The 53006-nt window shown below is 47.4% G+C and carries 47 protein-coding genes; 25 read left to right on the top strand and 22 right to left on the bottom strand.

All coding sequences use genetic code 11. The features are described from left to right. Positions 1 to 58: 58 nt before the first annotated feature. From CHL74_RS07930 to CHL74_RS07920, 3 genes are all read right to left on the bottom strand, one after another. Positions 59 to 1654: a RecQ family ATP-dependent DNA helicase gene (locus CHL74_RS07930; RefSeq protein ID WP_094880627.1), complete on the bottom strand. Its 1596-nt coding sequence runs from the start codon at positions 1652 to 1654 to the stop codon at positions 59 to 61. Positions 1655 to 2017: 363 nt separating this feature from the next. Continuing rightward, positions 2018 to 2287 carry a hypothetical protein gene (locus CHL74_RS07925; protein ID WP_141241269.1) on the bottom strand — a complete coding sequence of 90 codons (270 nt, stop codon included), beginning with the start codon at positions 2285 to 2287 and terminating at the stop codon, positions 2018 to 2020. 113 nt (positions 2288 to 2400) lie between these two features. Beyond that, entirely contained in the window at positions 2401 to 3729 is a 1329-nt protein-coding gene (locus tag CHL74_RS07920; RefSeq protein WP_254923248.1) for an MATE family efflux transporter, read from the bottom strand. A gap of 228 nt (positions 3730 to 3957) precedes the next feature. On the opposite strand from CHL74_RS07920, the gene CHL74_RS07915 reads away from it, so the two are divergent. Further along, positions 3958 to 4581 carry a vWA domain-containing protein gene (locus CHL74_RS07915; RefSeq protein ID WP_094880624.1) on the top strand — a complete coding sequence of 208 codons (624 nt, stop codon included), beginning with the start codon at positions 3958 to 3960 and terminating at the stop codon, positions 4579 to 4581. A gap of 128 nt (positions 4582 to 4709) precedes the next feature. Here CHL74_RS07915 and CHL74_RS07910 read toward each other — a convergent pair whose 3' ends face one another. Together CHL74_RS07910 and CHL74_RS07905 are read right to left on the bottom strand one after the other, a co-directional pair. Then, a complete protein-coding gene (locus CHL74_RS07910; RefSeq protein ID WP_094880631.1) occupies positions 4710 to 5108 on the bottom strand; it encodes an A1S_2505 family phage non-structural protein in 399 nt (132 codons plus the stop codon). A gap of 143 nt (positions 5109 to 5251) precedes the next feature. After that, positions 5252 to 5815, bottom strand: a complete 564-nt coding sequence (locus CHL74_RS07905; protein ID WP_094880623.1) for a hypothetical protein — start codon at positions 5813 to 5815, stop codon at positions 5252 to 5254. Between the two features lie 153 nt (positions 5816 to 5968). Here CHL74_RS07905 and mazG point away from each other — a divergent pair, with 153 nt between their 5' ends. Genes mazG through CHL74_RS07885 form a run of 4 tightly spaced genes read left to right on the top strand, consistent with a single transcriptional unit; the run spans position 5969 to position 9208 of the window. Further along, the gene (gene mazG, locus CHL74_RS07900; RefSeq protein WP_094880622.1) at positions 5969 to 6832 is read left to right on the top strand and encodes a nucleoside triphosphate pyrophosphohydrolase; all 864 of its coding nucleotides are present in this window, start codon (positions 5969 to 5971) and stop codon (positions 6830 to 6832) included. Positions 6833 to 6854: 22 nt separating this feature from the next. Continuing rightward, a complete protein-coding gene (locus tag CHL74_RS07895) occupies positions 6855 to 7430 on the top strand; it encodes a hypothetical protein (protein ID WP_094880621.1) in 576 nt (191 codons plus the stop codon). An 8-nt stretch (positions 7431 to 7438) separates the two neighbouring features. After that, entirely contained in the window at positions 7439 to 8353 is a 915-nt protein-coding gene (locus tag CHL74_RS07890; protein WP_094880620.1) for a ribonuclease Z, read from the top strand. A 57-nt stretch (positions 8354 to 8410) separates the two neighbouring features. After that, a complete protein-coding gene (locus CHL74_RS07885) occupies positions 8411 to 9208 on the top strand; it encodes an MBL fold metallo-hydrolase (protein ID WP_094880619.1) in 798 nt (265 codons plus the stop codon). A gap of 37 nt (positions 9209 to 9245) precedes the next feature. On the opposite strand, the gene CHL74_RS07880 is transcribed toward CHL74_RS07885, so the two are convergent. Genes CHL74_RS07880 through CHL74_RS07870 form a run of 3 tightly spaced genes read right to left on the bottom strand, consistent with a single transcriptional unit; the run spans position 9246 to position 10197 of the window. Further along, the gene (locus tag CHL74_RS07880; RefSeq protein ID WP_094880618.1) at positions 9246 to 9551 is read right to left on the bottom strand and encodes a hypothetical protein; all 306 of its coding nucleotides are present in this window, start codon (positions 9549 to 9551) and stop codon (positions 9246 to 9248) included. A gap of 50 nt (positions 9552 to 9601) precedes the next feature. Further along, positions 9602 to 9952, bottom strand: a complete 351-nt coding sequence (locus tag CHL74_RS07875) for a phage holin family protein (protein WP_094880617.1) — start codon at positions 9950 to 9952, stop codon at positions 9602 to 9604. A 26-nt stretch (positions 9953 to 9978) separates the two neighbouring features. After that, positions 9979 to 10197 (bottom strand): YtxH domain-containing protein, encoded by a 219-nt coding sequence (locus tag CHL74_RS07870; protein WP_094880616.1) that lies wholly within the window; start codon positions 10195 to 10197, stop codon positions 9979 to 9981. A 274-nt stretch (positions 10198 to 10471) separates the two neighbouring features. On the opposite strand from CHL74_RS07870, the gene CHL74_RS07865 reads away from it, so the two are divergent. The 6 genes from CHL74_RS07865 (at position 10472) to CHL74_RS07840 (ending at position 18000) form a co-directional block, all read left to right on the top strand. Then, a complete protein-coding gene (locus tag CHL74_RS07865; RefSeq protein ID WP_094880615.1) occupies positions 10472 to 10963 on the top strand; it encodes an SPOR domain-containing protein in 492 nt (163 codons plus the stop codon). A 36-nt stretch (positions 10964 to 10999) separates the two neighbouring features. After that, a complete protein-coding gene (gene ruvX, locus CHL74_RS07860; RefSeq protein WP_094880614.1) occupies positions 11000 to 11416 on the top strand; it encodes a Holliday junction resolvase RuvX in 417 nt (138 codons plus the stop codon). A gap of 71 nt (positions 11417 to 11487) precedes the next feature. Next, positions 11488 to 12051, top strand: coding sequence for a peptide deformylase (gene def, locus CHL74_RS07855; protein WP_094880613.1), 564 nt, complete (start codon positions 11488 to 11490; stop codon positions 12049 to 12051). A 33-nt stretch (positions 12052 to 12084) separates the two neighbouring features. After that, entirely contained in the window at positions 12085 to 14112 is a 2028-nt protein-coding gene (locus tag CHL74_RS07850; RefSeq protein WP_094880612.1) for a tetratricopeptide repeat protein, read from the top strand. 51 nt (positions 14113 to 14163) lie between these two features. After that, entirely contained in the window at positions 14164 to 16455 is a 2292-nt protein-coding gene (locus CHL74_RS07845; RefSeq protein ID WP_141241268.1) for a fibronectin type III domain-containing protein, read from the top strand. Between the two features lie 72 nt (positions 16456 to 16527). Then, the gene (locus CHL74_RS07840) at positions 16528 to 18000 is read left to right on the top strand and encodes a glycoside hydrolase family 10 protein (RefSeq protein WP_094880610.1); all 1473 of its coding nucleotides are present in this window, start codon (positions 16528 to 16530) and stop codon (positions 17998 to 18000) included. A gap of 123 nt (positions 18001 to 18123) precedes the next feature. Here CHL74_RS07840 and CHL74_RS15775 read toward each other — a convergent pair whose 3' ends face one another. From CHL74_RS15775 to CHL74_RS07830, 4 genes are all read right to left on the bottom strand, one after another. After that, positions 18124 to 18300, bottom strand: a complete 177-nt coding sequence (locus tag CHL74_RS15775; protein ID WP_176452201.1) for a hypothetical protein — start codon at positions 18298 to 18300, stop codon at positions 18124 to 18126. Between the two features lie 149 nt (positions 18301 to 18449). Beyond that, on the bottom strand, positions 18450 to 18752 hold the full coding sequence (locus tag CHL74_RS15530; RefSeq protein ID WP_141241267.1) for a hypothetical protein: 303 nt from the start codon (positions 18750 to 18752) through the stop codon (positions 18450 to 18452). A 184-nt stretch (positions 18753 to 18936) separates the two neighbouring features. Next, positions 18937 to 20502, bottom strand: coding sequence for a hypothetical protein (locus CHL74_RS07835; RefSeq protein WP_094880609.1), 1566 nt, complete (start codon positions 20500 to 20502; stop codon positions 18937 to 18939). A gap of 71 nt (positions 20503 to 20573) precedes the next feature. Further along, positions 20574 to 21017 carry a hypothetical protein gene (locus CHL74_RS07830; RefSeq protein ID WP_094880630.1) on the bottom strand — a complete coding sequence of 148 codons (444 nt, stop codon included), beginning with the start codon at positions 21015 to 21017 and terminating at the stop codon, positions 20574 to 20576. A 248-nt stretch (positions 21018 to 21265) separates the two neighbouring features. Here CHL74_RS07830 and galE point away from each other — a divergent pair, with 248 nt between their 5' ends. After that, a complete protein-coding gene (gene galE, locus CHL74_RS07825) occupies positions 21266 to 22303 on the top strand; it encodes a UDP-glucose 4-epimerase GalE (protein WP_094880608.1) in 1038 nt (345 codons plus the stop codon). A 119-nt stretch (positions 22304 to 22422) separates the two neighbouring features. On the opposite strand, the gene CHL74_RS07820 is transcribed toward galE, so the two are convergent. Further along, on the bottom strand, positions 22423 to 23871 hold the full coding sequence (locus CHL74_RS07820; RefSeq protein ID WP_094880607.1) for an aminoacyl-histidine dipeptidase: 1449 nt from the start codon (positions 23869 to 23871) through the stop codon (positions 22423 to 22425). A 257-nt stretch (positions 23872 to 24128) separates the two neighbouring features. Here CHL74_RS07820 and CHL74_RS07815 point away from each other — a divergent pair, with 257 nt between their 5' ends. The 4 genes from CHL74_RS07815 to CHL74_RS07800 all read left to right on the top strand — a co-directional run bounded on the left by CHL74_RS07815 (position 24129) and on the right by CHL74_RS07800 (position 27451). Then, positions 24129 to 24323 carry a hypothetical protein gene (locus CHL74_RS07815; protein ID WP_094880606.1) on the top strand — a complete coding sequence of 65 codons (195 nt, stop codon included), beginning with the start codon at positions 24129 to 24131 and terminating at the stop codon, positions 24321 to 24323. A gap of 26 nt (positions 24324 to 24349) precedes the next feature. Next, positions 24350 to 24973 (top strand): OmpH family outer membrane protein, encoded by a 624-nt coding sequence (locus tag CHL74_RS07810; protein WP_094880605.1) that lies wholly within the window; start codon positions 24350 to 24352, stop codon positions 24971 to 24973. 184 nt (positions 24974 to 25157) lie between these two features. Continuing rightward, entirely contained in the window at positions 25158 to 25805 is a 648-nt protein-coding gene (nth, locus tag CHL74_RS07805; RefSeq protein ID WP_094880604.1) for an endonuclease III, read from the top strand. 26 nt (positions 25806 to 25831) lie between these two features. Further along, the gene (locus tag CHL74_RS07800) at positions 25832 to 27451 is read left to right on the top strand and encodes a ComEC/Rec2 family competence protein (protein WP_094880603.1); all 1620 of its coding nucleotides are present in this window, start codon (positions 25832 to 25834) and stop codon (positions 27449 to 27451) included. Between the two features lie 31 nt (positions 27452 to 27482). Here CHL74_RS07800 and CHL74_RS07795 read toward each other — a convergent pair whose 3' ends face one another. Genes CHL74_RS07795 through CHL74_RS07785 form a run of 3 tightly spaced genes read right to left on the bottom strand, consistent with a single transcriptional unit; the run spans position 27483 to position 31832 of the window. Beyond that, complete coding sequence (locus tag CHL74_RS07795; RefSeq protein WP_094880602.1) at positions 27483 to 28214, bottom strand: ABC transporter ATP-binding protein; 732 nt, start codon at positions 28212 to 28214, stop codon at positions 27483 to 27485. A gap of 24 nt (positions 28215 to 28238) precedes the next feature. Further along, the gene (gene uvrA / locus CHL74_RS07790; protein WP_094880629.1) at positions 28239 to 31064 is read right to left on the bottom strand and encodes an excinuclease ABC subunit UvrA; all 2826 of its coding nucleotides are present in this window, start codon (positions 31062 to 31064) and stop codon (positions 28239 to 28241) included. 54 nt (positions 31065 to 31118) lie between these two features. Beyond that, positions 31119 to 31832: a gliding motility-associated C-terminal domain-containing protein gene (locus CHL74_RS07785; RefSeq protein WP_094880628.1), complete on the bottom strand. Its 714-nt coding sequence runs from the start codon at positions 31830 to 31832 to the stop codon at positions 31119 to 31121. A gap of 111 nt (positions 31833 to 31943) precedes the next feature. Between CHL74_RS07785 and CHL74_RS07780 the strand changes: the two genes are divergently transcribed. The 6 genes from CHL74_RS07780 (at position 31944) to CHL74_RS07755 (ending at position 39933) form a co-directional block, all read left to right on the top strand. Further along, positions 31944 to 33323 carry an amino acid ABC transporter substrate-binding protein gene (locus tag CHL74_RS07780; protein WP_094880601.1) on the top strand — a complete coding sequence of 460 codons (1380 nt, stop codon included), beginning with the start codon at positions 31944 to 31946 and terminating at the stop codon, positions 33321 to 33323. Between the two features lie 74 nt (positions 33324 to 33397). Beyond that, a complete protein-coding gene (locus CHL74_RS07775) occupies positions 33398 to 34105 on the top strand; it encodes a porin family protein (RefSeq protein ID WP_254923247.1) in 708 nt (235 codons plus the stop codon). 683 nt (positions 34106 to 34788) lie between these two features. Continuing rightward, a complete protein-coding gene (locus CHL74_RS07770; protein WP_094880599.1) occupies positions 34789 to 35208 on the top strand; it encodes a nucleoside 2-deoxyribosyltransferase in 420 nt (139 codons plus the stop codon). A gap of 29 nt (positions 35209 to 35237) precedes the next feature. Beyond that, positions 35238 to 36941 (top strand): DUF262 domain-containing protein, encoded by a 1704-nt coding sequence (locus tag CHL74_RS07765; protein ID WP_094880598.1) that lies wholly within the window; start codon positions 35238 to 35240, stop codon positions 36939 to 36941. After that, positions 36934 to 39132, top strand: a complete 2199-nt coding sequence (locus CHL74_RS07760) for a DUF262 domain-containing protein (protein ID WP_176452200.1) — start codon at positions 36934 to 36936, stop codon at positions 39130 to 39132. The genes CHL74_RS07765 and CHL74_RS07760 overlap by 8 nt, the downstream gene beginning before the upstream one ends. A gap of 12 nt (positions 39133 to 39144) precedes the next feature. Then, positions 39145 to 39933: a DUF6994 family protein gene (locus tag CHL74_RS07755; protein ID WP_094880596.1), complete on the top strand. Its 789-nt coding sequence runs from the start codon at positions 39145 to 39147 to the stop codon at positions 39931 to 39933. Between the two features lie 84 nt (positions 39934 to 40017). Here the strand turns inward: CHL74_RS07755 and CHL74_RS07750 are convergent, their stop codons facing one another. Next, the gene (locus CHL74_RS07750) at positions 40018 to 41544 is read right to left on the bottom strand and encodes a peptide MFS transporter (protein ID WP_094880595.1); all 1527 of its coding nucleotides are present in this window, start codon (positions 41542 to 41544) and stop codon (positions 40018 to 40020) included. A gap of 557 nt (positions 41545 to 42101) precedes the next feature. Between CHL74_RS07750 and CHL74_RS07745 the strand changes: the two genes are divergently transcribed. After that, positions 42102 to 43241 (top strand): acyltransferase family protein, encoded by a 1140-nt coding sequence (locus tag CHL74_RS07745; protein ID WP_094880594.1) that lies wholly within the window; start codon positions 42102 to 42104, stop codon positions 43239 to 43241. A gap of 79 nt (positions 43242 to 43320) precedes the next feature. On the opposite strand, the gene CHL74_RS07740 is transcribed toward CHL74_RS07745, so the two are convergent. The 3 genes from CHL74_RS07740 to CHL74_RS07730 form a co-directional block, all read right to left on the bottom strand. After that, positions 43321 to 44334 carry a GGGtGRT protein gene (locus CHL74_RS07740; RefSeq protein ID WP_007896973.1) on the bottom strand — a complete coding sequence of 338 codons (1014 nt, stop codon included), beginning with the start codon at positions 44332 to 44334 and terminating at the stop codon, positions 43321 to 43323. Between the two features lie 17 nt (positions 44335 to 44351). Then, on the bottom strand, positions 44352 to 45053 hold the full coding sequence (locus CHL74_RS07735) for an iron-sulfur cluster assembly scaffold protein (RefSeq protein ID WP_094880593.1): 702 nt from the start codon (positions 45051 to 45053) through the stop codon (positions 44352 to 44354). Positions 45054 to 45239: 186 nt separating this feature from the next. Beyond that, positions 45240 to 46277, bottom strand: coding sequence for a LacI family DNA-binding transcriptional regulator (locus CHL74_RS07730; RefSeq protein WP_094880592.1), 1038 nt, complete (start codon positions 46275 to 46277; stop codon positions 45240 to 45242). 263 nt (positions 46278 to 46540) lie between these two features. Between CHL74_RS07730 and CHL74_RS07725 the strand changes: the two genes are divergently transcribed. Next, entirely contained in the window at positions 46541 to 47908 is a 1368-nt protein-coding gene (locus tag CHL74_RS07725; protein WP_094880591.1) for an MFS transporter, read from the top strand. Between the two features lie 57 nt (positions 47909 to 47965). Then, a complete protein-coding gene (locus CHL74_RS07720; RefSeq protein WP_094880590.1) occupies positions 47966 to 49003 on the top strand; it encodes a zinc-dependent alcohol dehydrogenase in 1038 nt (345 codons plus the stop codon). Between the two features lie 169 nt (positions 49004 to 49172). On the opposite strand, the gene CHL74_RS07715 is transcribed toward CHL74_RS07720, so the two are convergent. Together CHL74_RS07715 and CHL74_RS07710 are read right to left on the bottom strand one after the other, a co-directional pair. Further along, positions 49173 to 49940 carry a hypothetical protein gene (locus tag CHL74_RS07715; protein ID WP_094880589.1) on the bottom strand — a complete coding sequence of 256 codons (768 nt, stop codon included), beginning with the start codon at positions 49938 to 49940 and terminating at the stop codon, positions 49173 to 49175. A gap of 489 nt (positions 49941 to 50429) precedes the next feature. Continuing rightward, positions 50430 to 51995 carry an ATP-binding protein gene (locus tag CHL74_RS07710; RefSeq protein WP_094880588.1) on the bottom strand — a complete coding sequence of 522 codons (1566 nt, stop codon included), beginning with the start codon at positions 51993 to 51995 and terminating at the stop codon, positions 50430 to 50432. Between the last annotated feature and the right edge of the window lie 1011 nt (positions 51996 to 53006).

The raw sequence follows: 53006 nt of genomic DNA, 5'->3' as shown, positions 1-53006 counted from the left end.
AAGTCCCTTGTACATATTAATGCTGACATCATTTTTCATACAGCAAAGGTAAACATCTTTACGGAAAATCTATCATGTATCGTTGATATATTTGGGTAGGGATGCCACGGACTTTATCGGATGAGCCGAAAAATGTATTTCTAAAATCCTCAAGTTTCTTCATTAGCTCTAGTGACGTAACTACGTGAATTTTCTCTAAATTTGTGTTGTCGCAATTTCTATAATCCATTTGCTCGTCACTATCCAGAAACTTGCATAAGTATTTCATTCTAGGCATATCAGTATATATATACTGTTCCATAGAACGAAGTTCATTCAGCTTTGCTTCTCTCTGCTCCTCAAAATATTTTGTATTTAGGACCGGGGCATTATATTGGTATTCATATTTCTTTGTTTTGCCATAGATAACCTCGTTGATGATTCCTTGATCTATCAAATCTGCTTTAATCACCCTTGCTTGAGTTTGCTTAAGATTAGCCTTTTTTAGGATTTCTCTCTCAGACAGAGGTTCTTCTTTTAATAATTCTATGACCTTTTGATATTTTTTTATTGACGGACGAGCACCATCTATGAATGAAAGAGGAAGTACTAAGTCTGTAGGCACTTCTCTTCCATTGTCTTTACTTTCGTTGTAAAACAATATTATACGTGTAGGTTTTCCGTCACGTCCCGCACGTCCAATCTCCTGATAGTAGTGAATAGGTGATGCTGGAATTTGAGTATGTATGATAAAACGAATGTCAGGCTTATCTATTCCCATACCTAAAGCATTGGTTGATACTACACACTTCCATTTGTTTTGCATTAGGCCACTCTCTATAGACCTTCTTGTATCTGCATCGAGACCTGCATTATAATCTATAGCTTTGACTCCGACAAACTGAAGCCATTTCGCATAAGTTTCTGTGGCTATACGTGTGCCTGTATATATTAAGCCAATACCATCTAATTTGCCAATGTTTTGAGCCAACCATATCATTTTTTCATCTTCAGACATAACCTTTATTACTTGCAGAGCAAAGTTCGGTCGCACAAGGCTTCCTCTGATTGTAGTCAATTGTCCACCTATCTGTTGTTCAATATCATGTTGAACCCTTTCTGTTGCGGTTGCAGTAGTAGCAAGGACAGGTAAGTTCTTCGGAAGGAACTGTACTAAATTAATAATCCTGCGGAACGATGGCCTAAAATCATGACCCCAAACAGAAATAGTGTGTGCTTCATCAATTACAATCATTGAAAGCTTTATGTGACGAGTAGCTTCTATCCATTCGTCATTCTCCTGTCTTTCGGGTGCTATATATAATATCTTTACTTCATTGTTTTTAGCACGTCGAATAGCTTCTTGATTATCCTCATGCGACTGCTCTGAATTAATATAAGCTGCAGGAATGCCTTTTTTCACCAATCCTCTAACTTGATCACGCATTAGAGCTATCAGTGGAGAAAAGACAACCGTAACTCCATCAAATACTGTGGCAGGGAACTGGTAACACAACGATTTGCCGAATCCTGTACGTTCTATCATTAGGATTCGTTCTCCTCGAAGTATTCGTTCGATAGACTTCCACTGTTCATCATAGAAATGCTCTATGCCAAATTTTTCCTTCAGTTTTGTTTCAGCATCTTTTCTTGTCAAAATAATCTGCATACGCATTTTGTTTTAGATATTTTTTATATTGCAAAATCATTTCATCTCTGACATTATCCGAAACGGAGGGCGTACAAGAGGTAAATCTTGCACTTGGACACGATGAGCCTGTGTCGGTAGGCTGCCCATTATACAATGAAGCGTTAGCCGTTAAAGGCTGTTTGGTGTTATCTTCCAATGTGGTTGTTCAGAGGTTAGATTAAACCAATAGACTTTCTTTTGACGGAATTGTCATTTATTGACCACAAAAGTAAGGAATCTTATTCGGACGAAAGAATAAATAATTGGAAATCTTTACTTTTGGCATCACATTTCTGTGATTCGAGGTGATTTGTAGTGCTGATTGCTACAAATCGCCTCTCATTGTCATTATCTGGATAAACCTTGTGGTTTCTTTTTTGATGGCGCTCCTAACCCCAACTTCTGTGTTCCGTCCCAATTAGTGAGTTGGTCAGCACAACCATTGGAGCCACCGAGTGAAACGTATGTATATAGGGCAGTAAAGTGGAAGACAAACTTCTTGATTCTTGACAAATCCTCCGAAGGGAGTGATATCGACTTGCCCATGCTTAGCAATGCAGAGCAATGTGCCGACATGAGCTTGTTTATCCAGCCCGTAGTGGGAAGAGGCTGGGGCATGCACTGATAGTCATTGATGTGGCGAACTGCATATTGCGAGGAACCTGAACCCTATAAATAATCCTTGGTTCTTCTTTGATGGTGACGAGAGCGTGTTATGGGTGTCGGTGTTCCTATTCCTTTGTCTGCTTCCTCAGTCTCTGCTGCACCCAAAGGAAGACGGGGATTAGGAAGAGGTCTGCCATGCACCAGGCTACGGGGTCGCCTAAGCAGACGCCGGTCCATGCCAGTGCTGGGACGAGCCAGAGGCTTACGCCACAGCGGGCTATCATCTCCATTACGCCGCTCAGCATGGAGAGATTGCTGAAACCGAGACCCTGGATGGAATAGCGCAGGATGGTGAGTAAGCCGAGGGCAGGATAGAAGTAGTTGGCGATGCGCATGAACTGTGCTGCGCGGCTTACCACTTCTGCCTCGCCGCTGTCAACGAAGAGACGCATCATCCAGTCGGCGAAGGGATAGATGATGGCGAAGGTGAAGACAAAATAGATGAGCATCAGCGTTATGGCGTCCTTTACGCCCTTGGTGACACGGTCCATGCGACGTGCTCCGAGGTTCTGTCCGCAGTAAGTTGCCATTGCCACTCCGATGTTCTCAAAGACGCAAGTGAAGAGATACTTTATTCGCATTGAGGCGGTGAATGCTGCCACGCAGGTGGTGCCGAGGGCATTGTTGGCGCTCTGGAGCATGATGATGCCGATGCCGGTGATGGAGAATTGCAGTCCCATTGGCACGCCGTTGTTGAGCAGGATGCTCGTGCGCTTGTTGTCGAAGCGTCGCTCGTCGCCCTTCGGTATGAGCAGCTGCATGTGCTTGCGGATATACCACAGGCACAATATTACGGAGAGCGCCTGCGACAGCCATGTGGCTATGCCGGCTCCTGCCACGCCAAGACCGCAACCGAGGATTAGCACAACGTCGAGCAGCACATTCACCACTGCCGATGTAATAAGGAAGTAGAAAGGCTGGCGCGAATTGCCGAGGGCGCGTATCTGACCTGAGAAGAGATTGAATCCGAATGTCAGCGGTATGGCTGCGAACTGAAGTATAAGGAAGATGTAAGCATCGTGGAAGATGTCGGCGGGTGTGTTGACCATCTGCAGAATCCGACGGCAGAACATCAGCGAGAGCAGCGTCACCACCGTTGCCATAACTGCCGAAATGCGCACGGCATTGGCAACATAGAGGCGCATCTTGCTATAGTCTTTCGCACCGAACGATTGCGCCACGGGGATGGCGAATCCTGCGCAAGCTCCGTTGCAGAATCCCATAACGAGGAACATGATGGAGGATGAGGCACCCACGGCAGCCAGCGCTCCGACGCCAATCCAGCGTCCTACGATGGCAGCGTCAATAACGAGATACATCTGCTGGAGGATGTAGCCCAATATCAACGGCAGAGCAAACTTGGTGATCTGTCGTAACGGTGAGCCTACGGTCATGTCGCTTACTGAGGCTGTCTTGGCATGAGCCGCTGTCTGGTTCTGTTTTGTTTCTTCTGTTTCCATTTCGGTGCAAAGTTAGATATTTTGATGGAAATAGAAAAAAAATTGATAGTCCACCTTAATTTTCAGCCTCCATAATTCTTATAATAGATAAAGCATGTCGGAAAAGGACATGAATAATACGAAAGATAACAATATATTAACAACTAAAAAACAAGAAGAATTATGAAAAGAGTATTCAATCTTTTGGTGGTGGACGAGAGTGGCAGCATGGAGATTATCCGCAAGCAGGCATTGATGGGCATCAACGAAACACTTGAGACAATCCGCAAGATAGAGAAAGCGCACCAGGACCTCGAGCAGCGCGTGACGCTCATCACCTTCGACAGCACACACAAGAAGCTGTTCTATGACAACGTGGCAGCTGCGGACGCTCGCAGTCTTGGCGCACGCGATTATTGTCCGGGTGGAGCAACGCCGCTCTATGACGCCATCGGCATGGGCATCGCGAAGATTAACGCCCAGGCAACGGAGGACGACAACGTTCTTGTGACCATCATCACGGACGGCGAGGAGAACTGCAGCGAGGAGTATAATCTTGGCATGATAAAGAATCTCATTGAGAAACTGAAGAAGCAGGGATGGACGTTCACCTTCATCGGCACCGATAACCTCGACGTGGAGGCAATGGCAACGGACATGGGCATCGACAATCACCTGATGTTCGAGGAAAACGAGGAGGGCACGAAGGAAATGTTCGCCCGTGAGAAAAAGTCGCGCATGCGCTATAGTGCTTGCGTGGCGTTGGGAGAAAGCATGCCGACGGGCGAATACTTCGACAAAGAATAGCTCAGTTGAGAGTTTAGAGTTGAGAGTTTGTCAAGTTGAGAGTTCAGAGTTGAAAGTTGAGAGTTGAATATTGAGAATTCTTGTCATATCATAACTTTCAACTCTCAACTCTGAACTCTCAACTTGCTTTAATCCAGCTCCTTCCAGAAGCTTTCCGGCAGCCAGATGTTGCTGACATTGCAAGCTTCCTTGAAGAGTGGTGCGATGTCCTCTGGCTCGAAGCCGGCAATGCCGCAGCCGATTGGCGTTACGAGGAACGTCAGCTCGGGATGTTCCTTGGCGTAGGCGATGAAGTCGTCCACGTAGGGACGGATGGTTTCGGTGCCGCCCTGCATGGTTGGAATGGCATAGCTTCTGCCCTGCATGCCGACACCCTTACCCATTATGGCTCCGAAACGTCGATGAGCTACGCGGGCAGCGCCGCCGCCGTGCATACCGGCAAGGTTGCTGCCAAATACAAACACTTCGTTTTCCTGTAAATTGTCAATCCAGTTGGGAGTGACGCGTCCTTTCTTGATGTCTTCCATATCAGTATGTATAAAGTTGCAATATTCGTACATAACATGTCCGAGATTCGGAGCCGAGCATTTGGGAGCTTCGCATTCCATGGACAGTCCGTATTCGTTTGTCACGTAATAGCGCTTGAAGTATGGCACCACCACGTCGTGCATCATGCGGTTATAGCGTTCGGTGACAGCAGGTTGGCTGATGCCGAGCTGCTGCGCGATCTCCTTTCCCTTAAATCCCTCCACGAAAAGCATCTGAAGGATGTGGAGTTCTTGCTGTCGCGTCCGTAATAGATGTGGCATATCTCGTCGATGGTGTTGCGGAAATCTCCAGCAAACACATCGTCCTGCACGTCGAAGTTGATGCGTGTATTGCCCATGCGCTCCTCCAAGCTTTCCTTCCGTTGCTCCTTCTTCAGCCCCTTTAGCTTGTCGAGCACCAGGAAGCGGAACCCGTTGACCATCCATGTCTTGAGCGACATTGATGTCTTGCGGTCCTCCAACTGACGGAAGTCATGCCGGCAGAGCGCGAGGTAATACTCATGGGCAAGCGAATAGAAGTCCATGCCTGGCTTGTACTGCAGATCATAACGTCGGTCGTATATGCAGTAAGCCACGCGGCAGTAGCCGTAGAAGTATTCTTTGACAATATGTTCGTTGGCGTTGCGGAAACCTTCGAGAATCTCGTCGTCGGTAAGTTGCGCAACATTCTTATCTGTTTTCTCCATAGTTGTTGTGGTTTCAGATTTTGTTTTGATGGTGTAAAGTTACGAACAATAAATAGTCGGGGCAAATATTCCGTCAGTTTTTCGGTATAGTGAAATATTATGCTTACCTTTGCTTTGCATTTATTATATAAATAGGTAAACATAAAAGAGACAATGCATACAAGAGAAGAAAAAATGAAGGCTTTCGGCAGACTGCTGGACGTTCTGGACGAGTTGCGCGAGAAATGTCCGTGGGACCGAAAGCAGACCAATGAGTCGTTGCGCCCCAACACCATAGAAGAGACATACGAGCTGTGTGACGCCCTCATGAAGGACGACCAACCCAATATCTGCAAGGAGCTTGGCGACGTGCTGCTGCACGTATGCTTCTATGCCAAGATAGGACAGGAGAAGGAACAGTTCGACATTGCTGATGTCTGCAACAAGCTGGTGGACAAGCTCATCTTCCGTCATCCGCACGTCTATCATCCTTCGCAGGTGGGCGCTCCCGATCCGAAGCCGCTGCCTTACGGCGAGAAGCCTGAGGAGCAGGACACGTCGGAGGAGGTGAAGACGGCACAGCAGGTTATAGAGAATTGGGAACAGATAAAGCTGCGTGAGAAGGACGGCAACAAGCGCGTGCTCTCAGGTGTGCCCGACGCATTGCCGGCGCTCATCAAGGCTTACCGCATACAGGACAAGGCACGCAACGTTGGCTTCGACTGGGAAGACAAGGGCGACGTATGGGGAAAGGTTCGCGAGGAACTTGGCGAACTTGAGGCTGAGCTTAGACGTGAAGACCGCGAACGCTCAACTGAGGAGTTTGGCGACTTCCTCTTCTCGCTCATCAATGCCGGACGTCTGTATAAGATAAATCCCGACACAGCTCTTGAGAAGACCAATACGAAGTTTATACGCCGATTCAACTACATCGAAGAGCATAGCATACGCATGGGCAAGCCATTGAAGGACATGACGCTCGGCGAAATGGACGAACTTTGGAACGAGGCAAAAGCTCATGAGAAAAAGGAAGATTAACGAATAAAAAAACAGATTAGTTATGAATAAGTTCAGATTGTTTATGATGGCAGCCGCCGTAGTGTTTCTTGCCGGTTGTAACGTCAAGAAGGAAAAGTCGCAGGCGGTTGTGGATGACGAAGAGGTGGTGGCTGACTCTACAGTATACGGAGTTTGTGGCGATGGCACGTCCATGCACTCGCTGGAACTCATAACCGATGCTGGCGACACCATTACGTATACCATATTGGATGCTGAGGCTGACTTGGACGGCGGACTGTCGTCTGGTCCGGTCACCACAGTAGTGGGTGGCATGATGAGCGGTGACAAGATGGCGGTGACAGGACATAAAGTGGAGGGCGAGATGCTCGCTGACCGTGTCATAAACGTCACCTCGCTGCTCGGTCACTGGACCAGCTTGGACAAGAATTTCGAGATAGAGGAGGGCGGAACCGTACGCTCGAATGTCAAGGCGGAGACCAATCCGTGGACATCATGGAAGATTCTTAACGGACAGCTGCTCCTTAACAGAGACACATTTGCCATTGATAACCTTGGAGCAGACTCGCTGGCTATAGAGAACGCACGCGGCATCTTCCTCTTCAAGCGTCAGAAATAATAAATCTTATGGAACCATTTAAAGTTCATATCCTTGGATGCGGCAGCGCCTTGCCCACATTGCGTCACAATCCGTCGTCGCAGGTGGTGGAGATACGTGAGAAGCAGTTTATGATAGACTGTGGCGAGGGTACGCAGACTCAGATGCGCCGATCACGAGTGGGATTCAACAAGGTGATGGCGATATTCATCAGTCACATACACGGCGACCATTGCTTCGGACTCATCGGTATGCTGTCGTCCTTCGGACTGCTCGGACGTACCATGCCACTTTCCATCTATGGACCGAAGGAACTTGGCCCCATTCTTGACACGCTCCTCACCACATTCTGCAACGACTTCGACTATGAGATAAAGTTTCATGCTGTCGACACGTCGCGTCAGGAGGTGGTATACGAGGACCGCAGTCTTACCGTCGAGACCATACCGCTGAAGCATCGCCTCCCATGTGCCGGATATCTGTTCCGCGAGAAGCCGACATTGCCGCATATACGTCGCGACATGATTGACTTCTATCGTATACCGATATCGCAGATAAACAACATAAAGAACGGTGCTTCGTGGATCGACGAGGAGGGCAATGTAATACCAAACAGTCGCCTCACACGTCCTGCAGACCCGCCACGCAGCTATGCCTATTGCAGCGACACGTGCTACCTGCCAGGTCTTGCCGACAGGCTGAAGGACGTGACGTGCCTCTATCATGAGTCTACCTATGCCGATGAGGACGAGGACAAGGCGCAGAAGTATTTTCATTCCACAGCTCGACAGGCAGCTATGGTGGCACGGGATGCCGGCGTAGGACGCCTGTTGCTCGGTCACTACAGTTCGAAGTATAACACGGAAGACGTGCTCCTGCAGCAGGCTAAAGAAGTGTTTGCCGAATCTTCGCTAACAAGTGAGGGCATGGTGGTGACGCTGTAGGGAGTGATCAGCATGGAATAAACAAAAAGTAAGGAATAAAAAACGGAAAAGATTGTAATGGAAGATAACGTAAAAGAGGGAAATCAGCGTCTTCGTGTTACGCTCCTTGGTACGGGTACGTCGGGTGGTGTGCCTTCGTTGGGATGCCAGTGCGAGGTTTGTCGCAGCCAAGATCCGCGTGACAAGCGTATGCGCTGTGTGGTAATGGTGGAGTCGGAGAGTGGCACGCGTGTGCTCATTGATTGTGGTCCGGACATCCGTCAGCAGCTTAAGCCGCTACCTTTCAAGCCCTTTGATGCTATTCTCCTAACGCACATCCATTATGATCATGTGGGTGGCATCGATGATTTGCGCCCCTTCTCCGTCTTCGGTCCGATACGTCTGTATGGCGATGCCAAGACTTGCAGTCACGTGCGCAACATCATGCCTTACTGTTTCGGCGACCATCTCTATCCCGGTGTGCCAAAGCTGGAGCTTCACACCCTAACGCCTCACGCACCGTTAAGCGTGGGCGACTTGCGGATAATGCCCATTGAGGTGATGCATGGCAAGATGCCTATACTCGGTTTCCGCATCGGAAGCTTCGCCTATATCACGGATATGAAGACCATCGGCGACGGCGAATTGCCATATCTGGAAGGAGTGGAGACGCTCGTTGTGAATGCCTTGCGTTTCGAGAAAGAACATCATTCTCATCAGCTCGTCGACGATGCCGTCCGCTTCGCGCGTCGCATAGGAGCCAAGCGTACCTATATAACGCACGTCTGTCATCACATCGGGCTTTACGAAGAGGCGTCAAAGCGAATGCCCGAAGGCGTAAGCTTGGCTTATGACGGAGAGGTGATAGAATGTTAGATGCTTACAATCGTAGGCATCTTTTGGGTGGGGAGTGTTATTTGCGCTTCTTTTTCTTTCCGAAGTTTCCGAAGAGGAAAGCACCTTCCTGGTATCTGCGGTATAGTTTCCAGCCCAACAAAGCGCCGTCGAAGACACCGGTGCCAAGGCTTACCATTCGTGCCAGTTTCTGAGCACGGTTGCGTGGCTCCTCTTCTTCCTTGTGGAACAGGTCGTTCCACTTAGACGCTATCGTCTCTTCGTCTTTGTCAATCTTTTCGCGAAGCTGCTGTTTGTATGCCACGATATCGGAAAGAGAGCGGAACTCTCTCTTCGTCTTAGGGCTGGTGTCTGTATTCTGCATCTCTTATAAATTTGACTTGGAAGGATGAATGATTGTTCTTGAATGTGTTGTTACTCCTGCATAAGCAGGCTTGCCAGGAATCTGACAAGTGGTCTCTCTATCCATCTCTTTCTGAACACCACGAACAGCAAGAGCACTAAGAAATAGGCGCCAGCCACACATGCGAAAGCGGCTGCCATGCCCATTATGGGCTGCAGCGCATAAACAGTGGCAAACGACAAATAGATGAGCGCAAGAAACAATAGGATAAGCAACAGCCCCACCATGATGAAGGCTGTCAGCAAGCGCACTATCTTATCAATTACATCGAGCTTCATATACTTAGTACGAAGCCCGATGTAATGCCTTATGGCCTCAATAAGCTGCGCTATGGTCTCTATGTTTTTGTCTGTCGAGAACATTTAGCCAGTGAATGAGGAATAATGATTTATGCGTTGTCGCCGTCAGTTGCGTCCTGGATGTCGTCCACGAGGTCTTCCATCTCCTTACGGCTGACCTTGATGTTGTGCTTCTTGCAGAAGTCGTCAACAGCGTCACCAATCTTAGTGCGTGTCTCGCTACCCTTTTCGGGCGCCAAAAGAATACCTAATGCTGTACCGGCGATAGCTCCGCCGAGGAATGCTCCAATGTAACCTAATGCTTTCATGTTGTTAATGTTTTAAAGTTATAGTAATATCTTATCTTTCTGAAAGCAAATATAGCAATTATATTTCAATTAGCAAAGGATCGTGCCTTTATTTTTTGTTAATTTGTATTTTATTTAATCTTTCGTCTTGTCAAAAACCTATAATTGTTGATTTAACAAACTTTATGTGGCGTTAGAGGTGATAATTATGATATATTTTGTAATTTCGCAACGTATTATAAATACATGTCAAGAACTAAATAAATATAAACCCAACAATAATCAAAACAGGAATATGAAGAAAAGTATGGTATTGTGCGCAGGCATCTGCGCAGTGTTGGCTTTTGCAAGTTGCTCAGGCTCTAAGGAAAGCGCATATAAGAAGGCATATCTCAAGGCTCAGGCAAAGCAGGAGCAGCCTGCTGAGCAGCCGGTACAGGAGGAGGCTCCCGTTGTGGCTCCGCTCGTGGAGAAACCTGCCAACGAGACAACTGTTATCGACAATACGGACAATGTGACTGTACGCACAGAGGACTTCCAGCTGATCAGCGGTCCCGGTCTCAGCAACTTCAGCGTTGTGGTAGGATCGTTCGGCGTTAAGGCTAACGCAGAGGGACTCCAGAGCCGTCTGAACGGACAGGGCTTGCAGGGTCAGATTGTCTACAACTCAGAGCGCAATCTCTATCGCGTAGTAGCAACTACATTCGCTACAAAGAGCGAGGCTGCTCAGTCACGCGACCAGTTGCGCGGACAGTTCCCCGACGCATGGCTTCTCTATAAGAAGTAAGACGTAAACATACCAGTATATATACATTATAATATAGTGGCACGCATACTTTCTATCGACTATGGAAAGAAGCGCACAGGTATAGCAGTCACCGATCCGCTCCAGATTGTTCCGGGCGGATTGGCGACCGTTTCTACGTGTGAGCTTATGAAGTTTCTCTGCGACTATGTGGAGCGCGAGGACGTGGAACGCATCGTCATCGGCGAACCGCGACAGCTCAATGGCGAGCCAAGCGAAAACCTGGCACGCGTAAAGCAGTTCGTGGCTCAATGGCGCAAGCAGAAACCGCAGATACCCATAGAGTTCTTCGACGAGCGCTTCACGTCGGTATTGGCGCATAAGGCCATCATCGACAGCGGCATAGGACGTAAGGCACGTCAGAACAAAGCTTTGGTGGACGAGATAAGTGCCACCATTATTCTTCAAGACTACCTTCGTACGAAGGGACTGTGAGGCAAGACACAGCCATGGTATTGAATAACAGCCATGGAATAATTGCCCACTGCATTTTTTTAGAACGAAACATGATTTTACCGATTTATACTTACGGCAACCCCGTACTGCGTAAGGAAGCACAGGACATTGACGCCAGCTACCCGGAACTGCAGACGCTTATTGCCAACATGTACGAGACACTTAAGGAGAGCGACGGCATCGGACTTGCCGCACCGCAGATTGGTCTCGACATCCGCCTTGTGATTATCGACCTTGACGTACTCAGCGAGGATTTGCCCGAATACAAGGACTATCGTCACGCATTTATCAATCCTTACATCCTCGAGTATGATGAAGACTCGAAGAAGGAAACGATGGAGGAGGGCTGTCTCTCACTGCCCGGCATCCACGAGAGCGTGACAAGACCGACACGCATCCACGTGAAGTATCTCGATGAGAACTTCCAGGAGCACGACGAGTGGGTGGAGGGTTACCTCGCACGCGTCATGCAGCACGAGTTTGATCATCTTGGGGGAAAGATGTTCATTGACCGCATCTCACCGATGCGCCGCCAGCTTATCCGCGGAAAGCTGAAGAACCTGCTGCTCGGAAAGTTCCGCTGCGCATACCGCACCCGCCTTCCCAGAAAGTAAGAATTCCCTTGAATTACACGTAAAAGATTATTCATGAAGCATCTCATAGTCCTTATAATGATAGCCATGTTTGTGCCCCACAAGGCTGCGGCACAATTCAATACCGACCGGCTAATGGTGTCCGGAAGGAGCGCTCTCTATTATGAGGACTATGTGCTTTCCATACAGTATTTCAACCAAGTGCTCACGGCGAAGCCATACCTTTATGAGCCTTGGTTTTTTCGTGGCCTTGCCAAGTATTATCTCGACGACTATTCAGGAGCCGAGAGTGACCTCTCACACGCCATCAGTCTGAATCCTTATATCGCCAACATGTATGAGTTGCGCGGTCTGTGCCGTATTCGCCAGAACAGCTATGCTGACGCTATCGGCGACTATGACCATTCTTTATGTCTTAATCCGCAGAACCAGGCGGCATGGTATAACCGTGCGCTCTGCCGTGTGGAGCAGAAAGACTATGCACAGGCGCAGCTCGACCTTGACACTATAGTCGTGAAATGGAAGCAGTTTGCGAGTGCCTATTCGCTGAAGGCACAGATTTATCTGGCTGAGAAGGATACCACAAGTGCCGACAAATGGCTCGACCGCAGTCTCGAAATCGACCCCTATGACGCGGAGGCATGGACACAGCGTGCCATGATAAGCCTATCGCGAAGCAACTGGAAGGACGCCGACACTTTCCTCAGCAAGGCCATACACCTAAAGCCGAAGAACGTGGCGGCGTACGTCAACCGTGCACTTGCACGTTATAATCTCAACAATCTTCGAGGTACTATGTCTGACTATGATACAGCCATCGACCTCGACCCACAGAATTTTCTCGCACATTACAACCGTGGCCTTCTGCGTATGCAGCTTGGCGACGACAATCGTGCCATCACCGATTTCGACTTCGTCATACGCATGGAGCCGGACAATGTGCTTGCCATCTTCAATCGTGCCATTCTTCTCGACAAGACGGGCAATCTCAGAGCTGCCATACGCGACTATACACGTATGATAGAGCAGTTTCCGAACTTCTGGACAGGTCTGTCGCGCCGTGCCAACTGCTATCGTAGACTTGGCATGACAGCTAAGGCGGAACTTGACGAATTCCGCATCCTGAAGGCTCAGATGAACAAGCACATCGGAGTGCAACCGCGTTGGAGCAATGCCAAGAAGCGCCAGATGCGCCGCAGAAGCGAAATCGATCCCGATAAATATAACCAGATGGTGGTGGCGGACAGCAATACACCGGAGCGCGAGTATAAGAGCGACTACCGTGGACGTGTGCAGGACCGTGCCGCCAATCTTACAGCACTTCCTATGTTTGCGCTCTCGAGCATGGCGCAGCGTGGCGATGTGCGAAATTACAACGCTTTCTCACAGGAAGTGGAGGCTTTCAACAGAAACGGCAAAGGTCGTGGCGTGACTATTTTTGTAAACTGCGCTCCGCATCAGCTCTCGGCTGACGCCACCCGCAAGACGTTTGCCTCGATAGATTCGCTGACCACTGCCATTAACAACGGACGCGCTGGCAGCGAGGCTACGGCTCTGCTTACGCGTGCTGTGTTGGAAAGTGTGGCTCAGAACTATGACGACGCCATTGCTGACCTTACGGCATGTCTCTCAGTTGATTCCGCTTCCGTGCTTGCCCTTTGGCAGCGTGCTTACTGTAAGATGATGAAGGGCGTGTTCGATGCCTCGGCTTCGCTTCAGTCGTCTTCGCCGAAGAACAGCTTGACGGTTGGCGCAGGTGGCGCACATCTTACGTTTATGTCCGTGGTGGCAGACCTTACGGACGCCATCAAGCTCGACCACGACAACCAGTATCTCTATTATAACCGTGGCTGCGCCTACCTTTATAATAAGGACTATACGCTTGCAATAGACGACTTCACACGAGCTATCGCCATCGATCCTCGCCTCGCAGAGGCTTTCTATAATCGCGGCTTGGCACGTATCTCTGCCGGCAACAGACAGGAAGGCATCGCCGACCTTAGCAAGGCAGGCGAGCTGGGACTCTATGGCGCCTACAGCGTCATAAAGAAAGTATCGGCTGACGGAGGCAAGACAAAATAAACAAGACTATTAACATACATCGAAATAATAATACTTTAAACAGGCATTTTTATGAAGAGATTTTTTTACACTCCAACAGCCATTGAATGGTTGAAAGCTGCCGCATTCACAGCGGTAGTGCTTACTCCTGCCCTCGTTCAGGCGCAGGACGACCCTTCTGCACCTTCCAATCTCAAGGCAGTAGCTGATTATAATAAGGTGACGCTGACATGGCAGCGTGACGTTGTTTCGGACACGCTCTATAAGCAGGGATTTGAGGAGGCTGGCTTCCCGCAGGATGGATGGTCACAGACCCGTACTAACACGTATGACAACCTCTTCTCATGGTTCTCTTTCCCGACGGAAGAGATTAAGGAGAATGTTGAGGGATGGGAGTCGTGGATTCATTCCGGCGAACGCAGTGCAGCTTTGTTCTTTGATGATGCAGCGCCTCATACAGACGGTTCGTCGGCTGTGCAGAACGAATGGCTCGTAATGCCTGTCAAGGCAGGTGCCCGTTATGTTCAGTTCTATACTTACATAGACCCAAAGGTACTGACATGGGGTGAGGACGAAGGTTTCCCTGACCATTACTATGTGAAGGTCAGCCATGACGGAGGCAAGACATGGGAGGTTATTTGGGACGCCCGCTACGACAGCAACGGTTCGGACGGATGGCAGCTCGTGTCGCTTTATCTTGGCGACAACGCTGACGGTGAAGCCATTGTGGCTTTCCAGGCGCTCAGCGATACGGAGAATACAGAGTCAGGACTCTATCTCTCGTGGGTGATCGACGATGTACGTCTGCTTGACGCGGGCACTACGACTGCTGCCGATCCTGCGCACAGTCCGTCTGTTCGTCCGCTTGGCAACAGACCTACATACCGCAATTTTGTTCCTACAGGAAAGAAGGTGGCACGTCCTTACAAGCCAAGAAAGGCACCGGCACCAGCTGATTGCTATAACGTATATCTCGACAACAAGCGCATTGCTAAGAACCTTCACTCACTCACCTTCACCGATACGTCTGACAAGACAGCCGGCGTTCATCAGTATGCCGTACAGGCTGTGTCGTTGTCAGAGGATCTTACATCGCCGCTTGCAAAGATAGACGTAGAGATTAAGAAGGCTACACTAAATCCTCCCTCTAATGTCCGCGTGACATACAAGCAGGATGAAGAGACCGGCAAGTATGACGTAGCGCTCACATGGGATGCTCCCGAAGGCGAGCGCAAGCCAATCTATTATAATGCCTATGCCAATGGAGCGTTGTTCGGAGGATGGCTGGAGGATACCAGCGTAGGCCAGACTGGTCTGTCAAAGGGTATTTATACGTACACCGTGACCGCCGTATATGAGAATCCGGATGGAGAGTCTGAGCCGGTTGGTGATATAGTTGCTCTCGGAACCCGCCCTACGCCGTACAATCTCACAGCCGATCGCTCAGAGGACGGAACGCTTAATCTTGCTTGGACAGCACCGAAACCTTCTGAGAATGCAGTGGAGAAATACGTGGTATTCAGAGGAAACGACAAGATAGGCGAGACTACAGCAACAACTCTCTCTGAGGCAAACGCACCGGAGGGAAGTTACGACTACAGCGTGAAGGCTCTTTATGCAGACGGAGTCCTTTCTGTGCCGGCTACAATACAGGTGGAATATGGCGTAAAGCCTAATTACAGACTGCCGTTCGAGGAGAATTTTGACGGCGATATGAAGCCTGCCAACTGGACTGTTGAAAAGGTGGACGGAAGAATGAAGGACAACTATCTCTGGCGCTTCGATAACTGGTATGAGTTGCCGGTAAGTGGTGGCGGATTCAGCGGATGCTTTGCTTCCGTCAATGCTTCAGCCACAGGATTCCTCAACGTATTTACCACACTCGACACGCCGCCTCTCCTCCGCAACTCGGCAGACGGTCCTTACGTCACTCTCGAGTTCGATATGGACTATGCTATGAGCGGAAAGAAATCGGAGGCTGGTGTCTACTATTCGTATAATGCAGAGGATTGGGGTGAGATTGATGGCAATCTTCAGGGCTATATTCCTGCCGATCTTGCTGAGGGTGAGACTTGCAGACCGCAGCACAAGGCTTATGACGTGACGAAGTGCTTCGTTGATGACGTTACGCCGGTGTATTTTGCATGGAAGTATAACGCTAAGCAGGCATACCATCTTGCCATCGATAACGTCCGCATCTATAACTCCACGACCGTCGGCATTAATGGCATAACAGACAACAATGCTTCCACAAATGCCTCAGGTGCAGTATACAACCTTAACGGACAGCGTGTCGTGAACGCAAAGAAGGGTATGGCAAAGGGCGTATACGTACAGAACGGTAAGAAGTTTGTAGTAAAATAAACAGACTTTATTTTATATTTGAATATGATTAGAAAGACCATATCGAGAGTTCTCCTTCTTGTGGCGCTGTTTATGATCAGCATAGCCGTAAAGGCTGCGTCTGACAGTTATGTGCCGAAGAAGAGAGAGTTTCGCGGGGCTTGGATACAATGCGTAAACGGACAGTTCATCGGAATGTCCACACAGAAGATGCAGCAGACACTTACCTATCAGCTCGACGAGCTGCAGAAGGACGGCGTCAACGCTATCTTCTTTCAGGTCAGGGCAGAGTGTGATGCGCTGTATAAGAGCGACATCGAACCGTGGAGCCGCTTCCTTACAGGACAGCAAGGAAAGGCTCCGTCGCCTTACTGGGATCCGCTGCAATGGATGATTGAGCAATGTCACAAGCGTGGCATGGAGCTGCATGCATGGATTAATCCGTATCGTGCCAAGACAAAGACCACGTCAGCTTTAGACCCAAAGCATGTGGCGATGAAGCATCCGGGATGGGTGTTCCCTTATGACGGACTCTTCATCCTCAATCCCGGACTGCCCGAGAACCGCGACTACATCTGCCGCGTGGTAGGCGATATCGTGGAGCGTTACGATGTGGACGGCATACACATGGACGACTATTTTTATCCTTATCCCGTCAAAGGACTTAACATTCCCGATGACAAGGAGTATGCTCTCTACAACAACGGCATACGCGACCGTGGCGACTGGCGACGCGACAACGTCAACGTCTTCATAAAGCAGGTTTCAGAGCACATACATGCACTGAAGCCTTGGGTGAAGTTCGGCGTATCGCCGTTCGGCATTTATCGCAACAAGCGTCCTGGTGTGGAGATAGGCAGCAATACTAACGGCACCCAGAACTATGACGACCTCTACGCAGACGTACTTCTTTGGGTGAACAACGGATGGGTGGATTATAATGTGCCGCAGATATATTGGCAGATTGGTCATAAGGCAGCCGACTATAAGACGCTCATTGAATGGTGGAACCGTTATGCTTCTGCACGCCCGCTGTTTATCGGCGAGGATGTGGAGCGCACGGCTAAGTTTGCTGACGTGGACAATCCTAAGATCAATCAGATGCCGGCTAAGTATGCTCTGCATTCCAGTCTTCCAAATGTTGACGGCACCGTTCTTTGGTATGCCAAGGCTGCTGTTGATAATGTAGGCAATTATGGAACCATGCTGCGCCAGAAATACTGGCGTTATCCTGCTCTCCAGCCACGCATGCCGTTCATTGACGGTGGCGCACCGAAGAAGCCCAAGAAGCTCAAGCCGATATGGACCGAAGACGGACTCATCCTCTTCTGGACAAAGCCGAAGGGAAAGAAATGGAATGATGAGGTAAAGAAGTATGTGGTTTATCGTTTCTCGCCGGGCGAGAAGGTCAACATTGAGAATCCCGCAAGAATAGTGGCAATAACCTCAGACGAATTCATCAAGCTGCCTTTCGTAGACGGCAGTACACGCTACACTTACGTGGTGACCGCTCTCGACCGTCTCAGCAATGAGAGCACGGGAGCGAAGAAGAAGATAAAGCTGTAAGCGAACGGCAGAAAAGTATAATAAACAATACGTCCTGCAAAGGTCAAAAGGTATCATAACGAGATGCCTTTGCCTTTGCAGGACGTTTCTTTTGTCATCTTAATGTATCATGCTGAAGTCTGTTTATCGTTTTGCTTTCAAATAGGGTATGGCCATCAGTATGGCGTATAGAATCATTGCTGTTAAGCCGAAAGCTATTTTATTGTTAATAGTATTATTGGCGAATGTGGCACCGTAAAGGCATGCGGACATTGCTAAAAATACAGATGAAACCATTGATAATAATCTGATTTTTCTCATAGCAACTATTCTTCTTATAGGTGTATGATGCTAAAAGTCAGGCTCGTCCTGGCCGATTCCCAGGTCCTCGTCATCAAATCCGCAATCTTCTTCTTCATCCCAGTTATGTTTGCTACGATGTCCATAGTTATACTTACTCATAATTTCAATTATTTAAAAGGGTTAATATTTCTGCAAAATGCTGTTTTACTATGACCAGTATAGTATTTATCGCCAACCTGATAAGAGTTGCAAACTTCTCCATATCGAAAGAATTGCTTTACACTTTGCCAGTTTGCTTTCCATGCTTTGTCAAAAGCCTTCTTCTTACAACCGTCTGCACGGTGGCATGAACGGAAGCATGGATTGGTAACAACGTCAGGCTTATGCCCAAATACGAATATTGTTGTGCCTATTGCCATGAAAGCTGCTGTGCCTCCTACAACGTATAATACTTTCTTTGTTTTTGTCATTTTCTCATATTCAAACCAGGGATGTTTACTGGTCTTGAATGCAAAGTTAGTGGTAAGGTGTGAAAAATATGTGTGGAAAAATAACAAAAAAAGCCAGAAACTTACTATATGTGATATTAGTAAGTTTCTGGTAGTAAGTAGTAGGTTTCTGATAGTAAGTAGTAAGTTTGCGACTTACTTTCCGTCATAAATCTTTAGCGATTCTGTTTAGTCCGATCCACATTTTATCGGTAAAGAAGCGTATTGCTGTTTTGTTTTTAGCTACGTTTCCCTTAAGTGTAAATTTTTTTTCCACAAAATCTTCCATATATTTTTGTAGGTCGCTAATTTCTCGCATACCCAATACAGCATCAGCGCTGATATCGCTTCCTCTTGTGTAATTATATATTTTACTTTTGATTTTTTTTTCTGTAATACATAAAGAGGTTAGTGCGTCGTAATAGGCTTTGTATTCCCATCTTTTTGTAAGACATGTGCTGTGTAAAGCGAAATATCCTGCAAACACACAGGCTTTAAACGCCAGATCTTCGTCAATCTCAACCTTTTTCCCATCTTTCTTCACTGCCTGTGTTTCTTGCACGCACTTTTTTATTAATACAGGTATGGTTTTAAAGAAATCAATGATCTTGCCTCGCATTTCTTCTTTACATGGCATAGAGCACCAAGCTTTTTCGTTGTCAGTCTGTATTTGGGGTTCGCATATAGCAGTAGTTGGAGCCGCTTCTTTTTGAGGTGCTGGCAAGGTACGGTAAGTCTGAGTAGCATGTTCGATAAACTCAAGAAATTGTTGGTCTGTAACTTCGTTTTGGCAAAAGCAGAAATTCTCTCCAAGCCAATCGCCTTTTGTTAAAAATGAGAAGAAATCCTTAATAATTGGATACGATTCCATTTTTTGACGAGCGAAATCCCTTAGCCTATTTAAAACCACAGGAAGAAGTTCTTTGTTTTTTGCATATTGGTCTAATCTGCAAACGATATCGTGAAAAGAACTCAAAAAATCAAAACTCGTCGCTTCAAATATTTTGCCTTCTCTATAATAATCTTTAATGTAATTGAATCTGTCAGAGGCTTCGTTCATTACATCCTCTATTTCCTTCTCAGGAGTTGCAGTTTCGTTAAGATACGTCTGTATAGCATCCAATCTTATGTCATAAGTGCTATTTATTAATTCACAATATTCGGCATCGTTCACAGTCTCACCGTCGTAACAATCTACAGCTTCGATTATTTCATTTTCCGCTTCTGTAAATATATTTTCCATACGCACAATGTGGGCACAGGTCTTTGAGGCGAAGGAATAATCTATATCATATTCGTATATTGTGCTTTTAAACTGATTGTTATCTTCATGCCTGATGCTTTCTTTCAACTCGCTTTTTGCATAATCGCTACAGTTTAGATGCTCAATAATAAAATCTGCAACGTTGGGAGATATGGCAGATGTCATTATTTCGTACAGCTCTGTTGTGGTTAAGTGACAGTTTGGCAAGGTGTCCGAATCCTGAGATAGTATAAGTTGCTCTTGACGTCTAAGTTCGTCAATTCTACATATAATATAACTCATAGGTTCCAGAAATTCAATGCCTAAATCAAGCAAAGGGAGTAGTTTAGTTGCTTCTTTTTCATCTGAGGACATGATGTCTTGCCTCAACTGTCGAAGAAATTTCTCTTGTTTGTTATTGTTTTGATTAGAAAATACAGCTCCTTTTATTCTTTGGATATAAAATGGTAGGTTCAGTTTATTGTTCATATTCCGTAATAATATAAAAGCGACGCTTTAAGATAGTTAAAGCGCCGCTATATGAGAATGATTTCAATACTTTATTCCTCCTTCATCAGCGAATCGAAGAAGGAGTCGAGGTCGGTGTCGAGACCTTCCATGAGGTCCTTGCCTATGATGATGGTGTCGTCGTCAGCGAGATACAGTTCGGCGATGCCTTCCTTCTCGTCGTTCTCAAGTACGAAGCTGTAAGGCTTGAGTATTCCGAGATTATCGAGAGTTTTCGACATTGAGGCGAATGTAGTGGTGAGGATGTCATGCACGCTTTCGTAGAAGTCCTCGTCGTTGTTTCCAATCCACTGTTCAACGACACAGCGTGTTATCTCCTTGTCGTCATCGTCGAACGCTACCATTTCGCCGCTTTCCTGCGAGACGCGCACGTGTATGTCAGTAACAAGTGACGTTTCTTCGTTAAGCGGAAATTTTTGGGCTATTTTCTTCAGAAAACGCTCAATCTGCTGTGTTGTCTGTTCAGAGGCTTTCATCATTTATGTTTTTTGATTGGTTTTTAGAATATTACTTTCAATTGCAAACTTACATAAAATCTTCCGATTAATAGCCTGTTTTCCTGAAAAAGTTGATATTTACCTATAGCGTATCATGTAAAAAAACACTCATTTGCTTGTCATAACCGATTTATAGTATTACTTTTGTATCATAAAATAGCGCATTGGCGTTAATAATATAGTCATTTTACAATATTATAAACATTAATATAATAAAACTTGAGAAAATGAAACAGACAATCTTGGTTACGGGTGGTACCGGATTTATCGGTTCACACACCACTGTAGAGCTTATCGAAGCTGGTTACAAGGTAGTGATTGTTGACGACCTCTCCAATTCGAAGATTGAGGTTCTTGACGGTATTGAGAAGATAACAGGCGTGCGTCCTGCTTTCGAGAAGGTGGACCTTCGTGACAAGGAAGCTACTGAGAACGTGTTCAAGAAATATCCTGAGATCGAGGGTATCATCCATTTCGCTGCATCCAAGGCTGTCGGCGAGAGTGTGCAGAAGCCGCTGCTCTACTATCGCAACAACATCGTTTCACTCGTAAATCTTCTGGAGCTTATGCCGCAGTACGGCGTAAAGGGCATCATATTCTCTTCAAGCTGCACCGTTTACGGTCAGCCGAAGCCTGAGAACCTCCCCGTTACAGAGGACTGTCCTCATCAGAAGGCCACATCTCCTTACGGCAACACTAAGGAGATAAACGAGCAGATCATTGCTGACTACATCCACAGCGGTGCTGCCATCAAGAGCGTCATTCTGCGCTATTTCAATCCGATCGGTGCCCATCCCTCTGCCGAAATCGGCGAACTTCCTAACGGAGTGCCCAACAACCTTATTCCCTACGTCACTCAGACCGCTATGGGCATCCGCAAGGAGCTGACCATCTTCGGCAATGACTATAACACACCTGACGGTACATGTATCCGCGACTACATCTATGTAGTTGACCTCGCAAAGGCTCATGTGGCTGCTATGCGTCGCGTGCTCGACGAGGATACTGATGCTGTGGAGTACTTCAACATCGGTACCGGCAACGGTAACTCTACACTGGAGATCGTTGAGACCTTCGAGAAGGCCACTGGCGTTAAGCTCAACTGGAAGTACGGTCCGCGTCGTGAGGGCGATATCGAGAAGATTTGGGGTAACGTAGACAAGGCTAACAAGGTGCTCGGCTGGAAGGCTGAGGCTAAGCTTGAGGATGTGCTCCGCTCTGCATGGAAGTGGCAGGAGAAGCTTCGCAAGGACGGAGTGATGTAATTCTGATACTTAAAAGACGTCCGAGACGTCAATGAGATAAAACTAAAAAGGGAAGTCTGAGCCTTGCGGTTCGGACTTCCCTTTTTTAGTATATTATTTATTTAGAAGCTTCTCTGTTATTACAGGTTCTTCATGATGTCGAGCAGGTGATCCCAAACCATCTGTACGGTCGGGATGTGCAGACGCTCGTCTGGTGTGTGAACGTCACGGAGAGTAGGACCGAACGAAACCATGTCGAGGTTCGGATAGCGCTCTGAGAACAGACCGCACTCCAGACCAGCGTGGATGCCCTTAACGATAGGTTCCTTGCCGAAGAGCTTCTTGTAAGACTCAACAGCCACCTTTGTGAGCTTGCTGTCCGGATTCATCTTCCATGCGGGATAGCCGTCGCTCATCTTAACTTCAGCACCAGCCAGCTCAAACACAGCCTTGATGGTGTTGGTCTCGTTCTCGAGGTTGCTCATTACGTTAGAGCGCTGTGATGCCACGATGTTGATTTCGTTCTCAGAAGTGATTACGCTTGCTACGTTGTTGGATGTCTCCACCATCCATGCGAGAGCCTCGTCCTGACACATTGCGAATACGCCGTTGTCGATGGCCTGCATACAGCGGATAAAGCGTGTTGAGCAATCCTTGGCGATAACTGTCTCAGCGTCTGTGCTCTCAAGACCGAACTCCATTGCTGTGTCAGTTACGTGGAACTCTTCTTCTACGTTAGCTGTGAAGATGTTCCAGTCTACGCGTACTGTCTCTTTCTCGTTAGCAGGAACTGCGAATACGATGATGCCGTCACGAGGAATGGCGTTGTGGAGCTTGCCTGAGTTGAACTGAGCCAGACGGAGGTCCATCTTGTCCTGCTCCATGTAGAGGAAGCGAGAGAGAATCTTGATGGCGTTGGCACGCTTCTTATTGATGTCGTCGCCAGAGTGACCGCCCTTCAGACCCTTGATGGAAGCCTTGAGGAAGAAGTAGCCGGCAGGAGCCTCTTCGCGCTCGAAGGTGAACTTGGCGCTTGTGGTCTTGCCACCGGCGCAAGAGATGAAGATCTGACCCTCGTCCTCAGAGTCGAGGTTGACGAGCATGTCGCCCTTCATAAATCCTGCCTTCATGCCCATAGCACCAGTAAGGCTGGTCTCCTCGTCGCGTGTGAACACACACTCCAGCGGACCGTGCTCGATGTCGTCGCTGTCGAGGATGGCAAGCTCGATGGCACATCCGATGCCGTCGTCAGCACCGAGAGTGGTGCCCTTAGCTTTGAGCCACTCACCGTCTACGTAAGTCTGAATAGAGTCCTTGAAGAAGTCGATGTCTACGTCTACGAGTTTGTCGCACACCATGTCCATGTGGCTCTGGAGAATAAGCGTAGGCGCATTCTCGTGACCCTTAGTGGCGGGCTTGCGGATGATTACGTTACCGGTCTCGTCGGTTACGGTCTCAAATCCGTGTTTCTTACCAAAGTCCTGTAAGTACTCAATCATGCGCTCCTCGTGCTTTGACGGGCGCGGAATTTTGTTGATTTCAGCAAACTGCTCGAACACGCGAGCAGGTTTCAATTCGCAATTACTCATTTTTCTTTAAATTTCTTTATGTTATAAGTACAATAATCTGAATTTTCGATAATTTATTTTGTCATGCGGCTGATTTGCATTACCTTTGCATTAGCTTCATGAGAGCGGGTCTGATGCTGTTCCTTGTATAGAGGGAGGCATTTCCGTCTTTATCTTGCATTGATAATGCAAAGATAATGGAAAAGTGGAGACAAAACAAAATTAGTTGACTTATTTTAATTATTAAGTCATATTAGAAAGTTAAAAACGTTTAAGCGATGATAAAACTTCTTCTCTTGACATTATTAATAGTGGCAGTTTCTGTCGCTCTGTTGTCCGTGAAGGTGATAATCCGAAAGAACGGAAAGTTCTCTTCACAGCATGTCCATGACAATCCGGGACTGCGCAAGCAGGGCATCCACTGTGTGATGGATCAGGATCGTGAGGCACGCGAGAAGAACCGTGCATATTAGAAAAACAAGAAAACAATTATAAAAAAATGAACAAGAAAATCAGTTTCGGTACAATGGCGATTGCTGCTCTTGCAGCTTTCTCAATGTCGTCATGCGACAAGTCGAAGGCTCAGGTGGACGAGAAGCCCGCAGCAGAACAGCCCGCAGCTACACAGACAAAGATAGCATACGTAGAGGTGGACAGCATCATGTCTCAGTATAAGTTCTGCAAGGACTATTCGTTGATTCTTCAGAAGAAGGGACAGAACATCCAGAACACTCTCGCACAGAAGCAGCAGCAGCTCGAGGCAGCAGCAGCTAACTTCCAGCAGAAGGTACAGCAGAACGCTTACACACGTGAGCAGGCACAGGCCATCCAGTCTCAGCTCCAGAGACAGAACGCTGACCTCCAGTCACTCAACCAGCGTCTGAGCGGTGAGTTCCAGCAGGAGACAGAGAGCTATAACAAAGCTCTTCGCGACTCTATCCAGCACTTCCTTGCCGTATACAACAAGGACAAGAAGTACACTCTCATCCTCTCTAAGGCAGGTGACAACATCCTCTATGCTGACAAGGCTCACGACATCACCAACGAGGTTGTCGCTGGTCTGAACAAGGCTTACAAGCCCGCTGCCACAACAGAGAAGGCTAAGGACGCTAAGAAGAAGTAAGAGAAAGGTGGTTCCTTAATATATAAGAATATATAAGGGACAAATGAATAATTATGTTGAAGGCGTGTCGGAACGTATAGACTTATGTTTATATGTTCTGCCACGCCTTCTTTTTTAAGTAAGCCTGTCATTTCTTTTGCCCATACCATTTATTTTTGTAATTTTACAGCCTAAACAAATGGTTATGACAAAGAAGGAATTATACGCTCGTGTGCTTTCGTACTTTCGCGAACTGCATCCCGAAGTGACCACTGAACTTGAGTTCGGCTCCGTGTTTCAGCTGCTTGTCGCTGTTGTGCTTAGCGCCCAATGCACGGACAAGCGCGTCAATATGGTCACGCCCGATCTGTTCGCTCATTATCCTGACGCACGCTCAATGGCTGAGGCTGACGAGGCAGAGATTTACGAATATGTAAAGAGCGTCAGCTATCCCAATGCCAAGGCTCGCCACCTTGTCGATTTGTCGCGTATGATTGTGGCAGACTATGGCGGAGAGGTGCCGGAAGATTTCGATAGTCTACTGCGTCTGCCTGGCGTAGGACGCAAGACAGCCAATGTGATGCAGGCTGTGGCTTTCGGACAGGCAGCTATGCCCGTCGACACGCATGTCTTCCGTGTAAGTCATCGTCTCGGACTCGTCCCCGCTTCTGCTGACACGCCTCTCAAGGTGGAGACCCAGCTAAAGAAGCATATTCCGGCTGACAGTCTGTCACGTGCCCATCATTGGTTGCTCCTGCATGGTCGTTATGTCTGCACAAGCCGAAAGCCTCATTGCAAGGACTGTCCCTTCGACAGTTTCTGCCCTAAGCGACTTGAAGGATCGAAACTATAAGAATACCATAATAAAGATAACAGCTAATGATAACTAACGGACGTGTACAGCTTTGGCCCTTCCTGCGTGTGGCTTTTTTCCTTGTCGTGGGAGTGCTTATTGGCGATGCCTTGGACTGTCGCGTTCCTTCTTGTGTGTGGATGTGGGCGTACGTGGCTTTGCTTTCCGCGTTTGTCGCATCCTATTTCTTTTTGCGCAAACATCCCATTTTTCAGACTGTTGTGCTTTTTATTATGGTGGTGGCAGGAGGCTTGTGGCGCACCACCTGTTTTCTTGAGGACTATGATGTTTCTTTCTCCGGTAAGCCAGAATCTTATGAGGCTGTAGTGGAAACCCAACCGGTGGAGAAAGAACGTTCTGTAAAGTGTCAGCTTGCGGTGACGAAAGGAAGGCTTGCCGGTCACAGCATCATTGCCTTCTTTCCTAAAAAAGACTATCAGTATGAAGACGATGGCACTGGCGTGGATGCACGTCAGCTTGTCATCGGCGATGGTCTTGTGGTATGTTCGCGCCTGGAAAAGGCGGAGTGGGAGAGGAGAACGGCTGATAAAGGACGTGACAGTCACTTCGATTACGGGCGTTGGCTGAAGGTGCATGACGTGATAGCCCGCACGTATGTCCCCTATGGCAGTTGCGCCCGCAAGGTGCTCAGCCTTAACAGTCTGTCAATGCCGAAACGCCTGTCCATCATGCTCGACCGAGTTCGGCGTAAAGCCATGACCCACCTTGCCGCCTATGGGGTGAGCGACGATGCTTACGCCATAGTGGGAGCGATGACCTTGGGCGATAAGACAGCCCTTTCGGATGCTGCTCGCGAAACCTATTCAGTAGTGGGCGTATCGCACGTGCTCGCTCTTTCCGGTCTTCATCTCGGCATAATATTCATGCTTCTTGCCGCCATTCTCATCCCGTTCGGGTCGTCCATGGGGCGTCTCATAATCGGCAATTTGGTTCTTATTCTGTCCATTTGGGCTTATGCCTTGATGGTGGGCATGTCGTCCAGCATCGTGCGTTCGGCTGTCATGTACACGTGTTTTGCCTTCTTCGGCTTGATGTCAGCCAAACCGCAGTCGCTCAATTCGTTGGGCATAGCAGTCGTGGTGCTCGTCCTTGGCAATCCGATGAGCCTTTGGGACGTAGGCTTTCAGATGTCGTTCCTTGCCGTCTTAGGCATCTTGGCGTTCAACGAGCGCTTCCATTACATCATCAAGCCGCGTTATCTTCAGAGTCATCGCATGGTGGACTGGATATGGACGATGTTAAAGGTGTCGATGGCTGCTCAGGTGATGGTAGCCCCCATCATCATTTATTATTTCGGGCGCTTCTCCTGTTATTTCCTTTTAGCCAACTACATAGCCATCCCTGCCGTCACGCTCATAGTCTATCTGTCGCTCGTTTTCTACATTATGGCGTTCGTCAGCCTGCCGTTCTTTCCGCGTCTGATAGCCTACGTGCTCGACCGTATTGTCGCCGTTCTCAATGCTTCGCTCGACTGGATAGCTACGATTCCGGGCGCCAGCATTGACAACATCAGCTTCAGCGGCACGCAACTCGTCCTTGTTTACGTGGCGATAACCCTCTTCTTCTGCCTCTCTTATTACCTTGAGGACATGTATCGCTCGGCTTATGGCTATAAGATAATGTAGGGGATATTATTATATAATGTATAGACGTTGGCTATACGTTGAAATATTCCTCCAGTTCCTTCTCTGCGCCTCCGTCCTTATTGTCGAGGTCTTTGATGATGACGCCATGCTCCAGAAGAGTGATGCGCGTAGAGATGTCCGTCGTATGCTGCAGGTTATGACTCGAAATAAGTATGGTAGCACCCTCCGTCTTGTTATATTCCACGAGCAGCTTCTTCAGATGGTTCTGACTGCTGGGGTCAAGGAAGTTGAACGGTTCGTCGAGGATGACGAGTTGCGGGCGTGTGAGCAATGCAGCCACGATGCCCACCTTCTGCTTGTTGCCGGCAGAGAAGTCGCGTATATACTTTTTCTGTCCCAATACCTCACCGTTCATAAACATCTCGTATTGGGCTATTTCCTTGTTAACGTCCTCCTTCGACATGCCCGAAACCTTACCCACAAACTCCAGATATTCCTCAGCTGTAAGGAAGTCGATAAGGAAGCTGCTGTCAATGTACGATCCCGTGAAAGGCTTCCATTCCTCGCTCATGGCAGGATTGATGTGTGTCGGTTTTGTGCCGTCCGTCATGTTCGGCGTAAGCAGCACGCTTCCCTCGTCGGCATTCAGAAGGTCGAGAATGAGGCGGAAGAGCGTGGTCTTTCCCGCTCCGTTGTTTCCCACGAGTCCGAGAATCTCTCCGTCATGGATGTCCGCCTTTTCTATGTCCACGGCTGTCTTGGTTCCGAACACCTTCTTAAGGTTTCTTATTTCTATTTTCATTTATTATCTCCTTATTATGTTTGCTTATTTCAAGCCAAGCTCTTCAGCTATGAACCTGCTCGTAAATCCCTTTCCTGTCTTAGCCACTTCCTCCGGTGTGCCTTGCGCCACAAGTTGTCCGCCGCCTATTCCGCCTTCCGGACCTATGTCGATGATGTGGTCAGCCAGTTTTATGACGTCGAGGTTGTGCTCGATGATTACCACCGTATTGCCACGATCCACCAGTTTCTGCACCACGTCCATGAGTATTCGGATGTCCTCGAAGTGCAGACCGGTGGTAGGCTCGTCCAGGATGAAGAGCGTCTTGCCCGTGTCGCGCTTGCTCAGTTCGGTGGCAAGCTTTACGCGCTGGCTCTCGCCTCCGGACAGCGTTGTGGAAGGTTGTCCGAGCTTGATGTATCCCAATCCCACGTCCTGAATGGTCTTTATCTTCTGTAGGATGGCAGGCACGTTCTCGAAGAACTCCACAGCCTGATTGATGGTCATGTCCAGCACGTCGGCAATGCTCTTGCCTTTATAGCGCACCTCCAGAGTCTCGCGGTTATATCGCTTGCCGTGGCAAACCTCACAGGGCACCATCACGTCCGGCAGAAAATTCATCTCTATCGTGCGATAACCGTTGCCCTTGCACGTTTCGCAGCGTCCTCCCTTTACGTTGAAGGAGAAGCGTCCCGGCTTATATCCGCGCACTTTGGCTTCCGGCAGACCCACGAAGAGCGATCGGATGTCGCTGAACACGCCCGTGTAGGTGGCAGGATTTGATCGTGGCGTGCGTCCCAATGGCGACTGGTCGACGTTCACCACCTTATCTATATTGTCTATGCCTTCCACGCTGTCATACGCCATCGGCTTCTTCAGCGAACGATAGAAATGCTGTGAGAGGATGGGCTGGAGCGTTTCGTTGATGAGAGTAGACTTTCCCGAACCGCTGACACCCGTCACCACAATCAGCTCTCCAAGCGGGAAGCTGACGTCCACGTTCTTCAGGTTGTTGCCCTTGGCTCCGCGTATGGTTATTAATTTGCCGTTGCCCTTGCGTCTTTCCTTGGGTACGGCAATGTTGCGTACGCCGTTGAGATATTCGGCTGTTATGGTGTGCGTCTTGAGCATGTCCTTCGGCGTGCCCTGAAACACCACCTCGCCACCCTTGCGTCCTGCCATCGGACCGATGTCGATGATATAGTCGGCGCTGAGCATCATGTCCTTGTCATGCTCCACCACCACCACAGTATTGCCGATATCGCGAAGATCCTTCAGCGAGCGTATCAGGCGTTCGTTGTCTCTTTGGTGCAGACCGATGCTCGGCTCATCCAGAATGTAGAGCACGTTCACGAGTTGCGAACCTATCTGCGTGGCAAGTCTTATTCGTTGGCTCTCGCCTCCGGACAACGTGGCAGACTGTCTGTTGAGCGACAGATAGTCCAGTCCGACATCCAGCAGAAACTTTATGCGTGTGCGAATCTCCTTGAGAATCTCCGTAGCAATGGCTTTCTGGCGTTCGTCCAGATGCTTCTCCGCCTCGTCCAGCCAAGTCATGAGCGCCTTGATGTCCATGTTGGCAAGCTCTGAGATGTTCTTGTCCCAGACACGATAAGAGAGCGACTCCTTGTTGAGCCTCATGCCCTTACATTCCGGACACTGACATACGGCGAGAAACTGGTCAGCCCATTTCTGTCCGCTTGCCGTGTCGTCGTTCTCCATTACGGAGCGCATATACTTTACCACGCCGTCGAACGTTGTGAAGTAGTCGGAAGAGGTGTGAACCAGTTCCTTGTCTATTTTGACAGGTTCAAGCGAACCATAGAGGATTTCGTCGAGCGTGTCCTCCGGAATGTCCTTCACGGGAGTCTTCAGCGTGCATTCCGCCTTCTCCAGTATGGCACCTATCTGCCAGAAAATCATCTGGTTCTTGTATTTTCCCAACGGCACAATGGCTCCCTGATATATGGATAAGGTGTCGTCGGGAATGACCTTCTTCATGTCAATCTCGTTGACGTATCCTAAACCCTTACACTTCGGGCAGGCACCTTCAGGCGAGTTGAATGAGAACATGTTAGGAGCCGGGTCGCGATAACTGAGACCAGTCGTCGGACACATAAGTCGTTTTGAGAAGTTCTTCGCCACACCCGAGTCCTTGTCCAGAATCATAATGAGTCCGTCGCCCTGCCTCATGGCAGTCTCAACGGTCTTTCTGAGTCGGTCTTCGAAGCCCTTGCGCATCTGCATCTTGTCAATCACCACCTCAATGTTGTGGTTCTTGTATCGGTCAGTCTTCATGCCCTGCGTTATCTCCATAATCTCCCCGTCCACACGGGCATAGAGATAACCCTTCCTCCGCAAGCTCTCGAAGAGTTCGCGGTAGTGTCCCTTACGTTGTCTTACGAGAGGAGAGAGGATGTAAATGCGTCGGTCGGCATAGTCGGTCTCAATCATGTTGATGATTTTCTCCTCCGTATACCTCACCATCTTCTCGCCGGTGGCATAGCTGTAAGCCGTGCCCGCACGTGCGAAAAGCAGTCTGAGATAGTCATAAATCTCCGTTGTGGTGCCCACCGTGGACCGTGGATTGCGGTTGGTGGTCTTCTGTTCTATGCTGATGACGGGGCTGAGTCCGGTTATCTTGTCCACGTCCGGACGTTCCATGTCGCCGAGAAAGTTGCGTGCATACGCCGAGAACGTCTCGATGTATCGGCGCTGTCCTTCAGCGTAGATGGTGTCGAACGCCAATGACGACTTGCCCGAACCGCTCAGACCCGTGATGACCGTAAGGCTGCCGCGCGGAATCTCCACGTCGATGTTCTTAAGGTTATGCACACGTGCGCCCCATACGTTTATTTTGCCCTCTTCCATGTCGTTGTTGCTCATATCTCTCATGTGTAAGCTTTGATGTAGTGTGTCAGGGGCTTATTCGCCGCCCGTCGTTCCTGAAGTTTCCGTATAACCTCTAAGCAGGTTTACGTCTTTCTTGATGTTATATTTTCTTCCGTCAGCGCCCTTTGCCTTTACGAGCACAAAGTAGACGCCCTGCTTTACGTCCTTTCCGTTATACTTGCCGTCCCATCCTCCGTCAGGGTCGGTCCATTCGTAGAGCTTCTGTCCCCAACGGTTGAAGATGTAGGCATGAAACTCCACCAGACTCTGATGTCCGCTCTTGGCCTTATATATGTCGTTGATGCCGTCGCCGTTCGGCGAGAAAGCGTTGGGCATGTCCAGCTTGCTCTCTGAAATAGATACGGTAATGGGCGTGTTCTCCGACCAGTATTCCTCCGTGTAAGCCACCGTGTCGCCGGCGTTGGTGAACGTGGCGTACAGCACTATGCGGTGAGCACCAGCCTCCGTGAACGTATATTCCGTGTCCTCCTCATATCTGACAAGGTAGGGCGAGTCGTTTCCCTCCTTCGTGAATCTCCATTCGTAGTGCGCGCTCCATGCCCCCACGTTCTCCGCGTTGGCAGCGAAGCGTACGGTGAGCGGAGCCGAACCTTGATAGCTCGTGCCCGTCTCTTCTCCTTCGGAGGTTATGAAAGTGGCTTGTGGGTCGATGGTGGGGATGTCGTCAGCCTTTACTTGCATGAACGAGCAGGTAAGGGCGACAAGAAGTATTATGATGTGTTTCATATTCATGCCTGTTTGGTTATTATGCAAAGTTAATGAAAAATTTCTCAGAACAATATATTTTATGTACTTTTGCACAAAAATCAAGGTATACAAACTAAAATTCAGAACAATATGAGACGTCATCTCCGAATGCTATTATGCATGTGTGCCCTCGCGGTCGCCATGGTGTCAGGCGGTCAGAATGTGAAGTGGCAGGACCTTTACAAGGTGAAGAAGAAAGACACGATATACGGCATTGCCAAGAAATTCAATATCACCATAGAAGAACTTCAGAACGCCAATCCCGGCATGAAGAAGTCTGACTATGTGCTTAAGAAGGGCGACCAGCTCCTCATCCCGTTCCCCACGATGAGCAAGGTGAACACTCCGGCGCAGACTCCTGAGACATCTCGTCCTGCTACGCCGTCTGCGCCCGCTGCCGGCAAGAAGAAGGAAATGGGCGTGGTGCGCGTGGGCGTGATGCTCCCCCTTCACAATGTTGACGGCGACGGACAGCGCATGGTGGAGTATTATCGCGGCGTGCTGATGGCATGTGACAGCCTTAAGGCACAGGGCATCAAGACCAACGTGCAGGCATGGAACGTGCCCATTGACGCCAATGTGGCTACTACGCTTGCCGATCCTGCTGCAGCCAAGTGCGACATCATCTTCGGTCCGCTCTATACGCCGCAGGTGAAGCCCATAGCCGACTTCTGCCGCAAGAACGACATAAAGCTGGTCATCCCATTCTCCATCAATGGTGGCGAGGTGGCTAAGAACGACCACATCTTCCAGGTCTATCAGTCGCCGGAGCAGCTTACGGCTGTAGCCGTGAACGCATTCATGGAGCGTTTCTCTGACTCGCACGTGGTGGTCGTTGACTGTAACGACGCCACCAGCAACAAGGGCACCTTCACCACCAGCCTCCGCAAGCGTCTTCAGGAGAAGGGCATAACATGCAGCATCACCAACCTGAAGTCGTCAGACCCGATGTTCGCCAAGGCTTTCAACACTACTAAGCGTAACGTAGTGGTGCTCAATACGGCACGTTCGCCGGAGCTTAACTCGGTGTTTGCCAAGCTTGACATCCTGAAGAAGTCGAGCCCCGCTATGCGCATCTCACTCTTTGGCTATACGGAATGGCTGATGTACACGAAGCCTTACACGGAATATTATCACAAGTACGACACGTACATCCCCACGTCGTTCTACTATAATCCCGTAGCACAGCGCACCAAGAACTTCGAACGCACTTATCGCCAGTGGTTTAAGTCGGACATGCGTGAGGCTCTTCCCCGCTTTGCCATCACAGGTTATGACCAGGCACAGTTCTTCCTGCGCGGCATCAGCACGTACGGATCAGCCTTCAAGGGCACGAAGCAGCAGACCACGTACGCCCCCATGCAGACCCCGCTGAAGTTTATGCGTGTGTCTGACGGAGGCATGCAGAACGTATCGTTCATGCTCGTGCATTACCGCAACAACCGCAGCATAGAGTCGATAAGCTATTGATTCATAACAAACCATTAAGAATGAAAAGTCTTAAACACAGAATATGCGGTCTTGCCGCTGCCGTAGTCTTGCTCATGACGTCTCACGTCAGCGCAGACGCACAGATTGGCGACCACCGCAACGACCTCTCCGTCGGTGTGAATGCCGGCTATATAATAAGTAATGTGGGCTTTACGCCGAAGGTGACGCAGCAGGGACATGGCGGCATCACCATGGGACTGTCCATGCGCTATACGTGCGAGAAGTATTTCAGCACCATCTGCTCCATTGCGGCGGAGGTGAATTATGCCCGAATAGGATGGAAGGAGAACATCCTCACTTCCGACGACCAGCCCGTCATCAACGCCAAGACAGGACTGGCGGAGGCTTACCAGCGCGACCTCAACTACATACAGGTGCCCATCTTCGCGCACCTCGCCTGGGGAAAGGAGCACAAGGGCATGCAGTTCTTCTTCAAGGCAGGTCCGCAGTTCGGCTATCTGCTTGGAGAGAAGACCGTCTCAAACTTCAACTTTGCCGACCGCAACCTCGCTGACCGCTCCAATCTGACTTGCGCCCAGGACACGATGTCCGTAGAGAACAAGTTCGATTACGGCATTGCAGCCGGCTTAGGAATGGAGCTGGCGCTTCCGCGAGTAGGCCATTTCCTCCTCGAAGGCCGCTATTATTACGGTCTTGGCAACATCTACGGCGACTCAAAGCGCGACTATTTCGCCCGCTCCAATCACTCAAACATCGTAATAAAGCTTACGTATCTCTTCGATATCGTGAAGACAAAGTAAGCTCTTCGGTGGTTCTGTAGTATACAATATTTGCATTTCTAATGCTCAATACTATGAGCCCAGCGCACAACAAAATCTTTGGTGCGAAATTCTTGAGTTTTGAGCGTTTGGAGACAACGTGTTCACACACAGCGTGTTATACGGTTTCCTGGAGAAGTGTTATGAAATCAGACTCGCAAACGAGCCGTTTTTTTCTGCTATAGAGCCACTTTTACACTCCAAAACCGCCACTCTTGTCATACAACAAAGCCTCTTTTACACTATGAAAGTTCCACTATCAGAGTGTAAAAGAGGCTTTGTTGTTAAACGTGGGTACTGTTTTCGCAGCAAAACACCGTAAAAACAGCAAACTAAAACTCTAAAATCAATTTTTATTTTGTAACAGCTTTTTACTCTTTGTACGATATTTGCATGGCGGACATGAGGACATGTTTTTTAGACAAGAAGACATGAAGACATGTTAAAGAATGACAAGATTTTTTTCTAATGACCGATTTGGGTTGAACGAGCAAAGCGCACAATATCCACTCTAACCAGCAATTAACATAGCAGTCAATACAAACTTAGGAGGCTATGGCGTCCTCGCCGTAGCCATGCACCCACGAACAGCAGCTAATTATCCGTTTTCCACTTTGTCATTTCGGATTATATCTGTATTTTTGCAAGTAAATTACTCAGAAACCATGAACAAGAAAATTTATTTTGCTGGCTCTATCCGTGGTGGTAGGGTAGATGCTGCGCTATATCAGAGAATCATACAGTATATCAAAAAGACAGATGTTGTGCTTACCGAACATATCGGTAAATCTAATCTTAGTATAAAGGTTAGGACAAGAGAATTCGATACGCAAATTTATGAGCAAGATACCGAATGGCTCAGAAGTTGTGACATCCTTATAGCAGAATGCACATGTCCTTCTCTCGGTGTCGGTTATGAACTGGGATATGCCGAAGCGCATAATATCCCAGTATATATCTTCTTTAACAAGAACATAGCAAACATCTCAGCCATGCTGAACGGCAACTCCTATTTCACAGTTATTCCCTACGAAACCGAAGAATGCATCTATCAATGGTTGGACAGAATTCTGGGTGGAGAGTAATACTCTGGTGAACGAATAATAACATAGCAATGAAGAATAATACATATACATTGTCTGAGTATGTACATCTTTTAAAACAAGGCGGATCGTTCATTATCCCTTCATATCAGAGAGGCTATGTCTGGGGACAGGAGAAACCGAGGCTGAAGAAAAATTCAGTGCTTAACATCCTGGACACATTGATTGACGGTTTTGTGAATGATAAAGATGTATTCTTGCAAGGCATAACAGTCTGCGAAAAGGGTGCTGACATAATTCTTGTGGACGGTCAGCAGAGAACCACTTTCTTTTATCTTTTTCTGAAATATCTTGAATATAATGAGTATTTGAGAATTGTTTATGCTGTAAGAAAAGAATCAGACAACTTTCTTAAAAACCTTGATATAGAAGATGTTCTGAATTTACAGTTAGACGAGGATGAACAATATCAAGACATCTATTTCTTCAAGAAAACGATATTGACCATCCATGGCAAGCTGAATAAATATGATAAGGTCGCATTCTTGGATTATGCTTTGAGGCATGTCAAATTCTTGTATATTCCTATCCCAGAAGAAAAGGCAACCGTCATATTCAGCATGATGAACGGAAATAAGGCACAAATGAAGAATCAGGAATTGGTAAAGTCTGAGCTATTAAGAAGTGCATCGCTTTATGATGAGAAGGGACTTATTACTGAAGGTGAGAATACTGCTATAAGAAGCCGTCTTGCAAGAGAATGGGACTCTTGGTTATATTGGTGGAATGACAAAGAACGACAGGCATACTTTCATATCGAATCACAGCTTGGCTGGTTGCTTTCTTTGATGAACAGATCCGAGAAGCTTACATTTGATGACTTTAAGAAAAAGAATTTGGATAAAGCGACCGTTAGGTCTGCAAAGGCGGTATTCAAAAAGATGCGCCTTCTTCAGAAATCCATTGAAGATGCATACAATGACCCTATAACCTATAATTATATAGGCGCAATCCTAAATTACAGGAATGATGCAGAACGAAGGTTCACGTTCCTTAGATGGTACTTTGACATGGTAATGGTTCAGGGTAAGGATATTGCAAAAGAACAGTTGGAGAAATATTTTGACTGGGCACTTCTTGATATCAATCATGCAGATATAACGTCCGACAAAACAGATGTCCTTCAAACAGCTATGAATGATTTTCTTGCAGGATTAGAGGATGACCTCCTTTATCTGAACAAGAAGCATTATGAAATCGGCTCTCGATGGTTGCTCCGACGAAATATCCAAGAAGACTGTCTGCAGGAATCGGGGAAGGGAAGAAAGTTTGATTTTGAAATATGGCGCAAGCGTTCGTTGGAACACATATATCCTAAATCAAAGGTAAAGCATGAAAATGAAGGTGTATATCTCAACTATGCAGATGAGAAAATAGAAGATAGCTCCATCCTTTCCTATACGCTTGACAGAAAAGACATTGAATATACAGACCCAGAAACAAGAGAACAGTTCTTTGCAACAGAACACTCTATCGGCAATCTGGTATTGTTGTATCGTGATGATAACTCTACGTTTAATGCCGATGACTTTGAAAGTAAAAAGCGCAAGTTCTTTGAGAATGTAGGTGTCTCAATGTTCAAGAGTAGGCATCTTATACATACTATCAGCATCTTTGCTTCTTCTAAATGGGAAGGTGAGGATATTGCCAAGAACAAGAAGAATGAGATAAGCAAGTTTAATGAACAGTTTAATAAATACCTCAACAATGAGTAGAAACATACGCTTAGAAGGTGGCGAGAATTATTCTCTCTCCACGCTTTTTTCCGGAGATAATGACAAAATCGTTATTCCTGATCTCCAGCGAGATTATTGTTGGGGAAATGAAGATGTCAATCTTGTCGGTCCATTCATAGATAGTCTTATGGAACTGGACAAATCACAGAATCTCACCATGGGACTTATCTATGGATATTATGACGAATTATGTCCAAACCATCTCCAGCTATGTGACGGGCAGCAGCGTCTTACGACATTGTTTCTAACTATAGGTGTGCTCAACCGTCTGACACAAGGTAGGTATGAGACATTGCTGATGTCACAGTATGAACAGCAGGAGGATGACTACGAACCTTATCTTCTATACTCCATTAGAGAAAGTTCGCTGTATTTTATCAGCGATTTGGTTTCGCATTATTTCCTTCATATAGACGAAAAGGACAAAGGACTGAAATCTATTAGCGATATAGTTTCTTGTCCTTGGTATCTTAATTCGTACAGAACAGACCCGACTGTTATGAGCATTGTATCTGCTATTATGACAATCGAGGAGAAATTTCGAGACACGTCTTTGGAGATTCTTCTTGAACTGGGTGATTTTATTTCTGGCATAGAAGAAGGCCTACCACATATTGATTTTTTGTATTACGACATGAAGAACCGTCATAACGGCGAAGAAACCTTTGTCGTAATCAATACTACAGGTGAGCCTTTGACTGCCAACCAGAATCTCAAGCCAGTTATAATCGAACAATATCGTGACACTGTTGATTGCATAGAAGATAAATGGGAAGAAATGGAAACATGGTTTTGGCAGCATCGTGACAAAGCTGAAAAAACTCATACGTCAGACGAAGGTATGTCAGAATTCCTGCGTTGTGTGAGGTTGTACTATGCTGATTCAGTAGATGATTATGTCAATAGCATTGAGAATAAAGACAAATTTCCTTATAAGACCATTTCGTTCAAACAGATTTATGAACTGTTTAATGCATACAGACGCATTTATGAACTGAATTATACAGAAAGGAACGACTCGAATCTGAACTATAACAACAAGAACAATCAAGGAAGATATACTACCGAACAGTTATATAGTATTCTCCCTACATTAAGGTATGTAATGCGCTTTGCCACAGTGACAGACAACGATATTAAGCGTTTCTACCACGTTTTCTTTTCCGTGTCAAAATATCAGAATGTTAATAACGGCAAAACAAAGGATGGAAAGACTGACGTTCCCGTCATGCGTGCCATGAAAGTGGTGGACGACATGACAGATAAGGATGTGCTATGTTTGAGAGCTTCTTCCAAGCTAAATGAACAGGAGAAGTCTAAACTATCGTTTATATGGAACAATCTTGAGAATAGAGAATTTGCAGAAATGAGCATTATAAGCGCCGAAAATATAGTCTTGTTTGACAGGCGTATAAAGACTGTACTTGGCTGGTGTGACAATAGCATAGAAAGGCTTAATTTCTACACAAAAAGAATTAAAACTCTTTGGTGGGGGAATTGTTGCAATAACATTGATCCGCTCAGACGTGCCTTGCTAACATGTCAATGGGACCTTTATCCAATCCCCGTTGAGAACAAGTCTCACAAGACATTGGGATGGGAATGGTCTCAATGGTTTACGTTCTTTACAAAGAATGATATGCTTGTGAAGGAGTTTCTCGAAAGCGATTTGTCTATAGATGATAGAATCAAACAGTTTGATGATACAAACAATCCTTACTATTCTATCGTCAAGGAAGAAAAGTACTTAGAGGATTCTTTGTGGAAGAACCTTTATGACTATGGAAATATTATCATCCTTATGGAGAAAGAGCGTGCCCAAGCTGACTATTGCATTTTCATGAATGGAATTCCTTATCCTAAGCACGAACTTGGTGGAGGATGGAAGACACCGTGGCGATGGGGAAATCTGCTTTTTTGTAATCATACCCATTATGATCTTACTATAGACTATCTATTTGATGAGGCTAATGGATATCGGGTGTTGATTTGGAGTGGCAAGAACAAATCCCTCATTCCTTTCAAGCGTCTTTCAGAGGTACAGTCTTATGGCTTTGAGAAATGTGATAAAGGGACTGAAGGATGGATTTCACAATGTATAAGTGATGTCCATGAAGCTAAGGCTCTTGCAATAAAGGTGGCAAAGTGGGTTGATAGTGTTGACAATTAATAATTATAGCGTATGAATCCCATTGATATACTTAACAAATTCATTATTCAAGAATTAGATGGAGATGTATTTCTATTGCTTGATTATGATCTGAAGCGATTGAAGAACAATGCCGTTTTAGGATGTCCGAATCGAAGATTTGATCCTGATGATACTAATCTTATGCGTGCTGTCTATTGTATCGTCTTTTGCGATGTGTGGACTAATTTGTCTTTGGAAAACTCTGGAGATGGAAAACTGCGTGGTGATACAATTAATTCAAGCGCAACTTTCTTCTCTTATCCTTGGAACGATAAGTTCACACCAAAATGGGAACCATCAATAGAATTAACTGAGAAAATAAAGAACTTCCAGCATACGTTCCATACAATTGGAAATATGATGGTATTGCCGGATAAACGTATTGATGGGTGGAGCATTAACAAACATCGTGGATGTCATGATGAATGGCACGATTATGAGGATAGGTTTCTATCTGCATTGTATAAGGTGTTGACCAACAAGTCGGATTTTGATGAAGATTTGATGGAACTAGTACAACAAAATGATGAAGACTTTGCTCCTTTTTATGGGGAAGAAGGATGGCGCAACTTCATTAATGGTAATATACTTAATGACTATGTTGATGCTGATTTCCTTCCAGTTGTCAAATCCAAAGGCTATACATGGTGGCGAGGAGGCTATGTCAACAAGCAACGCTACTTTGCAGAAGCCAATAGGTATATAGACGATTCAACTCGTGTAATTCACTATAGAGGAAAGCGAATGATTGAAATTCTGAAAGAAAGACTTTACTATTAATGACCTATAAAAAAAAGTGCGCCGAGACCGTTGTTTGGTCTTGGCGCACTTTTTTCAGTTTATTGATTTTATCAATAGAATGGTTTAGCTAACCTTGTTGAGCTTCTTGATGATAGAGAAGATGAAGAGGGCTGATACGAGGCAGATGCCAGCGAGAACACCCCAAATGGTCACGAGGTTGAAGTTCTGACCCCACATGATGCCGGGAACCATTACCAGCTGGTTGCCGATGGCTGTTGCACCGAACCAGAGACCCATCATCAAACCTGCATACTTCGGAGGAGCCACCTTAGATACGAACGAGATGCCGATCGGAGAGAGCAGAAGCTCAGCGAATGTAAGGATGAGGTATGTAGAGATAAGGAGGTTTGCACTTACGCGCGGACCCTCTGTAGCTGCAACGCCCTGTGTCAACGGAAGCTCAAGACCCATAGATCCTACAGCCATCCACACAAAACCAAGAGCTGCAACGAGCATTCCAAGACCGATCTTCTCAGGAGATGTCGGCTCCTTGCCCTTCTTGTTAAGCCATGAGAACAATGCTACGCTGACCGGAGTCAGAGCCACTACATAGCAGGGGTTGAACTGCTGGAAGATTGGAGCCTTGATGTCAACGGCACCGTCAAGGTTGTTATACTTATAGAAAAGGAATGCGATGGCTGCAACGATGACGCCCAAAGCAATGCCCTTGCCTTTGCCAGTCTTGCTCTGTGCAAGGCTGAAGCTACCGTATACAACGAAGATGCAAGCAACGAGGTTGGTAACGTCGAATGCCATTGACTGCAGACCCTCAGATGTCTTCTGTGTGTAGTCGCGTGCAAACAATGTCAGAGTGTTACCGTTCTGATGGAATGCCATCCAGAAGAAGATAACCACTGCGAATACAAGGCACAGACAGATGATGCGCTCCTTAGTCTCTGCTGGAGAAAGCTCGTCAATTTCAGCTTTGTTGTCGTCTGCGTCCTTCTTCTTTGTTTCTCTTGCAAGGACATGCTTATAGGTGAAACCGAAGGCGTAGTATATGGCGATGCTTAGGATAAGCGAAGCGCAAGCTACTGCGAATGCGAAGTGATAAGAGTCTTCTACTGATACGTGTAAGCTGGCCTGAGCCCAGTCCATAATCTTAATGGCAGCAGTCGGAGCGAACATTGCACCGATGTTGATAGCCATGTAGAAGAGTGAGAAACCTGAATCGCGGTTGCTGGCAAACTGAGGCTCGTCATAGAGTCGACCAACCATAACCTGCAGATTACCCTTGAATAGACCTGTTCCTAAGGCAATAAGGATAAGAGACAGTCCCATAGCGGCAATGGCAACGGTGTCTTTGCCAAGAGGAAGCGAGAGGACAAGGTAGCCGATGAACATGATGAAGATACCGGTGGTAACCATCTTGCCGAAGCCAAACTTGTCAGCTGCGATACCGCCGATGATGGGGAGGAAATACACCATCATCAAGAAGGTAGAGTAAATTGTACTTGCAGTTCCTGTCTCGAAGCCGAAGTTTGCTTGCAGGTAGAGAAGGAAAACAGCCAACATCGTGTAGTAACCGAAGCGTTCGCCGGTGTTGGCAAGGGCTAACGCCCATAGACCTTTAGGTTGATTTTCGAACATAATAAATTATAGTTTTGAAGTGATTATTGTTTATTCATTCATGATTTTGTTGGTGGTATTATTAGGGTGTTATGTGTTTGTTATAGTATTTTCTAATTTCAGTAATACAAAATTAATAACAATAATTCTAAACACCAAAAAAGAGGATGAATAAAAGTATATAGATATATAAAAAACAATTATGGCACAGCTCTCAACGAGTTGTGCCATAACCGTATGTTTAACTTAAAAAACTTTTCGTAATTAATGAAGATTCTCACGAGCCCTCATAGTTACCTGTTAAACAATCGTTCAATTTACCTTAAACCTAATAACTAAAAACCTAAATCTATTACTACTAACCTAAACAATCTATTAACCTTTTGACGATGCAAAGGTACAAAGATTTTTTGTGCTCGCAAACAAACAGCGTTTTTTTTAGCGTCTTTTAGCTGTTTTATTGATTTACAACAAGGTTTTGTGTCCGAGCACAACACTTGTTAACACATGATGGCAAGCGTTTAACAAACCCCACAGCTTCCTTTGTATTCCGCCTTAAAAGCCTTACCTTTGCATCTATGAAAAAACAAGATACTAAAACAACAGATTCAAAGCCACATTACGCACTTCTCGACGGTCTGCGAGGCGTGGCGGCACTCCTCGTAGTATGGTATCACGTATTCGAGGGATTCCAGTTTGCAGGCAACAAGCCCGTTATCGACTTTATCAATCACGGCTATCTTGCCGTCGACTTCTTCTTCATCCTTTCCGGATTTGTCGTAGGCTATGCTTATGACAGCAGATGGGGAAAGACGCTTACGTTGGGAGGATTCTTCCGCCGCCGTCTTATCCGCCTCCAGCCAATGGTCATTATGGGTGCTGTGATTGGCGCTGCGTCGTTTCTGATCAGCGGCATGGAGCGATGGGACGGCACGCACGCCACGCTTTGGCTCACCTTTCTCGCCTTCGTCTGTGGATGCCTTATGCTCCCTGCCCTACCCGGAATGCCACGTGAGGTGCGTGGCAACGGCGAGATGTTTCCGCTGAACGGACCGTGCTGGTCACTCTTCTTCGAGTACGTGGGCAACATCGTGTACGCGCTCTTCATACGGCATCTGTCAACACGTCTGCTCGCCGTACTTTCGTTTGCGCTCTGCTGCGCCCTTGCATGGTTTGCCGTAACTGACCAGTCGGGCTACGGATCTATCGGAGTGGGATGGACGGTTGACCGTACCAACATACTCGGAGGAATGCTCCGTATGCTTTGTCCGTTCACCATGGGCATTCTCATGTCGCGCTTGTTCAAGCCCTTACGACAAGCCCGCGGAGCCTTCTGGACGAGCGCAGCCTTATTGCTCATCATCTTCCACATACCTTATATATATAGTGACGGAGCGCTGAGCCTTAACGGAGTGTTCGAGGCAGCTTGCATCATAGCTGTATTCCCTCTTGTGGTATGGTACGCTGCATCCGGCAAAACCACCGACATAGCCTCAACGCGCATATGCCGTTTCCTCGGCGACATTTCGTATCCGCTATACATAGTCCACTATCCTCTGATGTACGCATTCTATATGTGGCTCATCAAGACACGCCAATACACGCTGTACGAGACTTGGCCCGCGGCATTGGCCGCAGTGACCGCCAGCATCATCCTGGCATGGCTGTGCCTCAAGCTGTACGATATGCCAGTGAGAAAATGGTTGAGAAACCTATAAATAACAAAAAACGCCTCCCATAACCCTTGCGGACTATGAGAGGCGTCATATTATGTAAATCTTCTAAGAAAGAAGAAGATTACTTCTTGTTGAGAGCGAGGTCGATAGCCACGGCGATAGCTACAGAAGCACCTACCATCGGGTTGTTACCCATACCGAGGAAGCCCATCATCTCTACGTGAGCAGGAACTGAAGAAGAACCTGCGAACTGAGCGTCAGAGTGCATACGGCCGAGAGTATCGGTCATACCGTAAGAAGCAGGACCTGCAGCCATGTTGTCCGGGTGGAGTGTACGGCCTGTACCGCCACCAGAAGCTACTGAGAAGTAAGGCTTGCCGGCGAGGATACGCTCCTTCTTGTATGTACCAGCTACCGGGTGCTGGAAGCGTGTCGGGTTGGTAGAGTTACCAGTGATTGATACGTCTACGTCCTCGCTCCAGTTGATTGCTACACCCTCGCGAACGTCGTTGGCACCGTAGCAGTTAACCTTAGCACGGGGACCGTCTGAGTAAGCGATGCGGTCAACAACCTTCAACTCACCTGTATAGTAGTCGAACTCTGTCTTTACGTATGTGAAACCGTTGATACGGCTGATGATCTGAGCAGCGTCCTTGCCAAGACCGTTGAGGATAACGCGGAGCGGGTTCTTACGAACCTTGTTAGCCATCTCAGCAATCTTGATAGCACCCTCAGCAGCTGCGAACGACTCGTGACCTGCCAAGAAAGCGAAGCACTGTGTCTCTTCGCGGAGCAGACGGGCAGCGAGGTTACCGTGGCCGAGACCTACCTTACGGTCGTCAGCTACAGAACCGGGGATGCAGAATGCCTGCAGACCTACACCGATAGCCTCAGCAGCGTCAGCAGCTGTCTTAACGCCACGCTTGATAGCGATGGCAGCACCTGCAACGTATGCCCACTTTGCGTTCTCGAAGCAGATACGCTGTGTGTCCTCACACATCTGATAAGGATCAACACCAGCTGCTTCGCAAATCTCGTTAGCCTCTTCAAGGCTCTTGATTCCCTCAGCGTTAAGAGCGGCAAGAACCTGAGCCTCGCGGCGCTCCTGACTTTCGTAACTTACTTTTCTAATCATAGTTGTGTATCTCCTTATTATTCTTTACGTGGATCAATTGCTTTAACAACACCCTGCTCGGCAGTTGTACGACCGTAAGAGCCAGTGAACTTCTTCACAGCCTCGTTGGCGTCCATACCGTTCTTGATGGCTTCCATCATCTTGCCGAGGTGAACATACTCATAACCGCAAACCTGGTTGTCCTTGTCGAGGAACTGCTTTGTGATGTAGCCCTCTGTGAGCTCCAAGTAACGTGTACCCTTAGCTACTGTGCCGTAGAGAGTACCTGTCTGCGAACGGAGACCCTTACCGAGGTCCTCAAGACCTGCACCGATTACGAGGCCGCCCTCAGAGAATGCGCTCTGTGTACGTCCGTAAACGATCTGGAGGAAGAGCTCGCGCATAGCAGTATTGATGGCGTCGCAAACGAGGTCAGTGTTAAGAGCCTCGAGGATGGTCTTGCCGGGAAGGATCTCAGAAGCCATAGCTGCAGAGTGAGTCATACCGGTGCAACCGATAGTCTCAACGAGAGCCTCCTGGATGACGCCGTCCTTTACGTTCAGAGAGAGCTTGCAAGCACCCTGCTGAGGAGCACACCAACCCACACCGTGAGTATAACCAGAAATATCCTTAATCTCCTTGGCGTAGATCCATTTTCCTTCTTCAGGAATTGGAGCCGGTCCGTGGTTAGGACCCTTTGCGACAACGCACATGTTGTCTACTTCTTTTGAATAAATCATAATCGGTATAATAAAATAAATTATTAATGTAAAAGTCTTACCCATACGCGAGCGACGCTATATCCTATCGTATATCGTATATATAATAAGGTATAGGCGCCATGCTCATTTACGTTTACAAAATTACAAAAAAAGACTTAGACAATACCTATTTCAAGGTACTTTTTTGTTTGTATTTCAGTATTTTCACTTTATTGTTGCAGAATCTTTAGTAACAGCCGTGGATTCCCTTTCCTTTATATCTCCTCTCAGCACCACGTCCTCCGCCTTCTTGCCGCTGTCAGCGATATGCTCCATAAGGAGCCTGCAGGCCTCTTCTGCCATTTGCTCCACAGGCTGTTCCACGGCAGTGATGGTGGGATGTACGAGCGTGCAGAGCGCCGTGCCCGACATACAGCATACGCGGACGTCCTCCGGTATGCGCAGCCCGCGTTTCTGTATGAGGTTCTTGGCACCGATAAGCGACGTTTCGGTGAATCCAAACACTGTATCAAATTTTATTCCCTTATCCATAAAGTCGCTCATCACCTGACAACCCTCCTCCGCGCTCAACGCCGAAGCCAGCACAAGGTCCGGATTGAAGCTGATGTGGAATTTCTCCAGGGCGTCACGATAGCCACGCAGACGCTCATAGCCGTTGCGGATGTGCGACGGTCCAGGGATGTGCACGATATTACGGCTTCCGCTGCGGATGAGCTGTTCCACCATGAAGAACGACATTATGTAATCGTCATGTCTCACCTGCGAAGCATCCACGTCTTCCACAGTACGGTCGAACAACACCACAGGGATGCCGCGCGACACGATGCGTCGGAAGATGTCTGCATTGTGTTCTTTGTTGCAAACGCTGATGAGCAGACCGTCAACCATGCAATGCTCCATCATCTCCATGTTCTCACGCTCCTGCACGTAGTTCTCGTCAGACGTGGCTATCAGCACGTTATAGCCTTGCTTGCGCAGAAGGGCCTGGGCATGGCTGATGAATGTCATATAGAACGTCGTGACGATTTCGGGGATTATTATTCCGATGTTATGCGAACTTTGCTTGCGCAGGCTCACAGCCATTTCGTTGCGATGATACCCCATGCGACGGGCGGTCTCAGTGATGAGCTGCATGGTCTCCGCCTTTACATTGGAGGAGTCGCCGGACAGAGCACGTGAGACTGTCGACTTAGAGATACCGAGTTCGTTGGCAATATCCTTTATGGTGATGTATTTAGACATATTGTGGTTGGGCTTTAGTTATTACAACAGTGCAAATTTAGCAAAAACTTTTCTATCCTCAATAAAATCTCAGCCCTAAACTTCAAGCCTCCCTCTCTCCTTTCCTGAAAAACGTAATCCTTCCCCTGCCTTTGGGAACGGTTGCGCAAAATGGGAACGGTTGCGGGAACGGTTGCGCAAAATGTCTGATATTTTCTTGTAGAAAGTCTTGTCTGAAAGCATTAACTTTGCGGCAGAAAATAACAAAAACCTATAATAAAAATATGAGTACTACTTCAAACAAAGACCGCGTTCCCTTCATCAGCAAGATTGCATATGGAATGGGTGACGTAGGATGCAATTTCAGCTGGATGTTCGTCAGCAACTTCCTCATGATTTTCTACACCGACGTGTTCGGCATCGGCATGAGTGCCGTAGCCACTCTTATGCTCGTATCGCGAGTCTGGGACGCCGTCAACGACCCCATCATCGGCACTCTCACCGACAAGACCCACACCCGCTGGGGACGCTTCCGTCCATGGCTGCTCTTCGGCGCTCCCATAACAGCCATCATACTCATGCTCACGTTCTGGGCACACCCCCACTGGAGCCAGACCGCCAAGATAGTATACATGTCAGTGACATACTGCATTCTGGTGCTCGGATATACCTGCGTCAACCTGCCTTACGGCACACTCTGCGGAGCGATGACACAGAACATCGACGAGCGTGCCAAGCTCAACACCAGCCGCTCGGTGAGCGCAATGATAGCCATCGGCGTCCTTAACATCATCACCGTGCCGCTCGTGACATTCCTCGGCAAGGGCAACGCACAGTTCGGCTATCTGGCCGTGGCCATCATATACGGCATTATCTTCGCCGCCTGCCACCTGTTCTGCTTCAGCAAGACCAAGGAGGTGGTGGAGGTGCCGGTCGGACAGAAGCTTCCCATATCCGTGCAGCTCAAGTCGGTGCTCAAGAACCGTCCTTACCAGCTTGCCATCCTCGGACAGTTTCTCTTCGGATTCATCCTCTACGGCCGCAATGCCGACATCCTCTACTATTTCACGTACGTCGAGGGTTCGGCTACGCTCTTCAGCTATTACTCCATGGCCATCATCCTGCCGTCAATAGCCGGAGCCGCCTGCTTCCCCTGGATGTTCCGCAAGACAGGCAATAAAGGATATGCCGCCGCTGTCTTCTCCTTGCTCTGCGGAGTGTTTATGGGCCTGCTCTATTTCTTCAGCCCCAACACCACCCCCGTGGAATTCTATGTCTGCTCTGCCATAGCATGGTTCTTCTTCTCGGGCTTCAACACAGCCATCTATGCTGTCATCCCCGACTGCGTGGAGTACGGCGAATGGAAGACCGGCATACGCAACGACGGATTCCAGTATGCCTTCGTGTCGCTCGCCAACAAGACGGGCATGGCTCTCGGCACGGCGATGTTCGCCTTGGCTCTCGACTCTGCCGGATACGTGGCTGGTGCCGAACAGAACGCTGACGTCATTGCCATCATGCGCCACACCTTCTCCACCATCCCCGGTGTACTGTGGGTAGCAACGGCTTTCTGTCTCTGCTTCTACAAGCTCCACCGTCATGTCTACAACAAGATTGTGGAGGATCTGAAGACCATCAAGAGAAAGATATAAACAATGTATTAACACACAAAAGACAACATATAACAATCCTTTTTAAACAATACAATTATGAGACAAGCAATATTAGTAGCCCCAAAGCACATCGAGTTTAAGGAAGTTCCGGCTCCCAAGGCTGAAGACCTCAACGAACACCAGATTCTCGTCAACATCAAGCGCATCGGCATCTGCGGTAGCGAGATCCACTCTTACCACGGCCTCCACCCCGCCACGTTCTATCCCGTCGTTCAGGGACACGAATATTCCGCCGTTGTCGTGGCATGCGGCAGCAAGGTGACGGTCTGCAAGCCGGGCGACAACATCACAGCTCGTCCTCAGCTGGTCTGCGGCGAGTGTAACCCCTGCAAGCGCGGACAATACAACGTGTGCGAGCATCTGCGTGTTCAGGCTTTCCAGGCTGACGGATGTGCACAAGACTTCTTCGTCATCGACGACGACCGTGTGGTGAAGCTGCCCGAGGGAATGAGTCTCGACTTTGGTGCAATGGTTGAGCCGGCAGCCGTTGGCGCACATGCCAGCAACCGCACCGACGTAAAGGGCAAGAACGTCGTAGTGAGCGGTGCCGGCACCATCGGCAACCTCGTTGCACAGTTCTGCAAGGCCCGCGGAGCAAAGCGCGTCCTCATCACCGACGTGAGCGACCTCCGACTTGCCAAGGCTCGTGAGTGTGGCATCGCCGACACGCTCAACATCACCAAGCGTCCGCTGAAGGAAGCTGCCAAGGAACTCTTCGGCGACGAGGGCTATCAGGTGGGCTTCGAGGTGGCTGGCGTAGAGTCGTCCATCCGTTCGCTGATGGAGACCATCGAGAAGGGCAGCGACATCGTCGTAGTGGCTGTCTTCGCCAAGGACCCGGCTCTGAGCATGTTCCATCTCGGCGAACACGAGTTGCGTCTCATCGGTTCGATGATGTACCGTCACGAGGACTATCAGACAGCCATCGACTACGTATCGCGCGGCATCGTCAATCTGAAGCCGCTCGTCAGCAACCGCTTCGCCTTCGAGGAGTATGACGATGCCTACAAGTACATCGACACACACCGCGAAACTTCCATGAAGGTGATCATCGATCTGGAGAAGAAGCCATAAAAGCCCAAATAGAATACATAAAACAGTTAATTAGGTTAAAAAGAAAGCAACATAAAACTACAAAGCACAATCAAATTGTCTCCGTAGCTTTTATGTTGCTTTTGCTATTGTAATCATATCAGGAAGTCATTCCTTCGGCACGATAATTCTTGGCAACCATGAATGATAATCAATGATTTAAGCCGAGTTCTGTCATCAGTGACAGATAGAAGCCTCTCACGAATTCTTTGGTATCCACATATGCAGTAAACTCGTCATTGTACGGGTAATTCTTAGAAATCCAAAATCTTCCCATCTCTGGATGGAAGCCCACAGTCTGACGTGCATAATGGAGATTATATCCAGTTAACTGAATAGTGCACACCTCACCCTTCGCATCAATGATGTCTTTCAGCCATTGCTTAATGCCTGGCAAAGACTTGAAAGAAAGAGGCATGCCAAGGACCAGATTATTGATACGGAATGTGATCTGTACACAATCGTCTTTCCGTTCTAACTGATATTCAATATTGTCCTTTCTTGAAAGTGGCGCAGGAGTCCTTTTAGCCAACGGACGCAAACGACCAATCAGACTATCAACATTCTCGTCGATTATCACCTCGCCTATGGTGCCGCTATGGTCTTCGAATGGGGGTTCATAGTACAGCGTATAACATCTTGGCATTTGCTTCCATATAGCCTTAGCGAAACATAACCCCTCGTAGTGCCATGAAATCCAGTCAAAGGAAGGCTCTGTCGTAGTTTCAGCAAAGTCGGTTGCATCCTCGTACCGCCTTACCCATTCATCTATTCCTGACACAACGATACTGAAACGAGGGCCCAGCCAAGGACTATCGTTACCAATCTCGTCGCCATAAGCACTGGCGCAGCAACTGTCACCATCTACAAACAAGACATCAATATCTGGCGATATGCGAATATAAGGCTTTTTATTCATAACTATACACCCTAATTAATTATTTACAGAAGTTTAGCAAGTGAAGATACAACAATTACTTCAGATTGGCAAAGCTTTTCCGCAAAAGTTTACAACAACCGTACAACAAAATGTACTCTCGTTTTATTTATCCCACAGCTACGCTCCTTCGGAGCTTGCAGTGGGTTTCTGACGGATACGTGTCCCCTAGGGACACGGCGCTGATTGGTGGTACAAAGTTACGTATTACATGTGCTGATAGATAATCTGCTATAGGAGGCTGCGTGGCTACGGCGAGACGCCATAGCCTCCTATGTAGCTTTTACAGCTATAAATTGCAGCTTAGCGGTTAGGAGAGGCTGTGCATGAAAATTTTGGCGACACCTCACGCTCTAGCAGACACTATCTTCTGTATTTGCTATATGTATTATATCATTAGTGTCCCGTTAAAATCGGGACACTAATGTCTGAAAATCTTGTCAATGAATCAGAAAATCAAAAACAAGAAATTTACATTTCTCTCACAATCCAATCACCAATGGTCCGCTGACTACTATCATAGTTGACACCCACTTTCACAAGTCGCTTGCCTTCGGCTGAATACGGAATGAGATAACCCTTATCAGTAATCTGGTTTATGGCTTCCTCTGCTGAGCCATCATATTTCAGCTCAAACACATATATAGTTGTAGGCAGATGCAATACTGCATCAGCACGTCCTATAGCACTATCCTCCTCCACCTTAACAAATGCTCCCATAAGATTGAATATTAGATAGAAGACCGTCTGAAAGTCGCGCTCGTTCTTATTAGACAAGCGGTTGGATATACTCGACAGATATGCCTTTAAACGTATCATAGCTTCATTGATATTGTCTTCATACAGCATTTCAACAAATTCTGCCACAAGTCCATTATTGTCAATAGATACTGGAGAGAGATAATTGGGCGCCAGACTTCTCAGCATTCCAATCTTCACCTCCATATTAGGATATCCCAACTTATAGCTTTTGGTTATGGGACTGTACTTCTTGATAGTAAGATAGCCACTTTGATAGAGAATAGGCAGAGCAGAGGTCATTTGTTCTGGCGACACATCAAAGTCGTCAACGCTGACAGCATGCGCTTCAATATCCGTAACATTCACATGATATTTTTGCAGACTCTTGATGAGGTAACTGGGAGTGCCAGAGCCAAACCAATACGACTCAATTTTTTGTCCGCTCAATGCACGTATCAGACTAAACGGATTGAACACATCCTCAGAGTGTTCGCTGAAATGATAACCATCATAATATAAGCGCAACTCCTCAAGACATTGCTCATAAGTAATACCGAGAGCTTTGCCAAGAGCCTCAACATCCGGCTTCATCATAGTGGTCAATTCAGTAAGACTGATGCCACAGATGGCAGAATACTGGTCGAACCTGCTGATGTTCTCCAAGTTGTTCAATTCGCTGAATATGCTCAGTTGAGAGAACTTAGTTATGCCGGTGATGAACGTGAACTCCAAATATGGGTCGAGTTTCTTTAGAGGACTATAAAAGTTCTGCATTACAAAACGAAGACTACGCAAGTTTTCCTCCTCATGTACAACGTCAAGCAATGGAGCATCATACTCGTCGATGATGACCACCACCTTACGCCCCGTCATCTTAAAGGCACGCTTCACAATACCATCCAAGCGGTCGTTTGGATATCTTTCACGCTCATCCCTGCCATACAATTCCTCATACTCTGACAATTGCAAGCCAAGATAGTCCTCCAAACGCTCCGCATTGAGATGTTTTGCACCACTCATATCAATATGAAGCACAGGATATTTCACCCAATCCTTCTCATAATCGGCTATCGCAAGTCCATCAAACAGTTCCTTGCGTCCTTCAAAATACGCCTGAAGAGTTGATGCAAACAACGACTTGCCGAATCGCCTTGGACGACTCAGAAAGACATAGCTCATCTTCTTCCTTCGGAAGTCTGCTATATATCCAGTCTTGTCTACATAGAGATATCCCCCTTCTCTGATTTTCGAGAAGGTCTGTATTCCTACGGGATAACAATTAACGATTTCTTCCATTTATGCACTTTATTTATAAAGTCCTGTTGACTGTTGATTCTCTTGTTAATACTAATAGTGCAAAATTAGCAAAAACTTTCCGTTCTGACCTAATCTTGAACTTAATATATAAGCATCCCCACTACAATAGTTGCTTTTGCTATGTAATCATATCATGAAGCTATTCCCTCAGCACGATAAATCTTGGCAACCATATATGCACTAAACTCATCATTGTATGGGTAATCCTTAGATATCCAAAATCTTCCCATCTCTGGATGGAAGCCCACTGTCTGATTGCACAGCAGAAAAGGGTAATTGTAGGAGGCTATGACGTCTCGCCGTAGCCTCCTATGTTTGCCTTGTCTGCTATAATTCAAACTCATAATTCATAATTCGGACCATATGTCGCCCGATATCCTTGTGTTTTTATATGTTTTTCCGATTATGGGCGCGTGCTGTGCACAAATAAAAGGCTTTACGTTAGGTTGTCGAGAACATGTTTCTCGTATGACCTAATGTAAAGCCTTTTATTTAAATCCGATAGGATTTGCGCCAATAAGCGGTATGTGGATAAAGGTTTTTGTCAAAGCCCTGCCTAACCGGATTTCGCAGATAAATTCCTGTTTGGCGGTTAGTTTGCCTGACAATATTTGCATTTCTAACGCTCAATACTATGAGTTGAACGCACAACAAAATCTTTGGTGCGAAATTCTTGAGTTTTGAGCGTTTTGAGATAATATACTCATACACAGCATGTTATGTGGTTTTCTAACGAAACACTATGAAATCCAGCTCTCAAATGAGCCACTTTTTGCTGCAATAGCGCCACTTTTACACTCTAATAGTGCCACTTTTATCATACAATAGCGCCACTTTTACACTCTAATAGTGCCACTATTGGACTGTAAAAGTGGCACTATCGTTAAGCATTGGTGCTGTTTGCTCAGCAGAACACCATAAAAACGGCTTTTTGATTCTCTAGAATTGATTTTTATTTTGTAACAGTTTTTTACCGCTTGTACGATATTT

Source organism: Prevotella sp. 885, assembly GCF_002265625.1.
GTDB lineage: Bacteria > Bacteroidota > Bacteroidia > Bacteroidales > Bacteroidaceae > Prevotella.
The sequence above is the reverse complement of the archived record's forward strand: the minus strand, read 5'-3'. Positions and strand labels throughout refer to the sequence as shown.

Coding starts and splice junctions, on each gene's coding strand:
- CHL74_RS07930 (WP_094880627.1), bottom strand. CDS start 1,654: ATGCGTATGCAGATTATTTTGACAAGAAAAGATGCTGAAACAAAACTG.
- CHL74_RS07925 (WP_141241269.1), bottom strand. CDS start 2,287: ATGCCCCAGCCTCTTCCCACTACGGGCTGGATAAACAAGCTCATGTCG.
- CHL74_RS07920 (WP_254923248.1), bottom strand. CDS start 3,729: ATGACCGTAGGCTCACCGTTACGACAGATCACCAAGTTTGCTCTGCCG.
- CHL74_RS07915 (WP_094880624.1), top strand. CDS start 3,958: ATGAAAAGAGTATTCAATCTTTTGGTGGTGGACGAGAGTGGCAGCATG.
- CHL74_RS07910 (WP_094880631.1), bottom strand. CDS start 5,108: ATGGAAGACATCAAGAAAGGACGCGTCACTCCCAACTGGATTGACAAT.
- CHL74_RS07905 (WP_094880623.1), bottom strand. CDS start 5,815: ATGGAGAAAACAGATAAGAATGTTGCGCAACTTACCGACGACGAGATT.
- mazG (WP_094880622.1), top strand. CDS start 5,969: ATGCATACAAGAGAAGAAAAAATGAAGGCTTTCGGCAGACTGCTGGAC.
- CHL74_RS07895 (WP_094880621.1), top strand. CDS start 6,855: ATGAATAAGTTCAGATTGTTTATGATGGCAGCCGCCGTAGTGTTTCTT.
- CHL74_RS07890 (WP_094880620.1), top strand. CDS start 7,439: ATGGAACCATTTAAAGTTCATATCCTTGGATGCGGCAGCGCCTTGCCC.
- CHL74_RS07885 (WP_094880619.1), top strand. CDS start 8,411: ATGGAAGATAACGTAAAAGAGGGAAATCAGCGTCTTCGTGTTACGCTC.
- CHL74_RS07880 (WP_094880618.1), bottom strand. CDS start 9,551: ATGCAGAATACAGACACCAGCCCTAAGACGAAGAGAGAGTTCCGCTCT.
- CHL74_RS07875 (WP_094880617.1), bottom strand. CDS start 9,952: ATGTTCTCGACAGACAAAAACATAGAGACCATAGCGCAGCTTATTGAG.
- CHL74_RS07870 (WP_094880616.1), bottom strand. CDS start 10,197: ATGAAAGCATTAGGTTACATTGGAGCATTCCTCGGCGGAGCTATCGCC.
- CHL74_RS07865 (WP_094880615.1), top strand. CDS start 10,472: ATGAAGAAAAGTATGGTATTGTGCGCAGGCATCTGCGCAGTGTTGGCT.
- def (WP_094880613.1), top strand. CDS start 11,488: ATGATTTTACCGATTTATACTTACGGCAACCCCGTACTGCGTAAGGAA.
- CHL74_RS07850 (WP_094880612.1), top strand. CDS start 12,085: ATGAAGCATCTCATAGTCCTTATAATGATAGCCATGTTTGTGCCCCAC.
- CHL74_RS07845 (WP_141241268.1), top strand. CDS start 14,164: ATGAAGAGATTTTTTTACACTCCAACAGCCATTGAATGGTTGAAAGCT.
- CHL74_RS07840 (WP_094880610.1), top strand. CDS start 16,528: ATGATCAGCATAGCCGTAAAGGCTGCGTCTGACAGTTATGTGCCGAAG.
- CHL74_RS15775 (WP_176452201.1), bottom strand. CDS start 18,300: ATGAGAAAAATCAGATTATTATCAATGGTTTCATCTGTATTTTTAGCA.
- CHL74_RS15530 (WP_141241267.1), bottom strand. CDS start 18,752: ATGACAAAAACAAAGAAAGTATTATACGTTGTAGGAGGCACAGCAGCT.
- CHL74_RS07835 (WP_094880609.1), bottom strand. CDS start 20,502: ATGAACAATAAACTGAACCTACCATTTTATATCCAAAGAATAAAAGGA.
- CHL74_RS07830 (WP_094880630.1), bottom strand. CDS start 21,017: ATGAAAGCCTCTGAACAGACAACACAGCAGATTGAGCGTTTTCTGAAG.
- galE (WP_094880608.1), top strand. CDS start 21,266: ATGAAACAGACAATCTTGGTTACGGGTGGTACCGGATTTATCGGTTCA.
- CHL74_RS07820 (WP_094880607.1), bottom strand. CDS start 23,871: ATGAGTAATTGCGAATTGAAACCTGCTCGCGTGTTCGAGCAGTTTGCT.
- CHL74_RS07815 (WP_094880606.1), top strand. CDS start 24,129: ATGATAAAACTTCTTCTCTTGACATTATTAATAGTGGCAGTTTCTGTC.
- CHL74_RS07810 (WP_094880605.1), top strand. CDS start 24,350: ATGAACAAGAAAATCAGTTTCGGTACAATGGCGATTGCTGCTCTTGCA.
- nth (WP_094880604.1), top strand. CDS start 25,158: ATGACAAAGAAGGAATTATACGCTCGTGTGCTTTCGTACTTTCGCGAA.
- CHL74_RS07800 (WP_094880603.1), top strand. CDS start 25,832: ATGATAACTAACGGACGTGTACAGCTTTGGCCCTTCCTGCGTGTGGCT.
- CHL74_RS07795 (WP_094880602.1), bottom strand. CDS start 28,214: ATGAAAATAGAAATAAGAAACCTTAAGAAGGTGTTCGGAACCAAGACA.
- uvrA (WP_094880629.1), bottom strand. CDS start 31,064: ATGGAAGAGGGCAAAATAAACGTATGGGGCGCACGTGTGCATAACCTT.
- CHL74_RS07785 (WP_094880628.1), bottom strand. CDS start 31,832: ATGAAACACATCATAATACTTCTTGTCGCCCTTACCTGCTCGTTCATG.
- CHL74_RS07780 (WP_094880601.1), top strand. CDS start 31,944: ATGAGACGTCATCTCCGAATGCTATTATGCATGTGTGCCCTCGCGGTC.
- CHL74_RS07775 (WP_254923247.1), top strand. CDS start 33,398: ATGACGTCTCACGTCAGCGCAGACGCACAGATTGGCGACCACCGCAAC.
- CHL74_RS07770 (WP_094880599.1), top strand. CDS start 34,789: ATGAACAAGAAAATTTATTTTGCTGGCTCTATCCGTGGTGGTAGGGTA.
- CHL74_RS07765 (WP_094880598.1), top strand. CDS start 35,238: ATGAAGAATAATACATATACATTGTCTGAGTATGTACATCTTTTAAAA.
- CHL74_RS07760 (WP_176452200.1), top strand. CDS start 36,934: ATGAGTAGAAACATACGCTTAGAAGGTGGCGAGAATTATTCTCTCTCC.
- CHL74_RS07755 (WP_094880596.1), top strand. CDS start 39,145: ATGAATCCCATTGATATACTTAACAAATTCATTATTCAAGAATTAGAT.
- CHL74_RS07750 (WP_094880595.1), bottom strand. CDS start 41,544: ATGTTCGAAAATCAACCTAAAGGTCTATGGGCGTTAGCCCTTGCCAAC.
- CHL74_RS07745 (WP_094880594.1), top strand. CDS start 42,102: ATGAAAAAACAAGATACTAAAACAACAGATTCAAAGCCACATTACGCA.
- CHL74_RS07740 (WP_007896973.1), bottom strand. CDS start 44,334: ATGATTAGAAAAGTAAGTTACGAAAGTCAGGAGCGCCGCGAGGCTCAG.
- CHL74_RS07735 (WP_094880593.1), bottom strand. CDS start 45,053: ATGATTTATTCAAAAGAAGTAGACAACATGTGCGTTGTCGCAAAGGGT.
- CHL74_RS07730 (WP_094880592.1), bottom strand. CDS start 46,277: ATGTCTAAATACATCACCATAAAGGATATTGCCAACGAACTCGGTATC.
- CHL74_RS07725 (WP_094880591.1), top strand. CDS start 46,541: ATGAGTACTACTTCAAACAAAGACCGCGTTCCCTTCATCAGCAAGATT.
- CHL74_RS07720 (WP_094880590.1), top strand. CDS start 47,966: ATGAGACAAGCAATATTAGTAGCCCCAAAGCACATCGAGTTTAAGGAA.
- CHL74_RS07715 (WP_094880589.1), bottom strand. CDS start 49,940: ATGAATAAAAAGCCTTATATTCGCATATCGCCAGATATTGATGTCTTG.
- CHL74_RS07710 (WP_094880588.1), bottom strand. CDS start 51,995: ATGGAAGAAATCGTTAATTGTTATCCCGTAGGAATACAGACCTTCTCG.